Annotated in this window: 52 protein-coding genes and 2 rRNA genes (1 of these 54 running past the window's edge); 40 read left to right on the top strand and 14 right to left on the bottom strand. The window is 58.1% G+C overall.

Features of this window, described 5'->3' with window-relative positions; all coding sequences use genetic code 11:
• Window positions 1-551 (top strand): 23S ribosomal RNA (locus NITLEN_RS16695); it begins 2,456 nt to the left of the window's first position.
• Between the two features lie 143 nt (window positions 552-694).
• Window positions 695-811, top strand: a 5S ribosomal RNA gene (gene rrf, locus NITLEN_RS16690).
• A 333-nt stretch (window positions 812-1,144) separates the two neighbouring features.
• Here rrf and NITLEN_RS16685 read toward each other — a convergent pair.
• Together NITLEN_RS16685 and NITLEN_RS16680 are read right to left on the bottom strand one after the other, a co-directional pair.
• A complete protein-coding gene (locus NITLEN_RS16685) occupies window positions 1,145-3,373 on the bottom strand; it encodes an ATP-binding protein (RefSeq protein WP_121990783.1) in 2,229 nt (742 codons plus the stop codon).
• Window positions 3,374-3,379: 6 nt separating this feature from the next.
• Complete coding sequence (locus tag NITLEN_RS16680; RefSeq protein WP_121990782.1) at window positions 3,380-5,128, bottom strand: hypothetical protein; 1,749 nt, start codon at window positions 5,126-5,128, stop codon at window positions 3,380-3,382.
• A gap of 489 nt (window positions 5,129-5,617) precedes the next feature.
• On the opposite strand from NITLEN_RS16680, the gene NITLEN_RS16675 reads away from it, so the two are divergent.
• From NITLEN_RS16675 to NITLEN_RS16660, 4 genes are all read left to right on the top strand, one after another.
• A complete protein-coding gene (locus NITLEN_RS16675; protein WP_121990781.1) occupies window positions 5,618-6,973 on the top strand; it encodes a dicarboxylate/amino acid:cation symporter in 1,356 nt (451 codons plus the stop codon).
• A gap of 160 nt (window positions 6,974-7,133) precedes the next feature.
• Window positions 7,134-7,757 (top strand): CDP-diacylglycerol--serine O-phosphatidyltransferase, encoded by a 624-nt coding sequence (pssA, locus tag NITLEN_RS16670; RefSeq protein ID WP_219999489.1) that lies wholly within the window; start codon window positions 7,134-7,136, stop codon window positions 7,755-7,757.
• Between the two features lie 271 nt (window positions 7,758-8,028).
• On the top strand, window positions 8,029-8,463 hold the full coding sequence (locus tag NITLEN_RS16665; RefSeq protein ID WP_121990779.1) for a hypothetical protein: 435 nt from the start codon (window positions 8,029-8,031) through the stop codon (window positions 8,461-8,463).
• Window positions 8,460-8,729 (top strand): hypothetical protein, encoded by a 270-nt coding sequence (locus NITLEN_RS16660; RefSeq protein ID WP_146216236.1) that lies wholly within the window; start codon window positions 8,460-8,462, stop codon window positions 8,727-8,729. The genes NITLEN_RS16665 and NITLEN_RS16660 overlap by 4 nt, the downstream gene beginning before the upstream one ends.
• 98 nt (window positions 8,730-8,827) lie before the next feature.
• Here NITLEN_RS16660 and NITLEN_RS16655 read toward each other — a convergent pair whose 3' ends face one another.
• The gene (locus NITLEN_RS16655; RefSeq protein ID WP_121990777.1) at window positions 8,828-10,000 is read right to left on the bottom strand and encodes a YncE family protein; all 1,173 of its coding nucleotides are present in this window, start codon (window positions 9,998-10,000) and stop codon (window positions 8,828-8,830) included.
• A 227-nt stretch (window positions 10,001-10,227) separates the two neighbouring features.
• On the opposite strand from NITLEN_RS16655, the gene NITLEN_RS16650 reads away from it, so the two are divergent.
• The 18 genes from NITLEN_RS16650 to NITLEN_RS16560 all read left to right on the top strand — a co-directional run bounded on the left by NITLEN_RS16650 (window position 10,228) and on the right by NITLEN_RS16560 (window position 25,271).
• The gene (locus NITLEN_RS16650; RefSeq protein WP_121990776.1) at window positions 10,228-10,518 is read left to right on the top strand and encodes a nucleotidyltransferase family protein; all 291 of its coding nucleotides are present in this window, start codon (window positions 10,228-10,230) and stop codon (window positions 10,516-10,518) included.
• Complete coding sequence (locus tag NITLEN_RS16645; RefSeq protein WP_121990775.1) at window positions 10,515-10,865, top strand: HepT-like ribonuclease domain-containing protein; 351 nt, start codon at window positions 10,515-10,517, stop codon at window positions 10,863-10,865. The genes NITLEN_RS16650 and NITLEN_RS16645 overlap by 4 nt, the downstream gene beginning before the upstream one ends.
• A 61-nt stretch (window positions 10,866-10,926) precedes the next feature.
• Window positions 10,927-11,208 carry a DUF2442 domain-containing protein gene (locus tag NITLEN_RS16640; protein WP_121990774.1) on the top strand — a complete coding sequence of 94 codons (282 nt, stop codon included), beginning with the start codon at window positions 10,927-10,929 and terminating at the stop codon, window positions 11,206-11,208.
• A 209-nt stretch (window positions 11,209-11,417) separates the two neighbouring features.
• A complete protein-coding gene (locus NITLEN_RS16635; protein WP_121990773.1) occupies window positions 11,418-13,244 on the top strand; it encodes a site-specific DNA-methyltransferase in 1,827 nt (608 codons plus the stop codon).
• A gap of 6 nt (window positions 13,245-13,250) precedes the next feature.
• Window positions 13,251-15,719: a DEAD/DEAH box helicase gene (locus NITLEN_RS16630; protein WP_121990772.1), complete on the top strand. Its 2,469-nt coding sequence runs from the start codon at window positions 13,251-13,253 to the stop codon at window positions 15,717-15,719.
• Between the two features lie 475 nt (window positions 15,720-16,194).
• Entirely contained in the window at window positions 16,195-16,521 is a 327-nt protein-coding gene (locus NITLEN_RS16620; protein ID WP_121990770.1) for an HMG-box domain-containing protein, read from the top strand.
• Window positions 16,506-16,745: a DUF2283 domain-containing protein gene (locus NITLEN_RS16615; protein WP_121990769.1), complete on the top strand. Its 240-nt coding sequence runs from the start codon at window positions 16,506-16,508 to the stop codon at window positions 16,743-16,745. The genes NITLEN_RS16620 and NITLEN_RS16615 overlap by 16 nt, the downstream gene beginning before the upstream one ends.
• Before the next feature lie 22 nt (window positions 16,746-16,767).
• Window positions 16,768-17,010 carry a DUF2283 domain-containing protein gene (locus tag NITLEN_RS16610; protein ID WP_219999488.1) on the top strand — a complete coding sequence of 81 codons (243 nt, stop codon included), beginning with the start codon at window positions 16,768-16,770 and terminating at the stop codon, window positions 17,008-17,010.
• 223 nt (window positions 17,011-17,233) lie between these two features.
• A complete protein-coding gene (locus NITLEN_RS16605) occupies window positions 17,234-17,623 on the top strand; it encodes a YkvA family protein (RefSeq protein WP_245924556.1) in 390 nt (129 codons plus the stop codon).
• 548 nt (window positions 17,624-18,171) lie between these two features.
• The gene (locus NITLEN_RS16600) at window positions 18,172-19,083 is read left to right on the top strand and encodes an HNH endonuclease (RefSeq protein WP_121990767.1); all 912 of its coding nucleotides are present in this window, start codon (window positions 18,172-18,174) and stop codon (window positions 19,081-19,083) included.
• Window positions 19,084-19,265: 182 nt separating this feature from the next.
• Window positions 19,266-20,654, top strand: a complete 1,389-nt coding sequence (gene hflX, locus NITLEN_RS16595; protein WP_121990766.1) for a GTPase HflX — start codon at window positions 19,266-19,268, stop codon at window positions 20,652-20,654.
• A gap of 212 nt (window positions 20,655-20,866) precedes the next feature.
• Window positions 20,867-21,073 (top strand): 2-oxoisovalerate dehydrogenase, encoded by a 207-nt coding sequence (locus NITLEN_RS16590; RefSeq protein WP_121990765.1) that lies wholly within the window; start codon window positions 20,867-20,869, stop codon window positions 21,071-21,073.
• Window positions 21,070-21,312: a type II toxin-antitoxin system HicA family toxin gene (locus tag NITLEN_RS16585; RefSeq protein ID WP_121990764.1), complete on the top strand. Its 243-nt coding sequence runs from the start codon at window positions 21,070-21,072 to the stop codon at window positions 21,310-21,312. The genes NITLEN_RS16590 and NITLEN_RS16585 overlap by 4 nt, the downstream gene beginning before the upstream one ends.
• A 227-nt stretch (window positions 21,313-21,539) precedes the next feature.
• Window positions 21,540-23,507 carry an OPT family oligopeptide transporter gene (locus NITLEN_RS16580; RefSeq protein ID WP_121990763.1) on the top strand — a complete coding sequence of 656 codons (1,968 nt, stop codon included), beginning with the start codon at window positions 21,540-21,542 and terminating at the stop codon, window positions 23,505-23,507.
• A gap of 98 nt (window positions 23,508-23,605) precedes the next feature.
• The gene (locus NITLEN_RS16575) at window positions 23,606-23,791 is read left to right on the top strand and encodes a hypothetical protein (protein WP_121990762.1); all 186 of its coding nucleotides are present in this window, start codon (window positions 23,606-23,608) and stop codon (window positions 23,789-23,791) included.
• Between the two features lie 86 nt (window positions 23,792-23,877).
• Window positions 23,878-24,156 (top strand): hypothetical protein, encoded by a 279-nt coding sequence (locus tag NITLEN_RS16570; protein ID WP_121990761.1) that lies wholly within the window; start codon window positions 23,878-23,880, stop codon window positions 24,154-24,156.
• 197 nt (window positions 24,157-24,353) lie between these two features.
• The gene (locus tag NITLEN_RS16565; protein ID WP_121990760.1) at window positions 24,354-24,917 is read left to right on the top strand and encodes a hypothetical protein; all 564 of its coding nucleotides are present in this window, start codon (window positions 24,354-24,356) and stop codon (window positions 24,915-24,917) included.
• A 126-nt stretch (window positions 24,918-25,043) separates the two neighbouring features.
• Window positions 25,044-25,271 carry a hypothetical protein gene (locus NITLEN_RS16560; protein WP_121990759.1) on the top strand — a complete coding sequence of 76 codons (228 nt, stop codon included), beginning with the start codon at window positions 25,044-25,046 and terminating at the stop codon, window positions 25,269-25,271.
• Window positions 25,272-25,301: 30 nt separating this feature from the next.
• Here NITLEN_RS16560 and NITLEN_RS16555 read toward each other — a convergent pair whose 3' ends face one another.
• Entirely contained in the window at window positions 25,302-26,324 is a 1,023-nt protein-coding gene (locus NITLEN_RS16555) for a Tim44 domain-containing protein (protein ID WP_121990758.1), read from the bottom strand.
• A gap of 167 nt (window positions 26,325-26,491) precedes the next feature.
• Between NITLEN_RS16555 and NITLEN_RS16550 the strand changes: the two genes are divergently transcribed.
• From NITLEN_RS16550 to NITLEN_RS16540, 3 genes are all read left to right on the top strand, one after another.
• Complete coding sequence (locus NITLEN_RS16550) at window positions 26,492-26,632, top strand: hypothetical protein (protein ID WP_181416939.1); 141 nt, start codon at window positions 26,492-26,494, stop codon at window positions 26,630-26,632.
• Between the two features lie 178 nt (window positions 26,633-26,810).
• Window positions 26,811-27,074, top strand: coding sequence for a hypothetical protein (locus NITLEN_RS16545; protein WP_121990757.1), 264 nt, complete (start codon window positions 26,811-26,813; stop codon window positions 27,072-27,074).
• A 2-nt stretch (window positions 27,075-27,076) separates the two neighbouring features.
• Complete coding sequence (locus NITLEN_RS16540; protein WP_121990756.1) at window positions 27,077-28,222, top strand: glutathionylspermidine synthase family protein; 1,146 nt, start codon at window positions 27,077-27,079, stop codon at window positions 28,220-28,222.
• Here the strand turns inward: NITLEN_RS16540 and NITLEN_RS16535 are convergent.
• Together NITLEN_RS16535 and NITLEN_RS16530 are read right to left on the bottom strand one after the other, a co-directional pair.
• Entirely contained in the window at window positions 28,192-29,259 is a 1,068-nt protein-coding gene (locus NITLEN_RS16535) for a zinc-dependent peptidase (protein WP_121990755.1), read from the bottom strand. The genes NITLEN_RS16540 and NITLEN_RS16535 overlap by 31 nt on opposite strands.
• A 758-nt stretch (window positions 29,260-30,017) precedes the next feature.
• The gene (locus tag NITLEN_RS16530; protein WP_121990754.1) at window positions 30,018-30,362 is read right to left on the bottom strand and encodes a hypothetical protein; all 345 of its coding nucleotides are present in this window, start codon (window positions 30,360-30,362) and stop codon (window positions 30,018-30,020) included.
• Window positions 30,363-31,075: 713 nt separating this feature from the next.
• On the opposite strand from NITLEN_RS16530, the gene NITLEN_RS16525 reads away from it, so the two are divergent.
• Window positions 31,076-32,032, top strand: a complete 957-nt coding sequence (locus NITLEN_RS16525) for a hypothetical protein (protein ID WP_121990753.1) — start codon at window positions 31,076-31,078, stop codon at window positions 32,030-32,032.
• 411 nt (window positions 32,033-32,443) lie between these two features.
• Entirely contained in the window at window positions 32,444-33,307 is an 864-nt protein-coding gene (locus tag NITLEN_RS16520) for an SDR family oxidoreductase (RefSeq protein WP_121990752.1), read from the top strand.
• Here the strand turns inward: NITLEN_RS16520 and NITLEN_RS16515 are convergent.
• The 6 genes from NITLEN_RS16515 to NITLEN_RS16485 all read right to left on the bottom strand — a co-directional run bounded on the left by NITLEN_RS16515 (window position 33,301) and on the right by NITLEN_RS16485 (window position 37,606).
• Window positions 33,301-34,248 carry a hypothetical protein gene (locus NITLEN_RS16515; RefSeq protein ID WP_146216235.1) on the bottom strand — a complete coding sequence of 316 codons (948 nt, stop codon included), beginning with the start codon at window positions 34,246-34,248 and terminating at the stop codon, window positions 33,301-33,303. The genes NITLEN_RS16520 and NITLEN_RS16515 overlap by 7 nt on opposite strands.
• 37 nt (window positions 34,249-34,285) lie before the next feature.
• Complete coding sequence (locus NITLEN_RS16510) at window positions 34,286-34,669, bottom strand: hypothetical protein (protein WP_121990750.1); 384 nt, start codon at window positions 34,667-34,669, stop codon at window positions 34,286-34,288.
• A gap of 111 nt (window positions 34,670-34,780) precedes the next feature.
• Window positions 34,781-35,212 (bottom strand): hypothetical protein, encoded by a 432-nt coding sequence (locus tag NITLEN_RS16505; RefSeq protein WP_121990749.1) that lies wholly within the window; start codon window positions 35,210-35,212, stop codon window positions 34,781-34,783.
• Window positions 35,213-35,263: 51 nt separating this feature from the next.
• Window positions 35,264-36,442 carry a hypothetical protein gene (locus NITLEN_RS16500; RefSeq protein WP_181416938.1) on the bottom strand — a complete coding sequence of 393 codons (1,179 nt, stop codon included), beginning with the start codon at window positions 36,440-36,442 and terminating at the stop codon, window positions 35,264-35,266.
• A 27-nt stretch (window positions 36,443-36,469) separates the two neighbouring features.
• On the bottom strand, window positions 36,470-36,688 hold the full coding sequence (locus tag NITLEN_RS16490) for a hypothetical protein (RefSeq protein WP_121990746.1): 219 nt from the start codon (window positions 36,686-36,688) through the stop codon (window positions 36,470-36,472).
• Window positions 36,689-36,883: 195 nt separating this feature from the next.
• Window positions 36,884-37,606 carry a chlorite dismutase family protein gene (locus tag NITLEN_RS16485; protein WP_121990745.1) on the bottom strand — a complete coding sequence of 241 codons (723 nt, stop codon included), beginning with the start codon at window positions 37,604-37,606 and terminating at the stop codon, window positions 36,884-36,886.
• A 170-nt stretch (window positions 37,607-37,776) separates the two neighbouring features.
• Here NITLEN_RS16485 and NITLEN_RS16480 point away from each other — a divergent pair, with 170 nt between their 5' ends.
• Both NITLEN_RS16480 and NITLEN_RS16475 read left to right on the top strand, forming a co-directional pair.
• The gene (locus tag NITLEN_RS16480) at window positions 37,777-38,361 is read left to right on the top strand and encodes a hypothetical protein (RefSeq protein ID WP_146216234.1); all 585 of its coding nucleotides are present in this window, start codon (window positions 37,777-37,779) and stop codon (window positions 38,359-38,361) included.
• A gap of 15 nt (window positions 38,362-38,376) precedes the next feature.
• Entirely contained in the window at window positions 38,377-39,693 is a 1,317-nt protein-coding gene (locus NITLEN_RS16475) for a competence/damage-inducible protein A (protein WP_121990743.1), read from the top strand.
• Here the strand turns inward: NITLEN_RS16475 and NITLEN_RS16470 are convergent.
• Both NITLEN_RS16470 and NITLEN_RS16465 read right to left on the bottom strand, forming a co-directional pair.
• The gene (locus NITLEN_RS16470; protein ID WP_121990742.1) at window positions 39,690-40,061 is read right to left on the bottom strand and encodes a hypothetical protein; all 372 of its coding nucleotides are present in this window, start codon (window positions 40,059-40,061) and stop codon (window positions 39,690-39,692) included. The genes NITLEN_RS16475 and NITLEN_RS16470 overlap by 4 nt on opposite strands.
• Before the next feature lie 179 nt (window positions 40,062-40,240).
• Window positions 40,241-40,876: a hypothetical protein gene (locus NITLEN_RS16465; protein WP_121990741.1), complete on the bottom strand. Its 636-nt coding sequence runs from the start codon at window positions 40,874-40,876 to the stop codon at window positions 40,241-40,243.
• A 239-nt stretch (window positions 40,877-41,115) separates the two neighbouring features.
• Here NITLEN_RS16465 and recA point away from each other — a divergent pair, with 239 nt between their 5' ends.
• The 9 genes from recA to NITLEN_RS16420 are packed head-to-tail and all read left to right on the top strand — an operon-like array spanning window position 41,116 to window position 49,639.
• Complete coding sequence (gene recA, locus NITLEN_RS16460; RefSeq protein WP_121990740.1) at window positions 41,116-42,198, top strand: recombinase RecA; 1,083 nt, start codon at window positions 41,116-41,118, stop codon at window positions 42,196-42,198.
• Window positions 42,199-42,209: 11 nt separating this feature from the next.
• Window positions 42,210-42,701: a regulatory protein RecX gene (locus tag NITLEN_RS16455; RefSeq protein ID WP_121990739.1), complete on the top strand. Its 492-nt coding sequence runs from the start codon at window positions 42,210-42,212 to the stop codon at window positions 42,699-42,701.
• The gene (gene alaS, locus NITLEN_RS16450; RefSeq protein WP_121990738.1) at window positions 42,698-45,331 is read left to right on the top strand and encodes an alanine--tRNA ligase; all 2,634 of its coding nucleotides are present in this window, start codon (window positions 42,698-42,700) and stop codon (window positions 45,329-45,331) included. The genes NITLEN_RS16455 and alaS overlap by 4 nt, the downstream gene beginning before the upstream one ends.
• 4 nt (window positions 45,332-45,335) lie before the next feature.
• Entirely contained in the window at window positions 45,336-45,920 is a 585-nt protein-coding gene (gene ruvX / locus NITLEN_RS16445; RefSeq protein ID WP_121990861.1) for a Holliday junction resolvase RuvX, read from the top strand.
• Window positions 45,835-46,869 carry an endolytic transglycosylase MltG gene (gene mltG / locus NITLEN_RS16440; protein ID WP_121990737.1) on the top strand — a complete coding sequence of 345 codons (1,035 nt, stop codon included), beginning with the start codon at window positions 45,835-45,837 and terminating at the stop codon, window positions 46,867-46,869. The genes ruvX and mltG overlap by 86 nt, the downstream gene beginning before the upstream one ends.
• Before the next feature lie 17 nt (window positions 46,870-46,886).
• Window positions 46,887-47,555 carry a deoxyribose-phosphate aldolase gene (gene deoC / locus NITLEN_RS16435; RefSeq protein ID WP_121990736.1) on the top strand — a complete coding sequence of 223 codons (669 nt, stop codon included), beginning with the start codon at window positions 46,887-46,889 and terminating at the stop codon, window positions 47,553-47,555.
• Window positions 47,556-47,609: 54 nt separating this feature from the next.
• Window positions 47,610-47,951, top strand: coding sequence for a PilZ domain-containing protein (locus NITLEN_RS16430; RefSeq protein ID WP_121990735.1), 342 nt, complete (start codon window positions 47,610-47,612; stop codon window positions 47,949-47,951).
• A gap of 60 nt (window positions 47,952-48,011) precedes the next feature.
• Window positions 48,012-49,157, top strand: a complete 1,146-nt coding sequence (locus NITLEN_RS16425) for a phosphopentomutase (RefSeq protein WP_181416937.1) — start codon at window positions 48,012-48,014, stop codon at window positions 49,155-49,157.
• A 20-nt stretch (window positions 49,158-49,177) separates the two neighbouring features.
• Entirely contained in the window at window positions 49,178-49,639 is a 462-nt protein-coding gene (locus tag NITLEN_RS16420) for a RidA family protein (RefSeq protein ID WP_121990733.1), read from the top strand.
• Window positions 49,640-50,000 lie beyond the last annotated feature (361 nt).

Raw genomic sequence — 50,000 nt, 5'->3', positions numbered from 1 at the left:
GAGTGACAGCTCGAGCAGAGACGAAAGTCGGACTTAGTGATCCGGTGGTTCTGCGTGGAAGGGCCATCGCTCAACGGATAAAAGGTACGCCGGGGATAACAGGCTGATCTCCCCCAAGAGTTCACATCGACGGGGAGGTTTGGCACCTCGATGTCGACTCATCGCATCCTGGGGCTGAAGCTGGTCCCAAGGGTTAGGCTGTTCGCCTATTAAAGCGGTACGAGAGTTGGGTTCAGAACGTCGTGAGACAGTTCGGTCCCTATCTGTTGTGGGCGGAGGAGAGTTGAGAGGGGCTTTCACTAGTACGAGAGGACTGTGAAGGACGGACCTCTAGTGTGCCGGTTGTCGCGCCAGCGGCAGCGCCGGGTAGCTATGTTCGGAAGCGATAATCGCTGAAAGCATCTAAGCGAGAAGCGTGCCTCAAGATAAGCTCTCCCGTAGCAGTATGCTACCTAAAGACCACTTGTAGACCACGAGTTTGATAGGCTGGGTGTGGAAGGCCTGTAAGGGCTGTAGCTAACCAGTACTAATCGGTCGTGCGGTTTAACATCCTTTGCTCCTGATAGACATGGTCTTACCGATGCGCGAAGAACACGCGCACGGAGTGCTGATGAAACGTTCTGAGTGATGCGCTATGCGCGGACTTCGAACCGATCTGAAAACAGCACGTACCAATCAAGACGTATTCAATGTTCCCGGTGTCCTTGCCGGAGGGGCCACACCCGTTCCCATACCGAACACGGAAGTTAAGCCCTCCAAGGCCGATGATACTGCTGCCGCGAGGCAGTGGGAAAGTAGGACGATGCCGGGTTACAAAAAGAAGCCTGCTGGTGAAAGCCAGCAGGCTTTCTTATTTCTGCTCTGATCTAGTCTCGAAATAATTTTCATAGCGTATCCAGAGAGTATTACCGATATATCAAGAAATATTAGGTCGTAGAGGCCAGTCTCAATAGACGATGATCCGTAGGAGTCTTGGCTTTGTATGGAGCCGCGGCCTAGGAGTGATGAATGTGTGGGGAATGTCCGGTGTTGTGTGAAAAGAACGCCTGCTGGTGAAAATCAGCAGGCGTTTTATTTTTTCAGGAAGCTTCTGACAAGAGAATCGTCTGAAGCTGTCGATATTGAATGAGGATGGAGCCTGGTACTATGGCCCGTCTGTCCCAGTGTGCTCCTTGATGATTGGAGGGATTCTTGGAAAAATCATCAATTTCCCTTGGGAAGGGGTCGATGTCTCTGGCTGTGTTTTCGGATGGGGCTTGTCCGGGAGTGCCAGGGTAAACATAGTGCCTTGGCCGACCGTACTGCGGGCTTCGACCGTCCCGTCATGTTCCTGAATGATCTGATGGACGATGGAGAGGCCGAGTCCGGTGCCGACGTGCTCCGTGCTCTCGTGTTTCGTGGTGAAAAATGGATCGAAGATGTGGGGGAGATCCTCAGGGGCGATTCCACAGCCGGTATCTGCTATTTCGATCTGAATCCATTGTGTGCCGTCGAGCCTGGTCAGGTAACGCGTTACGACTGTCAGTCGTCCTCCCTGCGTTTTCATTGCATCCATCGCGTTCAAGAGCAGATTCATCAGCACCTGTTTCATCTGCTGCCGATCCACCATGACCGGAGTCATTGGATCAGCCAGGTGTTTCTCGATCGTGACGCCTAATGTCGCTGCTTGTACTTCGATAAAGTGCAGACAGGAGGCGACGATGTCGTTCATTGATTCCAAGGAGAACTTGGGTTTCATATAGCGGGCATAGTCCAGAATTTCTTCGATGAGACGCTCGATACGCGCCAGATCGTCCGCCACCACCAGGCTGAATGAGTTCATGAACTCCGGATCATCCCGCCGAGATGGCGCGAGCTGGATGAACGTTTTGATCGAGGTCAGGGGGTTCCGGACCTCGTGCGCGAATCCTCCCGCGATGGTCTCGAGCGAGCGCAGGCGATCGGCACGTCGAATTAGGAGCTGGGATTGTTTCCAGTCCTCATAGAGCATGGCGTTATCGAGCGCGATAGCCGCGCTATCGGCCAGCGAACGGAGCAAATTGAGTTCGTCTTGGGAATAGAAATCCAGGGACGGTTTGTGTCCCAGATTCACGAACCCGATCAGGCGGGTCTTATTGACCAGCGGCAGGCAGACCTCCGACTCCATGTGTGTCAGCGTGTTGAGTACGTCCAGCATCACCTCGTCGCCCGGTTCCGCTTCCTGATGCTGTAACTCTTCCTTGATGACTGGCTGGTTTCGTTCCAGCAGCACCCGTGCGAACGATTCATGGCTTGTGAGACGGACGGAGTCGGCCAGGGCCGTATCTACCCCGTGCGAGGCCTTCAGCGCGTAGCGCCCCAGCTCTTTGTCGAAGAGATAGAGCGAGATCTTATCGATACGCATCACGGTCTGTAGGGTGCGCACAATCTCTTCTTGTAGGTTAATGAGGTCGAGATTCCTAACCATGGCGTGGCTGAATCGCGTCAATGTGTTGTACGCGTCGTACCGGCTGGGGAATAGCGCCTTGTTCAGTGCCGATTGCAGCCAGGGCTGGAAAGAGACGTAGAGGGCGGTGAACGCTACCGTCGCGCCGACGAGCACGCTGGCCAGCGTCATAGGAGAGAGCTCGCTCAGTCCATGCGCGAGGAGCACAAGCGCGAGCGTGAACGGTACCAGCGGGAGATAGGTCGCGCTCATCGACACAAAGAGGGCCGCATCCAGCAGGTGATAGCGGAGGATGGCGATCGTCACCACCACGGTCAGCAGGAAAATCGGCACGTAGCCGAAGGGATAGAGGTCGTAGCCGAACGCCGGAAAGAAGTCCACGGAGCCCAGGTAGGCGATCATGAAGGCGAGCAAGACAAACTTGATCTGCTGGCGTCTGATCGGCGTCGTGACGGTGCGGTACGTGCGGACGTAGTCGGTAAAGGCGGCGGCCATGTAGGCGAAGAACACGAGAAAGAACGGCGCGCTTGCCGGGCCCCACTGCGGGAAATACCCCCACCGGTAGAGATGGACACCCGCGACGAAATCATCGCGGAAGAGCACCGCGAGGGCCAGCATCGTGGCGAGTCCATAACCCAGCCAAATGAATCGTGAGCGAGGCAGCCGGAGAAATTCTGCGGAGAAGGCGTAAAAGGCAACGGAAATGAACATGACGCCGACATTGTCGAGCCGGAACCAACCCAAGGCCCGCTCCGGCGTGGTTGCGCAGAGCCCGATGCTAGTCGCACCGAGCCACAGTGCGATTCCGGCACAGAGCACGAGGAAATGGCGATGGGCGGCCGATCGTCGGTTCGACCGGTAGACGAGTAGTCCCAGCACCAGCGTGACCAGTCCCATGAGCAGCATGGGAATGGCGTGCACGTTGATCGCATAGTCTGCAGTGGTCATGGTGTGTTACGCCGTCCGGGCCCGTGCAATGGTCTGTAGGTGCTGGTCGGTGATATAGCCGGTGGAATTGCGAAATTTCGCCAGCCGGAACCCCAGGGCCCGGCCCGAAGCGATCATGTGCGCGGCAAGCGACGGGTCGGCTTTGCCGAGGGAGTAATGTCCGCGCCAGCCGATAGCCGTGAGAATCATCGTTTCGGAAAGACACCCGAGCGCCTCGCCCGGAGCGAGATCGAGGTCGAAGTGCACATCCACATCGGGGGTTTGCACCACAGCGGATTCAATGACGATCACGTCGGGTCGCTGGTGCGGAATCTCCTCGGACACATTCTTGGGCTGCGCCGCATCGATCACGATCGCGCCCGGCTTCAAGTGGGCCGCTGTCAGCAGGATGTACGGGTTGTTCGTGGCGGCGATCACGATATCGGCTTCGCGAATGCGATCGAGATTCGAGGTGCCCTCTACGACGGCCGGCTGGCCGGCGAGGTCCGTAAGCAGCGTCTGAACCGCATCCTTCTTGATGTCGATGAGAATGAGCCGGTCGACCAGCCGGGCCAGCATTTTCGCACAGGATGAGCCGACCGAGCCGGCGCCACCCACGATCGCGGCCGTCGCATGCGGTAGGCTGAGATTGGTCAGCGCGGCGGCCTCCAGGATGTTTTGCATGGCAATCGCCGCCGAGTGGGGATTGCCCGTCGTCAAGCCGAGATGGACCTTCCCTTCGAGGTCCCGGCCATCGCGCGTGACGATCGACGTAAACGCACCGAGCCCCGCAATCATGGCGCCCATCTTTTCGGCGAGGTGGACTGTTTCCAGCACGCGTTGCCGGGCCAGGCGCGGGTTGCGGATCATCTGTTCCGTCGTCAACGGAGAAATCAGCATCGCGCCGGTTGTCGGCGTGCCGTCCGCCATCGTCAGGCCCGTAATATAGGACGCGACGAAGGGCCACTGAGACCGGAACCACCGGTCCACCACAGGCGCGGGCAGGAGGCGGGCAAAGGGAAACTTTCTCGGCACATCGTCCAGCGTGCGGGGATGCCCGATGAAGGCAAACGTAATCGGCGTGACGAAGAGGCGCGTCACCGGGCCAGGCAGGAATCGAATTGCCAGATCGCGCAGCAGTTGCGCAGCCAGTCCGAGGCCTTCCCCCACCAGACTCCATGAAAAGCGTTCCGCGCCTGTCGCACGGATCGACGCAGCGACCGGCACCTGCACAGACGGCCTCGGGATCGATGCAAGTGGCGCTGAGCCGGCCACGTGAGCAAAGGACGTCTGCGGCAGTCCCTCGGCGGCCAGCGGTAGATGATAGGGGAGGGCAAAGGGATTATCGGTGATAAACAACGAGAGAATGGACCGGGGATTGGCCGTGACCAGGTCGGCGCGGGCCGCCGCACGTGCGGCGGCATCGTGGGCACCGAGACTATCCAGGTAGGAGGCCAGCTCCTGAAAGGCGGATTCGAGGACGCGTCGCTCAGTGTCGCTGAGCGACGGGAGAACGATATCGATGCGAAACTGGGTGGGTGAGGCGTCAGCCTCTTCGGTCACGGCCGTGACCCGTCCGGCCAGCGGCATATAGGCGACACTCCGCCCGAAGTGGAAGAGCACCGACAGCGGTGTGCCGACTTCAGCGGGGGTGTCAGTTATGAAGGAGAAACAAGTGAGGCCAAGGTCCTGGGTGACCCCCCTCGACAACGTGCCGTGGAAATCAGCGATGACGGGGAGACTAATGGCGAGTCGGTCTGTGATCGTTTGGAGCATGTCATCTCTCTCCTTCTCAGTCCAAAACACCGTCACCCTCGCGGGATCGTCGAGCGTGGGGGACGCCGGGCCCGCGGACGGAAAGCCGCCATAGTGGCGGGACAGAGACAGTAGAGGTGTCTTGTACTATCGTCCGCGTTTCTTTGTTTGTCAACTAACCGCGGGCTATCTGTCAACGACGCATGCGGCCCCAGCCCGCGCCATTCGGCACGGCTGAATGGATCTATGAGACCAAGGTCGTGTGGTACGCCGTTGGCGATAGGCGGTGCGCTGATTGAGGACGTTGTGTGCCGACTGTCAGTTAGGGGAACCGAATTATGGCGCAACAGCAGAAAGATGTGCGGTAATAGAAGGACTGAGAGGCGAAGCCTGGGATGGGGAGGACTCGTATTTCTAAGAGGTAATGCAATGTTTGCCCCGGCGTTCTCCTATCCGTAATGCTTTCCCAGGGGGAAGCGGGTATGCTGCCGCGACCCACGAGAGACCACTATGCATACGTCATCGCGCGGGATGCCGCCGCTCTATACGCAAGTCCTCATCGCCGTCGTCGCCGGCGCGTTTCTCGGCGCGACCTTTGGTCAGGAGCCCTACCTCGGCGGCCTGCGCAATGAGCAGTTGGGCAAGCTCGGTCTTTTCGTCGTCACGCTTTTGAAGACGCTTGCGATTCCGCTTATCTTTTTTGCAATCCTCGATGCGCTGATCCGCACCAGCATTCCGTTGCGCCAGGGCGGTAAGTTGCTGGTCATTTGTGTGGTGAACGTCTCCGTCGCCATGACCATCGGCCTGGCTATCATGAATCTCTGGCAGCCAGGCCTTGCCTGGCGGGGCCATGTCGATGAGTTGCTTCACCTCGTGCCCGGCACCACGCTTTCGTCCTCAGCGCTGGCCAACGTGCAGGCGGGCTCACAGAGCCCGATCGAGTATTTGGCCTCCTACATTCCCCGCACCATCGCAGATCCATTTTCCAGCAACAATATCATCGGCGTTGTTCTTCTTGCTCTCATTCTTGGCGCGACGCTCCGCTACCTGCATGGCCGCTCAAGTCAAGCGGGTGGGGCGGTTCAGGCGGTCGTGGGAATCATCGAGCGCATCTATGGATGGCTGGTGCAGATTCTCGGCTGGATCATCCTGGTGGTGCCGCTCGCCGTCTTCGGCGTCGTAGCGCAGGTGGTGGGCAAGTCGGGTGTCGGCGTCTTCTCCGTGCTGTGGATCTTCCTCGTCGCCATGCTCGCGGGACTGGCGATTCACTCATTCATCTACTATCCGCTCGTCGCCTGGCTGCTGGGGAAAAAGTCACCGAGAATCTACATCGGGCAGGGGGCTGATGCGATCATGACGGCCGTGTCTTGCAACAGCAGCCTGGCGACCGTACCGGTCACGCTCCGATGTCTGGAACGCATGAACGTCTCGCCGCAATCCGCACGCCTCGCGGCCTGCGTCGGGACGAACCTTAATAACGACGGCATCACGCTGTATGAAGCGATGGCTGCGCTCTTTCTCGCTCAGGCACTGGGGTATGACCTGCCCATGGCCAAACAGATCTTGATTGTACTCGCGTCGATCATCGCGGGGGCGGGCGTTGCCGGCATTCCGGAAGCAGGGCTGATTGTGTTGCCGCTCGTGCTGGCCGCCGCCGGCCTGCCGGATCATGTCATCATCGCCGCGATTCCGCTCATCATGACGGTGGATTGGATCATCGCCCGCGCCCGATCCGGCGTGAATGTCATGAGCGATATGCTCGTCGCCATCCTGCTCGACGCCGGCCAGGCGACTCCAGTGACAACGCCCGTCATGGTCCAGCCTCAATCCAAATCCATTTCTTCCAAGGAATCACAAGCGTCTTGATAAAGTATTCTGGCTCTCGTCATTCTGCCTTCCGACCATCGTCCCCACAACATATTCGCTTTCGAGGTGAGGCTTTGGGTAGCCCATCACTCTGCAGCGGCTTCAAATCCTGACGGGGCCTCCTGGACATTTGTCCGGCTCCGTCGTAGATTGCCTTGGCGTGGCAAAGACTCCTCCCAAATACTTCTTGATGATCCGCCAGTTTCACCTGGCCGACTTTCTCACGTTGGCCAACGGCGCCTGTGGGCTCGCGGCCGTACTGTTGAGCATGCGGTACATGGGCAACCAGTCGGCGGCCCATTTTCTTGCGGCCACGGCCCTGGCGCCGGCAGCGTTGCTCTTTGACTGGCTTGACGGCCGGGTCGCCCGCTGGCGGCACATGCAATCGCCGCTCGGGCGCGAGTTGGATTCGCTGGCAGACGTCATCTCCTTCGGAGTGGCGCCGGCGGCGCTTGGATATGCCGCAGGCCTGCAGGGAGGGTGGGACTGGATCGTGCTGATGTACTTCGTCTGTTGCGGAGTCAGCCGGCTGGCCCGGTACAATGTGACTGCCGAAACTCTTTCTGCTGGCAATGGCAAAGTCGCCTACTTCGAAGGCACGCCCATTCCTACCACGGTACTGCTGACCGGCGTCCTAGCCCTGGCCGCCTGGCAGGATCGGCTGGGCGAGCACCTCTACTGGGGCGTCTGGACCGTCGGGCCCTGTGACCTGCACCCCTTATCCCTCCTGTTCGTCCTCTCCGGAAGCTTGATGATCAGCACCATCCGCATTCCCAAGCTGTAGCCACGCCACGCTTCTCCGCCATCAACTCGTATCACTTCAGGACTCTGCACGTTCCTGATACCCATTCACATGTCATGTCCCCTACGAGGCTGGTGAATTTCCGCTGGGAAAGGGGCAAGCTCCAGCGGTCATGACGGTTCACGTAGGAGTGAAATGAGGTTGTGAGCGACGAGTTAGATGTACTCAAGGCAGTGACTGCCGACTTAGAAGGGGGCGGCATCCCGTATATGGTAACTGGCTCAAGGCGGCGAATTTTTATTCCGTTCCCCGGATGACGCGCGATATCGATCTGGTCATTGAATTGTGTGAGCGGGATGTGGACCGTATCACGCGCTTGTTCCAACAGGACTACTATATCGATCGGGACATGGTCCAGCGAGCCGTACGAGAGCAAGCCATGTTCAACATGATTCACAACGCCCTGGTGGTCAAGGTAGACTGTGTCGTGCGGAAGGAGACCGAATACCGTCGAGAAGAGTTTACCCGTCGCCGTGCAGTCTCTATCGCAGGCCAGCAGGTCTTCATCGTGTCGCCTGAAGATCTCATTCTGTCCAAGCTAGATTGGGCCAAAGAGAGCCGATCTGAGATGCAATTAACGGATGTCCGGAACTTGCTCAATTCTGTTCAAGGCCTCGATACGGTGTATCTGTCTCGATGGGCAGACCGATTGGGCCTGGCAGCACTCTACCGCGAGGTGTCAGCGTGAACGATACATCGATGGACATGGATCAGCGCTATCGTGCCATGCTCATGCAGCGGACGGGTGAAGAGCGGCTTATCCTGGGATGTGCCATGCGTGACACCGCCCGCGCCCTCGTGGAGGCGTCCCTCAGCGCGCGCGATCCACAAGCTACGGTCGAGACCATTCGGAAAGGGCTCTTCCTGCGCTTCTACGGACATGAGTTCGATCATGAAACCCGCGCAAAAATCCTCGCCGCCATCGAGTCCGCCGTCCTTCCCATGCCAGGGTAATATCCCTTCGCCAGCCCTTCCCAATTTCATCACGGTTCACCATCCCGGCCATACTCAATACCCAGGAATTCCGTGGAGCACTCAGGTCTTTCCGCCCATCACGGGCTCACGCGCAAGGTGCTTTGCTGAAAATGATTCGGCAGCAGCATGATGCAATTGGGGTTGAACCCCTGCGCTTTCAACGTGTCGATGCTCCCCAGGACTGTGTCGCTCTTCAGATCGATCACTGTGATAGACCCGTCGCTCATGCCTTCCAGATTGAGCAGGCTGTTCTGGACGAAGAGATACCGTTCATCGGGCGATAGCACGCTATGATGGGCGCCGGCGGCGGCGGGAATCGCTTTGAGGAACTTCGGCTGGCGCGGATCGGTATTGTCATACAGATTCACATAGCCCGGCTTAGCTGTCGTGACGAACAAGCGGTCGCCCTTCGCGTTGTAAAGCATTTCCAGCGGCATGCCCTGTTCCCGTGGCCCGAAATCATCGATCTGATAGAACGAGAATGCCTTGTTCTGCGGATCCCAGATCCCGGCCCACAGCGTCCCTTCCATCATATTGGTGATATGTACTACCGGCGGATCAGCCTTCGGGCTGAACATGACTTCGACGGGAGCCGATTTGGCGGGAGCTGGCTTTGATCCGATTTTGTGCGTCGAGAGCACATTGCCAGTACTGGCTTCCAGCACCGTGACCGAATCACCCGTCTCGGACATATCCGGCTTCATCGTGCTGGTCACGAGCACCCGGTCGATGCCGTTGTGAATCGCAATCCCGTGCGGATAGAGAATCGTCGCCCCCGCCGGTGCCGCTGCGCTCACCGTTTTAATCGGCGTATCACTGCGCGCGTCGCCCATAATTACGTTGCTCGAACCCATGCAGGTGAGGTACCAGGTTCGGTTATCTTCCGAGACGACGAGATCCTCACCGGCCAGGCAGTCCGGCACAGCAATCGCGCGCAGGCGATAGGGGAAGCGCGTGAGATCCACGACGTGCAACAGGCTTTTCCCCAGGGACGTGATGTAGGCCTTGCTTCGATCGCGGTTGAAGAAAATGTGGTGCGCGACGAGGTCGGGAGGAAGGGGAATCTCCATCAGGATCTTCCCGAAGTTCACCGAGTCGGGATCGATGTCCATGATGGCGATGCCCTCGCGCCGCACCGGCTGGCCCGGCTTACTCTCATAGTTCAAGAGCGCCAGAATTTCAGCCGAAGCCAGCGTTGTCCAGGTGAGGAACAAGAGCGCAGTAAAAAAGGGGAGCCGGAAGCGTCGCATGATAGCCTCCTGTCTAGTAAGGAATGCGAAAACGCTACTCCTTTTCTAGTCGGGAATCAATCGGTGAATAGGTAGAGGCTGATCCACGCTAGTCCCGCAGTTCCCGTCTTCAGTCTGTACCCACTTCAGTTCAGCACTCAGCACTTCTTGGGAGCACTCGGCCTGAGAGGGGGGCATTGCTGGAGTTCCCGGCGGGTTTTGGCTACCGTACGCGCAGGAGATAGGTCATGAGCATTCGCCAATTACTCCAGTCCAAACGAAGCCAAATCCTCCAAATCGCCGCGCGGCATGGTGCGCAGAAAGTCCGGGTATTTGGCTCCGTGGCACGGGGAGATGCGCGGCCGGACAGTGACATCGACTTCCTCGTGGATATGGAAGGCGGCCGCAGCCTGCTCGACCTCATTGAACTGGGGCAGGATCTGGAAGAATTGTTGAACCATAAAGTCGACGTCCTGACGGATGGAGGACTCAGCCCGCATCTCGAACAGCGCATCCACGCCGAAGCCGTCCCCCTATGAAGGACGACCGTATCTATCTCCTGCACATTCGGGACGCCATCCGGCAGATCGTCGAATATACGGCGATTCAAAAAGAAGGGTTTTGTGCTGATCGAAAGACGCAGGATGCCGTTGTCCGCAATCTTGAAATTATCGGCGAGGCCACGAAGCGGCTATCCGCAGCTCTCAAAACCGCACATCTCGACATAGCCTGGAAACCCATTGCCGGGATGAGAGACAAACTGATTTACGATTATTTCGGAGTGAATGTCGAACTCGTATGGGATGTGGTCGAACGCGATTTACCGGTGTTGTATGAGAAGGTAGAGGAACTCCTCGCGACGTTGCCTCCCACACCGTCGCCATAGCTGAGTTCATTCGCAGAGCAGCGGGCACCGCTCAAGAAAATCAAGCCGCTAGAGTAAGGCCATGCTGAAGGACATCGTAGAAGCCACCGCGTTAGAAGGCTGTCACGTTCGCCTACGCTTTGAAGGTGGCGTCGTGGGTGAGCTTGATCTTTCAGCGGTGATAAAGTTTGAAGGTGTGTTTGCTCCGCTGAAGAATCTCGATCGTTTCAGGGAACTCGGTGTTCACCCAGATCTTGGCACCATCTATTGGCCAAACGGCGCCGACCTTGATCCCACCGTCCTCTATGCCCGTGTCACCGGAAGGCCCATCCCAACCTACGAGATCAAAGCAGGCAGTCACTGAATCTCGTTTGGCCAGGCTTCCTCTCTCTAGCGGCAGTAGGCTCAATCCCCAACCCAGCACCCAGGACTTCCTTAAGAGGCCCTAGTTGCCCTACGGGGCTTCTCCTCGTCCAATCCCAGTGCTCTCGCTCCCCCCTCCCTCATTCCACTAATAGACGAGGTGATTTATGAGAGTGAAAGAGGTATTCTGCCGCGCTCAAGGAGATCGGAATGGCAAAGTACGACCATCTCACAAAAGATGAACTTGCGCGCCTGCTTGAAGCGAGAGACCGGCGTGATGCCACACGGTTTGGTCTTGTGTGGGAAGCCAATGAGATTGAGCGAGACAAGGCGATCAACTCCGACTTTGTGGCGCTTGATCTCGTAGCGGAACAGAGTGTGGGCGCCGCGCCATGGCGGAATCTTGTCATCGAAGGGGATAACTTCGATGCCTTGCGCTATCTTCGAATGACCTATGCTGGGCGCGTGAAGTGTATTCTTATCGATCCTCCGTACAACAGAGGGAAGACCGATTTCGTTTACAACGACCGTTTCATAGATGAGAACGACGCATGGCGATTTTCAACCTGGCTTGAATTCCTTTATCAGCGTCTGGTCATTGCCCGAGACCTTCTGCGAGAGGACGGTGTATTGCTCTGCTGTATTAATGATGACAACAGGGCTAAGCTCGAACTGCTCCTGGACAAAGTAATGCCGGGGATGCGGATTGGCAGCATGGCATGGAGGACAAGAGACTCTACAAGTGCAAAGGGGCGTAACTTTAGCGACACGCATGAGCATATTTTGATCTATGGCCGAAGCAAGTTTTCATTTCGAGGGAGAGAGAAATCTCAGAAGAAATATAAAAATCCAGATAATGATTCGCGTGGTGCCTGGAACATAGATCCTCTTACGCTGGCTTTCGATCGTATAGAACGCAAGAATCTCTTCTATCCAATCCAAAACCCAAAGACGGGAAACTGGTACCCATGCGATTCTAATCGTGTCTGGGCATATGCAAGTGAGAAAAATCCTGAAACTAAAATTGATGCTCTTGAGAGCGAGACGATGGAGGAGTGGATTCGTCAAGACAAGATAGTCTTCCCTGATCCCAAAGAAGAACGTGTAGTCGTTTGGAAAACTCTTGAAGAGCTTTATGCTGCTATCGACACTGGGGACGTTCCTGTTACTCCCAAAAAGAAGAATCTTTTACTCTCGAAAGATACGCCAAATCTCGAATTCTGGGTCGGTAAGCGTGTTGGTTTTGGTAGGCCTGGTTTTAAGAAGCACTGGAAGGATCTAAGGAGTCACGTTAATCCGGTTGGTAGCTGGATTGCCAGACTTAGCGAGGATGTCGAAGAAGACGATTACGTTCTACTCCGCTCGCGAGAGGCAGGAGAGGGCACTGGCGTGATCGAGAAGGTGTTCGGGAAAAAGGTCTTTAGCTATCCCAAGCCACCGTCGTTAATGCAGCAATTGGTCGCCCAGTCGTCGGAAGGTAATGATATCGTGTTGGATTTCTTTGGCGGATCAGGAACAACAGCCCACGCGGTTCTTCAGCAGAATACGGAAGACGAAGATGACCGGAGATTCATCATTGTGTCGAATAGTGAAGCCACAATCGATGAGCCAGAAAAGAATATTTGCAGAGATGTCTGTGCCCCACGCATCAAGGCTGTAATCAATGGTTTTGGCGGCAATAGCCCTACTGGGGGAAACTTTGCATATCTACAGTGCCGGCGAATTGCGCCTGGCCGTCTGGTGGAGATCGAACATGCACAGGTCTGGACTGCGTTGCAGATGATCCATCGAAAGACGCTGGAATCGGTTACTGATAAGGAGTTTCTTTGGGCGGGCGATGAGGAGACTGCCTTGGCGTATGTCCCGCGTTTTACGAAGGTCATGGTGCCTGCTTTGCGTAAGGCGGTGAATAGCAGTGCCGCTGTGGTGTTGTATTCCTGGCAGCCGGAAACGCTTCGCCAGTATATTCGTGCAGGGCATGTCCAGCATGAGGCTATCCCTGAAAGTCTGGCCCGTAGATTTGGTATGAAAGGCTGACCTGTAGTGAGCGTTCAGGTACTTAGAGGATTCCAAGAAGAGGCGGTTAAAAGCGGCGTTGGACTCTTCGAGACAGCGAAAAGTCTGCTGGACTCTGCTGGCGCTGATGCGGCTGGCCGAAGATCTGCGATCAATCATAACGGGTACTTACTGATCGAGGCGCCGACCGGATCGGGCAAGACGCTTATGGCTGGTACCATTTTGGAACGGTTCAGCCATGAGGAAAACGTCGTGTGGTTTTGGTTTGCTCCGTTCAAAGGGGTTGTGGGGCAAACAGCCGCTTTTCTTCGTGATCAGTTTCACGGTCTTCGTTTACGCGAGTTATCAGATGATCGCTCAGCGGCGATGAGTCGACGGGGTGATGTCTTCGTGACTACTTGGCAAACCGTCGCTACTCGGGTGAAGGATAAGCGCAATGTACGGAAGGACGGCGAAACAAACCCGTCAATTGACACTTTGGCGGAAACGCTTAGAGAGCAAGGCCTCCGCATCGGTGTGGTGGTTGATGAAGCTCACCATGGTTTCAGGGAGGGCACGCAGGCAGCGAAGTTCTTTCGCGAGGTGCTCAAACCGGAATATAGCATTCTGATTACCGCAACTCCTGATGATGCCGATATTAAAGCCTTCGAGAAGGCGATGGGCATTGTTGAATTGCAACGGATTCGTGTCAGTCGTGCTGACGCTGTGGACTCTGGCCTTATTAAGACGGGTGTGAAGTGCGCAGCCTATTTTGTCGAACCGGAAAAGCGATCTTTAGTCGATCTCGAAGGGACAGCGTTGCGGGATGGTGTGCTGGTGCATCGCAAGCTCAAACAAACCCTGGCAGATATGAAAGTTCCGTTGGTTCCGCTTTTGCTGGTACAGGCAGGTTCTAAGGAGCGTAGCATTGAAAAGCTGAAGGACCGTCTATTGCGTATGGGATTTGCTGATGAGCAAATCGCCGTCCATACCGCCGAGGAACCGGATGCTGATTTGCTGGCTCTTGCCAACGATGAGAAGCGTGAAGTGCTGATTTTTAAAATGGCGGTTGCCCTCGGGTTTGATGCCCCGCGGGCGTGTACATTGGTATCCATGCGTGCCAGTCGTGACCCGGAGTTTGGCGTTCAACTCGTGGGGAGGATTTTGCGGGTACATCGGCGGTTGCAAGGGCGGGCCCAAGCCAAGACGTTACCGGATGAGCTGGCCTATGGGTATGTGTTTCTTTCCGATGCGGAGACGCAAACAGGCCTCGATAAGGCTGGCCAATTGATCAACCAAATCCAAACGGAGTATGCGAAGGCAAGTGCGGCGACAGTTGTGGTTCGAGTCGGTGAACAATCAGGCGTTAGCCTGGTAGATGGTAGTGGGCAGGTTTCTATCTATGGATTCCCGTCCGAAGAAGCCGAGGGCATTTTACCCAAGGATGTACATACGTCCGAGGCGACTCTGCCGTATACACTAGTTCCGCCTTCGATGTTCGACTTTGAGCTGTTCTTTGGAGCCAAGCCAGCAACGTTGATCCACACGCAATCTGGTGAAGAATCAGCTCATGTTGTGAACCCTCTTGGTAAAAACCGGTATGCGCTTCGGCCTGGGATGCCAAGGCGTTTCAAGACTCAAGTGGTATGTCCAGAGTCCGATGTAACAGAAGAGGATTGTGCCCAGCGGTTTATGGTTTCTACTCGTGATCTATTCGAGGTTATGAGGAACAAGATTCCGGTGGAGAAGCGTACGCTTGATGTGTTCGAGCATACGATCCAGCAGGAATTTAATTTCGCCGCCGATCTTTCGGCTACACAGGCTGCTGAGCAAGCACAAGCAGTGCTTTGTAGAAATAAGACTTTTGATCCTCGTGAGTTGCGCCGCGCTCTCTTGCGCAAGTTAGAAATGGTAATGCGAGAAGAAGTTGTCAGTGAGGCGGATGACCCTGAGAAAGTCGTCCACTTTCTCGATGTCATTCTTGCCACACATCCTGAGTTGTTATATGAGGCTCAAAAAGCCGCTCACGCTCAGCATGCGGTCATACAAGATGCTGAAGAACTTCCGGCAGAGATTGTGTCCCCTGAGCCTCTGCCTGTGTCTCCACGAAATGTATACGGGGTGATGCCAGAGGGGCTTAATAGTTGGGAGAAGCCTTTTGCGGAGCTAATGGATCGTGATGCCAATAATGTTGTGGCGTGGTGGCATCGCAATCCGCCCCTTAAGCCCTGGTCAGTAAACGTTCTTATGCCAGATGGCCGGGGGTTCTTCCCCGATTTCGTCATCGGTATTAACGGTCGAAAGACGGAAGACAATGTTCTTCTTGCTGATCCTAAATTGAATTTTCAGCGCGATGACGAAGCGCAGAAAGTGCTAGCTGAGCACCGCAGCTACGGCCGTGTCATGATCTTGTTTCTTGATGGGAGTACCCGCTGGATGACGGTTGGGTTTGATCAGAAGGCAAAGAAGCCAATTCGGGTGCGCGAGTTCCGCCTTTCAGACGCAGCTGGATTCTGATATTGGACAAGGAAAATGTGGCAGAGGGATTAAAGGGGGCGGAATCTTTTCTCCCTGTGAATCTCACGACTCGGAGGCTTTATTTTAGGCCGAGTGTTCTTCACCCTTCGGAAGGTGTCATGATGGAATACGTTGTCGGATTTCTCTTCGGGCTGGCCGTACTGATGGGCGTTCTCTTCTTTCGCCGTCAGCCGCGCCACCGAGAGGAACCCGTGGGTTTCTACTGTGTGACTCACAAGGCGGTAGATGGTAGTGAGATGAGATTTCAGCTTCGTGCTCGACCGCCCTCCAGCCACCACCCCTTGCCTTGACCAGTCCTGGCTCCATTTCCTACGGTCGTGCCTTTCGGATCGAATAGAAGAGACGAGGTCGCTCGCCAGTCGCGGGGGCTTTTCTCTTTCTCGAATAGGTGTAGAATGCGCGGATCCTGATAAACACATTGGATTCCTTTTAAAGGTCTGTTCAAGGAAGAGCGATGACCAAGCTTCGTTGCCCTTTTCTCCATGGAGAGGTGGAATTCACGAATGAACGGGAACGTCATATCCGCGAGAAGCATCCGGATCTTCTGCCACAGTATCGGGAGTACCTGAGTCACACGTTGGCTGACCCCGACGAAGTGCGGCGGGATGCGCGGTTCCCCAACAGCTTGCTGTTTTCCCACTGGTTTCCAGACCTAAAAGGCGGTAAATTTGTCGTGGTTGTGGTGGTCGCTGATCCGGCTCCGTCAGATCGTCATTGGATCGTGACCGCGTACGTGGCGCGGCAACTCTCGGGAGGAATTGTAGAATGGACACGTCCTTGACCGTGGAATATGACAAGGCCGCTGATATTCTCTACCTGGGGAAAACGAAGCCTTATCCCGAGCAGGACTCTGAGGAGCTCGATTATGGAGTCGTGGCCAGGCTCAATCCGCAGACGCACGATCTTGAGAATCTTGAGATTCTGTTTTTCTCCTCCCGTGTCGCCAAGGGAGAGACCCTTCACTTGCCTGTCACCGCTGAGTTTCATCTGCCTAAAGCCGGCTGAGGTCTTTCTGGTTACGGCCTATTTGACTGACCGAATCAAGCCCGGAGAAACCGTATGCCGAAAAGTAAAAGTGTGGTTTGACCCGGAAGCGGACTACCTGGAAGTGCAATTCCGTGAGGCGTCTGGCTTCATGCGACCGACGGCGAAGGATGCCCTTATGGAACGGGTCGACGGGGAGGGGCATGTTCTGGGCTTCAGCGTGCTCGGCGTCAGCCGTTTTCGAAAAGACCATCCTCTCGAAGCGGAATTAGTGGTTGGAGAGTAATCGTAGGGCTGTTTGCGCTGCGCTCGTTCCACATTCACAGATGCGGCATTGCCGTTCACGCCGATTCGTACATCGCCCGCATCTGAGTTTCCGTCCCCACACCTCGCCTGCCCCTGTGCTGTGCCATCGGTCCAAATTGATCCTTTGCGGACTGCCTGTTATCCTCAAGCTTGATTGCGTGCGGGGGCAGTGTTCAACCTTCAGGGAGGACGTAGTGAAGACCATGACGCCAGCAAGGCTTCTGAAGGCGCTGAAGATGTTTCGAGGGTTCACGGCGGCGGCGGCGGAGTATCTCAGGGACAAAGAGCGGCTTCGGCATCTGTTGGCCGCAGCGGTCTTGATTGCACAAGGCCGCGGTGGAAAGCTGTTGAAGGACATTCAATTGTTGGTGCGGCTCCTGAAAGCGTCAGTGAGCGGTGCCTATACAGGACTCTCAGCCCGCAAGCTCGTGGCCATCGTCGCGGCGATTCTGTATCTCATCAGCCCGCTTGATGTGATTCCAGACGTCATTCCTGTGATCGGCTATGTGGATGATGCGGCGGTGATCGCCTGGGTGCTGAAAAGCATCGCCGAAGAACTCAAGGATTTCAGGATGTGGGAGGAGGGGGCTTGATCGGGTCTCCTATTGCGTAAAGCCGACCCTGTCCAGTGTCGTTGCCGGTGCTAACGCGCTATCCGCGCCTCAGACACGACGACTCCAACGACGTCATACGCAACCAATCGTTCAGCGCTGGTTTCAGCTTGGGCACATTCTGTCCAAGTTTGTGAGGCTTTCGTTCCTTCTAACGGGGCCACCTCTCAAGCACCCCTACAACGATGGCCCAGGCAAAGAGTCCGAGAGATTTGAAACAGGCTGTGATTGTCATGGTGTCCATTTCCTCCTTCGGGCTACGTGCGTGATGGTTTTGAAGAATAAGCTGTCAGGATCAGTGTGATAGCGGGATGTTACAGGCACGTAGCAGGAGGGTAAATATTCTGTAACTGGGGGCGGGAAAACAATGGTGAGAGTGAGGGCCACAACAGCTTGAGAATAGGATAGAGTGCGCTGGACTGGTTCTGGCGGGTCTCGTCAGGATGGTCACTGCGGTGGCTCGGCGAGGTCGGAATGGCGCGGGTCAGTTCATGTTCCATTGTTACATGGTGTGGTGAAGGAGAGTTGTCATGGGAGATGCCGTGCGAGATGTGGAGGATATGAAGCGCCTGAAGTTGGTTGCGGACGAGTTGCATCGGGAGCTGTCGGGACGTCTTGGCCGATTGATCCGGCTGCGCACCAAGCTGCCGCTGAAAGAGTCTCACACCAACGGGTGGCGTGTGGAGCTGGGATCGTTGGGGTTGGGGGAGCCGAGATTGGAAGTCTGGTACTGCGAATGGGCTCGCGAAGGGCAGCGGAGACTGTGGTACGGGTTCTATGCGGCGCAAGCGGACAAGCTCCGGAGGAGAATCGCCGTCTTGCCGGAGTCGCTTCGGTCCGTTCGGCAATTGAATGAAAAGGACATGAGACTCGCCACCGGCTCACGAACAGACTCTGTGCTCAAGAAACCGTTAGGCTCCAGCGAATATGACCGGCCGATCTATGAAGAATTCCATGAGAGTGAGAGCGAGTATTCCTATTTCGGGCAGTTCGGATCGATGCTTCCGGAGGACTCGGAGAACATCCGGATCCTTGTGGGGCAGGCCACGGGGTTTTTTGAGAGTGTCATCAAGAGCCGGCAGCCCGACGCGCCGCCGCGCGAGAGTGACCGAGAGCAGGACTACGTGCGAGTCGTCAACCGGCATGCCGTGCGCCAGCATCTGGCCCGTGAACAGGACCGTCTCTCGGTTGAGCACTGTCTCCGGCGGGATCAGTTCAGATGCCAGGTCTGTGAAATGTCGTTTCGAGAAGTCTATGGCGAGATCGGGAACGGCTTTGCGGAGGCGCATCATGTGCTTCCGCTGGCACAGTTGGAGGAGAGTGTGGTGCCGTCAAGCCAGGACCTCGTTACGGTCTGTGCGAATTGCCACCGGATGCTGCACCGGTTGGGTGGAGAAGACGGCGATATTTCACGGCTGCGAAGAATGTTTCATCGGGAATAGGGTGGGCCATTCGAAGCAGACAGAGGCGGGGGCTTCATAGCCACACCCGCCTCTGAGTATCAGTTCTCCCCACATCGCTGATGGCGAGGCACCGTGCTGAGCGTTGCGTGCTCGCCTTCACACGAATGTCCCTGTTAAAATAAAAAACTCCTCACCCACTTGTATTCAAGGAAAAGCCAGCGATGTCGAAGCCCGCACAATCGAATGCCGTTCTTGTGGCGATCCGCACTCCTCGTGTGACCGGGGAGGAGCTGGAGAGTTCGCTGCAAGAGCTCACCCGTCTGGTGAAAACCCTCGGGCACCATGTCGTGGGCCAGGTGACGCAAAAACGTAGTTCCGATAAGTATGCGGCGGTCCTGGGTCAGGGCAAACTTGCCGAATTGGCACTGTGGACCGGTGGTTCTGGAAAAATCGAGTCGGCGTTTGAACGGCCGAAGCACAAAGCGGCGTCAAAGTTCGAATCGGCGGAGGTGGACGTCACGGACGAGTTAGAAGACGACGAATCGGATGACACGATCGAGGCTGTACCGGGTCCTCGCGAACAGGCGCAGATCGTCATCGTGGATTGTGATCTGTCGCCGTCACAATTGAAAAATCTTGAACGTGCCGCCGGCGTGCCGGTGCTCGATCGTACGGGAGTCATCATTGAGATTTTCAGCCGGCACGCGCGAACCAGAGCGGCCCGGCTTCAGGTGGAGATCGCGCGGCTCAATTATCTCGCGCCGCGTTTGCGTGAAACCGGCGGCGGCAGCGAGCGGCAGGGCGGGGGCGTCGGTGGCAAAGGGGCCGGGGAGACGAGTCTGGAGCTCGATAAGCGTCGGATCCGTGATCGCATGAAAGAACTGAGGGCGGAATTGGCGGCGATTGGGGACGAGCATCAGACGCGCCGCGCGAGACGGGAACACGAATTGACCGTCGCGCTCGTCGGGTATACCAATGCCGGAAAATCCTCGCTGATGCGCGCGATGACGGGCATCGAGGTGCTCGTGGCCGACAAGCTGTTCGCCACGCTCGATACCACGATTCGGCCGTTGTATCCTGACACGCGCCCCAAAGTGCTCATGTCCGATACGGTCGGATTTATCAAGAAACTCCCGCATGACCTCGTGGCGTCCTTCAAGTCGACGCTGGATGAAGCCGCCAGTGCCTCGCTGTTGCTGTTTGTCGTCGATGCGTCAGATCCCTCCTTTCGATCACAACTCGACGTTACGCGGAAGGTATTAGCCGAAGTCGGCGCCACGGATGTTTCCAACCTCTTGGTGCTGAATAAACGAGATCGCCTTGGACCGGACGAGCTCGCGGCCTTGAAGGCGGAATATCCCGACGCCTTTCTGCTTTCGACGAGAAGCAAAGAAGATCTGCAGGCGTTACGCGACCGCATTATGGGGTACTTTGAGAGCGATATGATCGACGAGGAATTGCTGATTCCGTTCACAGCGCAAGGGGTCATGGCCGACATCCGCGCCAGGATGCGTATCTTGTCCGAAGCCTATGATGCCGAGGGCCTGACGGTCCGGGTGCGATCGACCCCTGAGAACCTGGCTGCCATCAAAAAGAAGCTCGTGCGATGAGGCGCGGATTTTGCCATGACCCGACCGTAGTCTCAAAGAAATTCCCGCTGGTTCTGAGCAACGGAATCAGAATCTTTTACTTGTGTGGGTCCCACCTCGACTGAGTGCTTGGTCTTAAGTGCTCTCCTGAAGTCCTTAAGCCGTTGCAGGCTGGACATTGAGTGTGCGCGGGACTACCATGTGTGCATCACAGGTCTTGATGAGAGATGGCTATGAGTGAATTGATTTTTGTCGTGGAAGAGGCTCCTGAGGGCGGGTATATTGCGCGCGCGCTCGGGGAGTCGATCTTTACAGAAGCGGACACCCTGGCTGAATTGCCGGAGAAAGTCCGTGAAGCTGTCCGCTGTCACTTTGAGGAGGGTCAGGCGCCGAAGGTCGTCCGCCTTCACCATGTGCGGGAGGAAGTCATCGCCGTATGAGGCTTCCCCGCGATCTGTCCGGAAGCGATCTCGCACAGGCCCTTCGCAAGCTCGGTTACTCGACCACCCGCCAAGCTGGCAGTCACCTTCGACTCACCACCTACGAGCATGGGGAGCATCATCTTACAATTCCCCAGCATACGCCGCTTCGCATCGGTACCCTCTCCGCCATTCTTGCCGATGTGGCCGCACATTTCGATATCACTCGTGAACAGTTATTGGAACAGTTATTCGGGTAACACTGAATACGTGGAATGAAGCGAGAGAACGCACTCCTTGGTATTACCAGGTGCTGGGTCTTGAGTGACGAGCCGACCTTCCGCCGATTGCCCGTATTCGAACCGTTCGGTTGCGTTTTTTCTGCGCTGGGTTATGATGGGACCGCTGTTGCATCGGTCGGCAGTTCGTCTTCCACCGGCATGCGGGTTCATCGTATGGTCGCGGTCTTCCCGGTTCGACCTGGCTTATGAAAGACGACCAGCCCCTCGTACCTGCTTCCGCGTCGCTTCCTGAAATCACCTTCAAAGCGGTCGTGCTCTCGGTGATCCTCGCGGCCGTATTGGCTGCCGCGAACGCCTATCTGGGCCTCTTTGCCGGCATGACCGTGTCGGCTTCGATTCCTGCTGCGGTCGCTTCGATGGCGATTCTGCGCCTGTTTCGGCAGTCGAACATCCTCGAAAACAATATCGTTCAAACCGCTGCGTCGTCCGGCGAGGCGCTGGCGGCCGGGGTTATCTTCACGATTCCTGCGCTGCTGCTGGTGGGCTATTGGTCTGTCTTCGACTACTGGCAGACAGTTCTGATTGCCACGGTCGGGGGATTGCTCGGCGTGCTCTTTACCATTCCGTTGCGGCGGGCGTTGATCGTGACGGCGCGTTTGCGATTTCCCGAAGGGGTGGCGACGGCGGAGGTCTTGAAGGTCGCGGCGGCTGGTCGAAGCACGACCGGACAGGATCATTCGGCCGGCGATTTCCGGGCGCTGTTGTCGGCGGCGCTCATTGGCGGGGCGGTGAAGTTCGGCGAGAGCGGGTTACGCCTGTGGACGGAGGCGCTGGAAGGGGCTGCGACGGTCGGGCGCACGGTGATGTATGCGGGGATCAATCTCTCGCCCGCGTTGTTGGCGGTGGGGTTTATCATCGGCCTGCCGACGGCGGTGGTGGTGTTCCTCGGTGGTGTGGTGGGTTGGCTGGTTTTGCTGCCTGCCTATGGGCTGCTGCATGGCCTGCCGCCTGACAAGACGGGACTGGCGGCGGCGATGGCGATCTGGAGCGGGCAGATCCGCTACGTCGGCATCGGGGCGATGCTGACCGGAGGACTTTGGACGCTGACGCGATTGCGTGAGCCGGTGTGGCAGAGTCTGCAGACGCTCCGGGCCAGTTATAACGCATCGCGCGCGTCCGGCGGTAGTACGGTGGTGCCAAGGACGGAACAGGATGCGTCGCTCTGGTGGATCGTGGTGCCCTTTGGGTTGTCACTGATCCCGATGGCCTGGATCTATACGACGGTGGTGGACAATCCGATGATCGGCATTCTGATGACGCTCGTGATGGTCGTCGCGGCATTTTTATTTTCGTCGGTGGCCGCGTACATGGCCGGCCTGGTGGGGAGTTCCAGCAATCCGGTGTCGGGCGTGACGATTGCGACGATCATGCTGGCCGCGCTCCTGCTCGTGCTGTTCATGGGGGCCGGACATCCGGCCGGACCGGCAGCGGCGCTGGTGATTGGGGCGGTCGTCTGTTGCGCCGCCGCGATGGGGGGCGACAATCTGCAAGATTTGAAGACGGGGCATCTGGTCGGGGCGACGCCCTGGAAGCAGCAGGTGATGCAGGTGGTCGGCGTCGTGACTGGTGCCGTGGTGTTGGTGCCGGTGCTGTCGCTGCTGCAGGCTAAGTATGGGATCGGCGAGCCGACGGTCGCGCATCCGCATCCGTTGAGCGCCCCGCAAGCGACGCTGATGGCGAGTCTCACGCGGAGCGTGTTCGGTGCCGGGCTGCCCTGGCCGCTCGTGGGGCTGGGCGCGGCGATCGGCGTGCTAGTGATATTCGCGGACCGGCTGCTGGAACGGCGCGGCAGCGACTTCCGGCTTCCGGTACTCGCCGTAGCGCTGGGCGTGTATCTGCCGTTGAAGCTCTCCGCCGCCATTTTCGCGGGCGGGGTGATCGCGGAACTGGTGAAACGGGCGGCCGGGTGGGGCGATGACCCCTCGCGGCGGGGGCTGCTCTTCGCCGCCGGGTTGATTACGGGTGAAGCCCTCATGGGAATCATGCTCGCGATCCCGATTGCGCTGACCGCGCTCTGGCCAGGCCTCGGTGCCGATCCCTTTACTCTCTTCGATGTGCCGCCGTTCGGCGGCTGGCCTGGGCTGATGATCGTCGCGCTGGTAGCTGGGGCTCTCTATCGAGTGGCAATTGGATCGAGCAAGACCGGCAGATAGCCGGACATTCCAAAGGCATCGCCTCCGTTCGACTGATCTCCCCTTTCCATGCGAGACTCAGGCGCACGCCACCTGCTATTCGGTTCAAGGAGGCCATTATGTCGAGTCTGACTGCGTTCGTTCTTTCTCTGTTCCTGTTTGTCGTGACCGGCTGCGGGGCCTCCGGCTCTCGTCCCGCCGCGCCGTCGGAAGTGAAGAAGCATCCGTCGACCGTAAAACCTGCCACGCATGATGAGGGGCGCTCGATGAATGAGGAGAGTCAGAATGCCGTGATGGAGCGGTAGGCCTCTTGCCCCCCAATGTCATTCTCGCTGGGAATCAAGTACAGTGGGCGTCATTGCTCATTGCCTGATCGTGAGGAGGGGGAATCATGGGAGTATTTCGACGGCCTGAGTTGGAAAAGGATAATCCGGTTGCGCCGCAGATGTATGTGGGGCCCCGGCGAAGGCTCGCGCTGGCCCGTGCGGCGTCGATGTCGCAAGTTCCTGCGTCAGAGGATGTGACCGAAATGCTGCAGAATCTGACGGCTGCGGCGGAACGGTTTGTGGCGGGCGTGCCGGCCTCGAAGCAACGACACAAGGAACGCACTGCCTTGCTGAAGGCGATTACTCAAGCACAACGCCTCTTGTCGGACGAGCTTCCGCGCTAATGAGGGTGGTGACTGGGGTACGCGTCTGGTTCGAGGGGTACTCCAAGTTTGTGCAAGGCTCATTCGGCGTGAGCGTCATCGTCCGGCGAAATAGTTGTTGCCAGGCCGCAGGCAGAATTGGTATGGACATTCCCCCGGCGGTTTCGTCTCCGGTTTGAGAGAAGCGGGTGCCGGGGTTTTCTCTAGGATGCATGGGTATGGTTGACGGGTTGGATCAATTCCTGGCTTTCATCGGGGCGGTTGTCTGTTTGGTCGTGCTGACCCGCGGTCTGTATCGCCTCTGGCAGCTGAGGATGAGCGGATGGTTGGATGCGCTCAATGCGCGCGTGGCGCGGGTCTATTGGAAGGTGCCGAAACGCACGCTGGTCGTGTTGCCGGCGCAGGCCGCCAATGTGTGGTGGGAGATGGGGCAGAAGGACGGCGCGCCCTGCATGCAGGTGGTCGGGGAGTTTTTCTTTACGAATATCAGCGCAGAGCCGGTCTTGGTGCCGAAGACCTCTTTGGTGGTCTATGGGGCCCGGTATTGGTTCATCCCCACGTCCCACCGGGTTGAAGGAAATATCCTCGTACGACAGGCTCAGGGGTATCTATACGGTCATACCGATATTCCGTCACGCGGGTTGACGGAAGGGCGGGCGGATTGGCTGATTCTTCCTCCGGTCAGGCAGAAGGGGGAGCTGTTACAAGGACGGGCCTGTTTTATCGATGGGTATGGGAACGAGCACTGGACCCCGATGATTTCTTTTGCCTATCGGGAGTGAGACGCGAGGACGGGTTTGGTGTGCCTATGAGAGAAGGTGTCCATATTGCCAGGACGCTCATCGGTTCTTGCGGTCTTTTCGTTCCGGGGCCCACGCCGAGTGCTCGATTCTTTCCCTGCTGCAATTATGCCCATTCGCCCTGACACATCCTTCACTGGATACTTCAACTCTGAGCGCCGCAGGCAGTTCTATGAAGGCCATCGGTCTCTCGCGCTGACGATGATTCTGATTGTGTTCCTGTCTCCCTTTGCCGGACTCTATGTGGCCAATCTCTTCGGCGCGGTCATCGGGGTGCTCCTCTCCTTCGTTGCCTACTACGTGACTCCGTGTATCTGGCAGAAGGCCGGCGGGTGATCCGCCGGCCTTGCCGTGTTCCGCTACTGGTTACTGTTGGATCGCTGACAGGAGCCACTTGCCGTTCTGGAATCGCACAAAGGTCCAGACTTCACTCGACTCGGCCGGTGTCTCGTCGCTGCCTTCGATGAGATAGCCCGGCTCTCCACGTTGCTTCTTGGTTGAGACGGTATAGTCGCGGGCGCTCCAGTGAAGCCCCACCGTAGCGTACTGCATCGCGCTTTCGGTCCAGGCTTCCCGGACGTCCGCTCGTCCGAGTACGACATCTTCCACACGGTTTTCGATGTCCAGGCTGACATTCTCGGCTAAGGCGGTACTGAAGTAGGTGAGCATTTCCGGTGTGACGAAGTGTTTCAGTTCGGCCAGGTCTTGCTTGCTCCAGGCGGTCTGAATGTCGGTTAGGAGTTGCTGAAAGGCTGCTTTGTCCGCGATGGTGATATCGAGATCAGTCGTCGCGGGCCGAAAGGTGGCGGTTGAGGATTCTGCCAAGAGGCTTCCGGTGACGGCGCTGCTCCGCGTGATGCCGGACAACACTGGGGCGGGCGTTCGCCGGACTTTCAGGAAATAATAAGCGGCGGCGGCTCCGAGGACCATGAGGAAAAGGAGCAGGCCGTTGTTGCTGGATGCGCCGGCTGTCTGAGTAGCGGCGTCGCCGGCTTCGTTGGTTTTTGCGCTGCTCTCCGTGGCGTCGAAGAGCATGTGACCGATCCAGGATCCGGCGAGGCCGCCGGCGATCCCGGCCAGGAGGGGATTGCGCTGCAAGAAGGATGGTTGCGATGCCGGTGTCGGCTGGGCTGCGGGGGACGGGCTTGTTGCGGTCGATGGCGGGGTGGCTGTGGCCGGCTTTGGGGTCGCCGACTGTTGAATCGGCTGGGCGCCGTTCTGGTCGTGGGTGCGTGAACCGCGGCTGCCGATGTTGCCTGAGGCGCTGCTGCTCCGTGACCCGCCGGAAAAGCCTCCGCCGGATCCGCCTCTGGCTTTTGCCAAGGAGATGGCCGGAGTTCCGATGAGCGCAAGTACGATGCATGATGCGATGACTTTTGTTGTATTCAAGTGCGATTCCTTTCAATCAATGCGAGAGACTAACGGAATGAGCTGTGTCATCTTAACAGTAACGGGATCGAGAAGGCGGTTTATTCGAGAACCGACGGGATTGCATCCGCTGGTCACGCCGCTTCTTAGTCGTTTTTGTGGCGTGACCCATCCTCTATGATCTGTTCATGAATACGACGTTGAAACGGCTGGCAGCGCTCCAGCCCAATCCCCTGGCGACGATGCACGGCTCGGTCTATGTCGGCGACGGAGAGAACGCACTCCACGATCTTGCCGGAGTCTTCCGAGACGTGCTGGGCGTTTCGTAACGGTTCCCGCACCGGGAAGAACCGGGTTATCGAGTCTGTCGATTTCCCTCAGCACGTTCGTGCATTTGGCCCACCTTGCCTGTCGAGAATCCGTGTAAGATGTTCCCGTAGGCTGTGAGCGTCAGTCCGCCTCTCTGTCCCTTCCTTGTTTTCCTGTTTTTTTGTGTGAAAGGTCTCCATGGTAAAGAAATGGCCGGATGGGCCGTTGCCCGGTGTGGTGGCTCCTCGTCTGCGGCAATCAATTGAGGTGCGGGTGAGTCTGGCGGCGATAGCCGACGGCATGGGGGAGATGGTCTGGATCGCGGCCGGGCATCGTGCCGATACGATGCCGGATCCCGGCCCGGCCAACGGCATTCCTGATGACGGGGTGATGGACGAGTGTGAAAGAGGCGGGTTTGGCCGGACCGGCGGATCATTCTATAAACCGGAAGAGGGGCGATAGGTATGTATCGCCGTGCGATGCCGCCGCGAGCTGATTGGCCTGCGCAACTCGACCGGATTGGTCTCACCTATCACAGTGAGGATGGAGGGTATTGGCGAGAGGATGTGGCCTATGAGTTTTCTCCACAACAGATCGATTGCCTGGAATCCGCCACGGTTTCACTGCATCGGCTCTGTGTCGATGCGGTTGAGCGGATCATCCGCGAGGATCGCTTTGCCGATCTCCGGATTCCTGAAGGTTGGCGACCGCGCATCATTGAGTCGTGGGAGCGGCAGGAGCCGTCGCTCTATGGACGGTTTGATTTTTGGTATGACGGGGTGGGGGTGCCGAAACTGCTGGAGTACAACGCCGATACGCCGACTTCTTTGATTGAAGCGGCGGTCGGGCAGTGGGGATGGCAGCGAGAGATCTGTCCGGAGGCGGATCAATTCAATAGCCTGCATGAGCGGTTGATCGGGCAGTGGGGAGCAATTCGAGGACAGGCCTCATCCGATCTGCTCCATCTGGTCTGCTTGGATCAGAGTGACGAAGACCGGCAGACGGTGATCTATCTGGCCGATACGGCGACTCAAGCCGGGTGGCGGGTGCAGACGCTGCCCATTGAGCAGGTCGGGTGGGTGCCAGGCCGTCGGCGGTTCGTGGATGGCCGCAACGAACCCATCTCGGTGCTCTTCAAGCTCTATCCCTGGGAATGGCTCTGTCAGGACGCCTTTGCCGTGGACCTATCCAGGTCTTCGATGCTGGTACTGGAACCGGCGTGGAAACAGGTGCTCAGTCACAAAGGTCTGTTGGCATTGTTGTGGGAGTGGTATCCCGATCACCAGAATCTATTGCCCGCCTTCTGTTCAGGACCAGGGGATTGCACCGCCTATGTCCGGAAACCATTTTGGTCGCGTGAAGGCGCCAATATTTCGATTGTGAACGGGGATCAGGTGCTGACAACACCCGGGCCCTATGATGCGGAGACCTCAGTCTTTCAACAGTATGTGTCGTTGCCGGCATTTGAGGGATGGCATCCGGTCATTGGGTCCTGGGTGATTGGGGATGAGCCGGCGGGGATTGGTATTCGAGAGGATCGCGGGTTGATCCATGGGAACCAGAGCCGCTTCGTGCCGCACTATGTGGTGAAGGGCGTGTCCGTATCCTGAGGAGGCGCGTTTGTCTGTGTGTTTGGGGCGTTGGCCTTGGATTCTGTGCTCCTGCTGTTTGTTCCCGCCTTCTTCAAACAACAATGTTTATATTTGTCCCCGCTGCCGCAGGGACAGGGTGCGTTGCGGCTGAGTCCCCGACGGCGCCAGGGGAGGGTGGGGAGGAGCGCTTCGGTGTCCTGATGGAAGAGGTCTCGCAAGAGGGTATAGAGGGCGGGATCGCGTTGTTTCAATAGGTCGGGTGAAGTGAAGAAGTACTCGGCCAGCACTGCGAAGAATTCGTGTTCGTTCGTATAGGCATAATTGTTGATATGGGTACGGCGGGAAGAAGGGTGGGCCAGTTCCCGGGCCACGTACCTGGCCCACTGCCGAACCGCCATCCAGGGAACTTCAGGCGGCAGCCCATATTCGCCGGCTTCTTGTTCGACGAGGTGCGCAAATTCGTGCACGCCCACGTTCTGTGTGCCGGGTTGCGAAGAAAATCCCGCCAGTAACGCCGGCTTTGAGAGAATCATTACCCCGCTCAAATGATGTAGGCCGACCATGCCCAGAATGTGTTCGTTCGACCCGCCGCGAGTCTGATAGGCGTCATCGAAGGCATCCGGATAGATCAGCACTTCACGCAGCCGATGGTATTCCCAGTCATGGAATCCAAAGACCGGGATGACGGCACTCGCTGCAACCAATACGCGAACGGTTTCGTCCACATCAGTGCGAATGCCGGTGATCTGAACTTCATCGAGAAAGATTTGCATCAGTTGCCGGAACCTGATCTTGCCCGGCTCATCGAGTGCTAGGAAAAAAGCCACATGTGTACGAAGTATCTCCTCCTGCTCTCCGGGAAACGGTTGCCGCAGTATCGTCATTCGACGAACGTAGGGCCGCCGTACCCACCAGTAGGTGACGGGAGAGAGTCCAAGCAGAGGCCATAGCGGAGGAATGAGCCAGGTCAGCCATCCTGCCGTTCCGGCTACCAGGAGGGTTGCTGTGAGTGCTTGTCGTTGGTTCCGACGTTGAGCTTCCGGTGTTAAGAGCATTCAGCCGATCTCCAAGCAATAGGCCTCTATCGGGTCTGGATTCTACTCCAAATCGTCTCGTTATGACCTCGGCCTGTATTTTGGGAGTGCAGTTCCGGCCTCAGGTCCTTGGCGAGAACCTGAGAGTCAGTTCTGCATTCTCTTCTTCGTTCAAGACGGAATTATTCGGCCATGTTAATCTAACAGATTGAAAATACGATGAAAAATTAAGTATTTTTCTATCGTGTTTTCTCTGGCCCGTTCGTGCTAAAATCCCCTTGCTGCTTTCTTGGTCGCCATGGGTCTTCACCCGGCGGTCGGAAGTCGGGGAGGTGATGTGGCCATCACCTCCCCTTTTTTTTGTGTTGTGGCATTCTTGCCCCACTTTCCTTCATCTCTGCCAGTTCCCCAGCAAGAGGCAGCTCTTCTCCCCGCAGTAAGTTCATCTATCTGGTTTCTGATCCGAACCCTCTCTCTGCATTCTATTGCACTAGGATTCCCTGGCGGGTTCGACAAGACGCGGTCGAGAGTGTTCGATGCTGAATCGGTTGGGAGCTTTCGGGGTGTAGTGGACGGGACATGGAGGGAGAGTCACTGATGGAGAGGTGTGATCGGATGAAGGGGGCGACGATCGAGTCGGCGGAAACATGTCGAAGAAAAAGTGAATGGAGAAATCTGATTCGAACTGCGTTTCGGAATTGCGGGAGTCGGGGTTGAGAGAATGCGGGGGGGGGAGAGAGGCGAGGAGGCGACGTGACCGTCGCCTCCTCATGGTGCGACTACTTCTTCTTCTTCGCGGCAGCCTTTTTTACAGGCTTCTTCGCTGCTGCTTTCTTCGTGGCCATGAGTACTTCACCCCCCTTCGATGTAAAAAGTTGTGAGTCGATGTGACAGGTATAGCAGAGATTGCGCGGCGAGTAAATTACTTCCGCTCGGATTTTGTCGGTCATGTGAAAAATGGATGGGGCGTCCGCATCCCGTGGTTCGCTCATTTGTGGAGGAGCGAAGGCTGGCTGAGACAAGGGCGCATATCTGAGTTGCTTCGTCTGGAGTGCGGCTTCAGACGATCGTTTTGTGCCTGCGGTGTGCAATGCGATCGGCGCTGAGCGTTTACTGGAGCTCATTTCCGGCTCTTCGATTGTCTGTGGAATGATGGCTGGCGTACCAGTGACTGTCGGTGACTCGGCTATTCTGAGTGTCCGATGCTCTATTGAAGGCGCGCGGAAGAGGAGGAGCCGGACGTGTGGTTTGAGTTGCGCCGGTGATTCGATGGCGTGGGCTCATGAAAATATTTTTCATGAAAGACCCTTCCCACACCCTCATATCGATTCGATGGAGTTCTGAATCAGGGACAGGAACCTCAGCGGATGCTGTACGGTTCATTTCCTGATTCAACTGTATTGCGGCCTATCGTTCGATTATGTCTCCGACTCTCATCGACACGGCGGAGTTTGCGTAGATGCATAGGCTGAGCGTGGATCAATGGGGAGAGACTGTTCGCGTAGACCGGCTCCTAGCCTGACTCTGCCTGCCCTTGCATCAGGTTTGGGCGGGGGCGTAGGCTCATACTAACTTCTCGCAGTCGCCTCATTCTGTAGGTGGTGCTATGGTCCTCCGTGGAGCTTCAATCCAGCGGTCCGGACCTGCCGGGTGTTTTCATTCCACCAGACGGGCGGTTGGCTCTCTCTCAAGCGGACGAACGGCCAGTCATGCAGCGACTCGCGTAGCGGGTGCCATTTTTGGCGCCGCTTCTCCACATCGCGTTATCCGAATCGGGTCCACAGGCCTGTGGCGCACCACCAACGGCCTGATTGCCCGAGGCGGAAAGGAGGTTGTCATGACCTATCGCTATAGCGGTATCGACATCATCGTTGGCTTTGGCCTGTGCGCCATTGTCTTCGGCGCGCTGTTTTTCTTCGTGGCTACGACCGGCACCTTCCTTGTTGCCGCGCCGCCTGCGATGAGTGAGCCATTTTTCAGTTCAGTGGACGGGATGGTGTGGTTGCAGCCTGCCCTGGGGAAAGCCATCGTCGATCGTACAATCCTGCAACGACAGAGCGATCGCATTACGGCCCAGGCGATATTGGAATGGGACCAGGCGTTGCTCGCACACTATAGTCTGCAATCCATGCCCGGGGGCCCCCTTGGATTTATCATGGACCGTGCGGCGACGATGCCGGATGATCACGCGGCTCGCGCCCAGGCGGTCATGGGGCGTTCCATCGTGAATGGGACCAGGCGTGGCGTGCTTAGCGGGATCCTGTCGGCGAATCACGCGCACGCTCCGTACAATCGCGACATGATCGGCGCTGCGGAGTTATTGGGAGAGCGTATGCATGGGGCATTCATCGCGACATGGCAACCGTTGCTCGGTCGCTGGATTGTGGAGGCCGGACTGGACTATGCCGTTCGGGCGGCTGCGGTGCAGGAGCAGTTGGGCCTGGCGATTATTCATGTGGCTCAGGCCAGGACCGGGCTGGAAGAGGCGTGGGGCGTGAATCAATATCAGCTCGGGACGTTGCTGGCGGCGGTCGATCGTGCGGCAACGATGACGGAATCGGCCGATCAGGTCCTACTGGCAGGCACGATGCCGGCGGTAGGGGCCGTGGTGCAGGCGCCGGAACAGGCGATGGTTTGGCCTGGGGTTCCACTCGGGTATTTGTTTGCCGCGATGATTGGGATGGCGCTGGTGTTTTTCAGTGGGTTGAGGCTGTCTGCCATGGGTCGGGAGGCACGAGCGCAGGCGGACTTACGGCGCGAGCGTGATCGTTGGGTCTATCGTCTGTCGACATAAGGGGCGATATAACAGGCTGGCTGGCAGGAGGGGGCGGCCTGCGCCAGCCAGCCGTCGAACGCCGGCTGGCTTCGGGGGATGGGATGAGCCTGCCGGAAGATTGTGAGGGATGTCATGGTCATACTGATTGGTCTGGTGACGATCGGTGCGCTTGTGTGGTTGGTGGCGTGGTCGCTGGCGGGAGAAAGCGATGCGGAGCATCGGCATCGGGCTGAGATGAAAGGTCCATCAGAGATAAAACGTCCGCCTGATGTAAGGGTACCGTTCAGACGAGCCGCCTAGTCCGTCGAGGCTCTTCTTGTCGGCCTCTTGGGCCCATTCCGGCGTTGTGTCTTTCGAGGGCGCCGGATACAATTCCGCACCGGAATAAGAGTTGGGATATCGCAGTGCTCATGCGCGAGAAGGAGGAGAATGAGTCCGCCGATTGATCGAGCCATTGTCATAACCGGGGCGTCGACCGGCATCGGGGCGGCCTGCGCGTGGCATCTCGACCGGCTTGGCTTTACGGTGCTGGCCGGAGTGCGTCGGATCGAGGATGGTGAATCTCTGCGGGCGCAGGGCTCGGCTCGGCTCCAGCCCATGTTACTCGATGTCACCGATGCGGGCTCGATCGAACGGGCGCGGCGGCAGATTGCCGAGCAGGTCGGGCCTCGCGGCTTGGCCGGATTGGTGAATAACGCGGGCATTGCGGTGGCCGGTCCGCTGGAGGCCGTGCCGATTGCCGATCTGCGCCGGCAGCTTGAGGTAAATGTGATCGGGCCGGTCGCGGTGACCCAGGCGTTCCTTCCGCTGCTTCGCAAAGGGCGCGGGCGCATCGTCAACATGGGATCGATAGCGGGGCGGGCGGCGATGCCGGTGATGGGCCCCTACTCGGCCTCGAAGTTTGCGTTGGAAGCATTGACGGATGCCCTGCGCCTCGAAGTGCAGCAGTGGGGAATTCAGGTTTCCATTGTGGAGCCGGGGGCGATTGCCACGCCGATCTGGACGAAGTCCGGTGCGAAGGCCGAAGAACTGGAGTCGGTCACGTCGGAAGAATTGAAGACGTTATATGCCGGAGTGATCGCGGGAGTCCGGACGCGCGTGGCTGAGGCGGCGGCGCGGGCGATTTCCCCCGATGCCGTTTCGGATGCCGTGGTGCATGCCTTGACGGCCTCCCGTCCGAAGACCCGGTATCTTGTCGGAAGGGATGCGAAGGTCCGTGCGCTGATGATCAAGCTGCTCTCGGACCGGTGGTCGGACCGGCTGATGACGTGGATTCTGAAGTTGCCTCAATGACTGCCGGTGACCGATTTCATCCGGCTCAATCCTAAGTCTTCCTTCGACACATCAAACGAAAAGCGCATTTGCACGGCCAGATACTTCTGGGTCAGGCCAGGCTTGTCCAGCGGCTGGTCTTGCTCGTGGTAGACGGCGAGTTCCATGTCACGCCAGCGCAACGCGAGCCCCACGATCCAATCCATTTCCGTCGGCTGGGCCTGATTGCTGCCGTCCCGATCGGTAAAGAAATTCACGTCCCCGTAGAGGACGACTTTGTTTTTGTAGAGATCGAGGTCTGCGTGGGCTACGTAACGAAAGAGGGCTCGCCCGGTATTATCGGGCCGGGCGAAGTAATTGCTGTTATGAAACAACCAGCCGGCTCCTGCGTACATCGTCAGGCTCTGGTTGGGAAAGAGCTTCCGCCACCAGGCCATGTCCTGGGCCGATTGCAGCTTGGCCGTGATCATGCCGTCAGCATAGGCCTGCTTGATGCCTCGGCGATCGAGCGGCGCATCCCGTTCATATTGAAGGCGCCAGGAAAAATGATCGACGACGCCCGTGAAGGCGTAGGTACTATCCCATTCACTGAGTTCGATCCAGCCGTTTGTTCGATCGGAAAAGAAATTCTGGTCTGTATAGAAGGTCAGATACTGTTTATAGAGGTCTGTTTCAAGGTGGATCATATGGCGCAGCCCGACGAGGCCGCTGTTGTCTGGCCGGGCGGCGAAGGACGGGTTCTTGGCAAATGCGCCGGTCAATAGATAGCCGGCGAAGAGACTCTCTTCGGACCCCCGGTCCGTGTCATTGGGATCGTCCATCGAGGGCAGAGGACGGCCGTACTTTTCCAGCGCCAGGGCGACGGCGGGCAGGCCACACGCGAGAAGCGACAGAGTGAGTACGCATGCAAGGTATCGGCGCAGCGCCAGCATGGGGTAGGAGTACCATGATTCTCGGCGCACGGCTAGGCGGAAACTCAAAGTTGATGGATGGCGGCGGCTACGGCGCGCAGGGGTCGAAGATGGCTTCGCAGTCGTTGGAGGCGTCCATGCTCGGGGGGGCGAATCGATAGCGTACGTCGGTAACGCGATCGTCTGTCAGGACCACGGTGGCCCAGCAGCCATGCCGGTTCGTCGACATGCTACCTTTCCCTACCGGCTGGGATTCTTCTAGGATCGGCGCCTCCCGGTAATATTGGAGGAGGACAACGTCGTTGCGAGTTTGTTCTTTGACCGGTTTGCCCGCGCAGGCGAGGACCTCGGCTTTTGATTTACCAATAACTTTTTGTTGATTCGGATATTCACCGACGGTGGCGGCGGTTGCACAGCCAGTCACGGTCGCCAGTCCCAGCATCCCTGCGGCAATCGCCAGTAGGTGGAGCATGCTGGGCTCGGTCCGGTGTGATGTCCGTTCAGAGGCTGAGATCTGGTCAGATAGTTTGTGTAACATGGATGGTGAACCGCGATGGATTTTTCTGCGCGGGGAGTGGATCAACTATCCGACAAGGTCGGGATTCAAGCGGTTGAGCGGCTTCACCGAGAGCGCCTTAATTTCATTGTAGACGATCGAGCGGCCGACTTGGCGCAGGCGGCTGAAGACGCCTTCAACAATGACTTGGTCGCCTTCATGAACCTCGGCCTGGCCCAGGCTGATCACCTTGAGCGTTCCGGCCTGGTCTTTCAAGAGAAACCCGTAGGCCGGTTGCCCCTGGCGGTTGGTGGCGAGCTGCACGTTCGTGACGGCCCCGCTTACCACGACGTCTTGATGATCGTATTGCTCAGGGTGTGCCAACAGCTCGGCGATTTCAAGCAGACTTGCCGCCGAGGTGACCGGAGGCGCGCTGATGGTGCCGACCGTCAGGGTTGCTGACAGCAGCACAGCGAGTAGTACGAAGAAGCTGAGACCTCTGGCAGGTTGTGTCGGCATAGTTGAGCCTGATTATACCTGAGCGAACGCAATTCGCAAGATCGTCTGTCGCTACCACTTATCCGAGGCTTTGCCGCTGGCGTCTTCTCCGATAAAGTTATGCAAAATCTGCTTCTGGAGATCGGTGATCTCCAGCTTCTGTTCCGACGAATCCCCCAGCGCGGCGTTATCGAGTTTCGGGCGAGGGGTGGTCCGTTTCAGCAGGTCTTCATCGAGCGCTTCGGGGCTGGTGTCGGTGTCCTGTTGAATGGAGACGAGTCGCTGTAATCCGAATAACGTCCGGGTGTTTTCGCTATGCATCGCATTGGAGCTTGCTCCGTAGACCAGTGAATTCCAGAACTTGACTTCAATCGGTTCAGGCACCGCGCCGACGACATAGGCCGACAGCTTTTCGATCAAAGCGGACTCGGTTTGCTCCAGACCATCGTAGGCGGCGATGGAGCGTTCAATCGGGGTGCGGGACAGGGTCGCCAATGTGTCTTTCCAGAGATCCAACGGGGGGATGCTGTTCGGGTTAGCCGGTGTGCCGGTCAAGGCGGCCTGGAGCGCCATCAGATATTGCGACAGGAATTTTACTTTTCGAGCGGCCAAGGTGCCGGCAGGAATTCCCCAGATATGGCCGATCTCATGATCTTGCAACGTGGTCTGATCGGAAGTCTGTCGCTCGCGCTCCGCCAGGGCAAGTCTGGTTCTGAACCGCTCGGCCATGCGCAGGTGTAGTTGCATTTCAATGGCCAGCCGATAGGTCTGATATTCCTCTGCCGAGATATCGTTCTTGTCCCAGCGTTCTTCCAGCACGCGCAGCGCAGGGCGTGGAACGGCGACACGGGCTTGTGTCTTAAGATTCGCGATGGCCTCAGCGGACACGCCACGGGTAGCCAGGAGTGCGGCTGTTCGATCGACGAGTTTGTCGGCGGTAGCCGCAAGGACGGCGAGGGCGGTGCATTGGAGCCCGGTGCGCTCGCGGCGGAGCCTGGCGCGGCGGCGATATTCATCTCGCCGGCTGAGCATGGCCGAGATCGACTCTTCCGTCATCGTCGTAATGGGTTTTTTCCCGGAGACGCAGCGGGGGTCGGGGCGGTCCGACACCATAAACAGGATTTCTTCGTGCGTCACGTCCAGGTGCTGGATCAGGAGCAGCTTGAGCATGATGCGGCCCTGGATCGGCAGATTCGCGATGACGTCTTGGATCAGCTCAGCGGTGAGGGGAGAGGCCATAGTTGAAGGCATAGCGATGGTGTGTCCTGTGTGCGTAGGTTAGGCGTTCCCGGCTTGCTGCTGGTGTGTCTCCAAATAGAGCGCAACGTATTCGCGAACCTCCTGCACGCTGCCGTTAATGAACATCTCTCGGGGGATCTCGATGCGGACCAGTTTAGACGGATCGATTCCGCGATCCTGGGCGTAGTGCTCGTCGATATACAAGCTCACGGATCCGTCAGGAAATCTGAGCGCATAGAGGGCGGTGGTATCAGCCATGATCCTACCTGATTGGATGATGAAAGAAGACCCCGTACAGGTAACATATGCGTGATTTGGCTGTCAAAGAGGAATGCCAGCGCCGGCTGCCGGGTTTCTTATTCTGGCGCGACCTTGCTGGGGGCTCACGGGGTAAAATAAAACGGCCTTCGACCGGATGGTCGAAGGCCGTTCTGAAATGGCACAACTGGGCGCTTAGCCGCCGAGTGTATCGAGCGTCTCTTTCACCGTTTTACGGATACAGGTAAAGATCGGAGTATCGCGTAAGGTGTAGCGGGATCCTTCGGTTTCGCGCAAGGCCATCACGAGATCGAGGAAGTCTTCCGGTTTATCGGTCTCAAATGCCACGACCCATTCCTGGTCGTCGAGACCGAAGGAGTAGGTGGTGTTCAATTTGACCGACGGGAAGCGGTGGCCGACTTCAATGTGTTCGTCCATCATCCCCTGGCGAGCAGCCTTGGTGAGCAGGAACCACTCGCGGGTCTTGAGGAAGGGGTACACGAAAATGTATTTGCCCTTGCCGGGGACGACGGTCAGGCGCTTGCTCTCCTGACCTTCGTGGGTGTGATGATCCACGTAGATCGATCGTTTGGTCATGGCCAGGTAGGAGTAGGGGGTCGTGATGTACTGGCCCAGTCCTGACGCGAGAATCTTCGTGGTCATTTCCTGAAACAGTTCCAGCTCGTAGCTGATGCGCCAGAGCATGATGTCGCAATCGCCGCGGATGCCCACCGCGGAGTAGGCAACGACGAGCACACGGCCGGCATATTCTTCCACGGCTTTGAGAAATTCGGCTTTCCCTTTGGTGCGTTCGGCTTCCGGAAGGCGGCGCCAGGCCGGATCGACTTTATAGAATGCGAAATTGACGAATTGTCGCTTCGGTGGCTGAGCTGGTGCGGTTTGTTCGGGACTCGACATCGGAACTCCTCCGTATAACTTCTTGAAAAGGCAGGTATGTAAAGAGCGGTTTCTTTAGCACTTCGTCTTTTGTTTTGTCAACGTGCGAGAACATGACGCGCGGTTCGTTGTGCGGTTCGTTGACAGTGGAAAAACGATCTGGTACGGCTTCAGTCCAGGAGGAGGCGCACATGATACGGATAGGCATTCGTATGGCGGTGTTCATTCTCTTCTGTGCGACTCCAGCGCTGGCGATTGAAAGTCACCCGAGTCCTGAGCAGGTTCGCGCGGCACTCGACGAGGGCAAAGCCGCTGCAGGACTGGGGCGTGCTCCGGATACGTTTTATGCGCGGTTCGGGGCTTCGGATGAGTTGCACCCGAGCGGTTTTCTCATCACCAAGCTTGGGGCGCTCTCCGTATTGGCGACGCATATGGGGTTTCGGGGGCTGCAGCCCGCCGAGGCCGATGTGGTTCAGTCTCTTGAGACGAAGACGATGCTAGTCAGTACCGTGATTTTCGGAGATACGCCGGCCTTTGCTCAGGAGAGCTATATCGTCTTCGATCAAGCCGGTAAGACGGTCAAACCGGTGACCGTGCGTTTCGATGGACAGGCGAATCGCAGCGCCGCCTGGCCGGATCGTCCGCGCTTCAAAGCCAAAGTCGTTGCCTGGTTCAACTATAACGAATTCGATCCGCGCGCGAAGACGACAATCACCGTGTTTCCCGCGTCCGGGGGCGCGGAGAGTTTCGTCCTTGATTTCGCTGAAATTCCGTAACAGGACAAGCTATCTATGCGTGCTCTCCGATCTGCCCAGCGTGCGGTGATTGCTGAAACGATTGCCGTCGGGTCTGAACTATTGGTCGGCGGACGGTCCGACAGCAATTCGCTGTTTATTACGGAGGCCTTGGGTCGGCTCGGGATTGAGGTGCGGTTTAAGTCGATCGTCGGGGACGATCAGGCCGATATGGTGCAGGTGCTCAAGACTGCGGCGAATCGCGCCGGAGTCGTCATCATGACCGGCGGGCTGGGGCCGACGGTAGACGATTGCACGAGAGAGGCGGTGGCGAAGGCGACCGGGCGGCGACTGGCTCGCCGAAAAGCGGCGTTCGACGGGATGACGGCGCGCCTGGCTCAATGGGGACGGACGCCGAACAAAGGGCAGTTGCGGCAGGCGACCATCCCGGCCGGCGCGACCGTGGTGGCCAATCCCGTCGGTTCTGCGCCGGGGTTTGTCCTTGCATGGAAAGGGGCAACGATCGTCACGCTTCCCGGCGTGCCGCGCGAGATGGAAGCGATGATGACGGAGTCGGTGATCCCGTTCCTGGCGGATCAACTCGCGCGTTCGAAACAGGCCGCTCCGCAACCGATCATTCGACACACGTTTCACACCTGGGGTCTGCCGGAGGCGGAGGTCGACGCCAAACTGCTGGGCCTGATCCCCAAAGGGCTTTCCGTCGATGTGGGATTGCTGGCCTCGCCGATGGGAGTGTTGGTCTCATTGACGACGAAGTCAGGCGGCGCCGAGTCGGTATCGGGTATTCGGCTGGCTTCGCTGGTCGACGAGGTTCGGGCCAGGCTGCGGGATTGTCTCTTTGCCGAAGGCCGCGAGGCGATGGAGGACGTGGTCGGGCGGTTGCTGTGTGAGCAGCGGCGGACGGTAGCTCTGGCCGAGTCCTGCACCGGCGGTTTGATCGGTCATCGGCTCACGCAGGTGCCGGGATCGTCGGCCTACGTCGATCGCGGCGCGATCTGCTATAGCAATCAATCGAAGAGCGAGATGTTGGGTGTGCCGGTAGTATTGATTGCGAAACATGGCGCAGTCAGCCGGGAGGTGGCGGCGGCCATGGCCAAGGGTATTCGCGAGAGGGCCGGAGTCTCTGTCGGGTTGAGTGTCACCGGCATTGCCGGGCCGGGCGGCGCGACCGAGACGAAGCCGGTCGGATTGGTCTATGTCGGACTCGATGGCGGGGCAGAGGGTTCCCTCACCAAAGAGTTTCGTTTTCATGGTGATCGATCGGTCGTCAAGCAGCGGTCGTCGCAGGCGGCTCTTGAGTTGCTACGGCGCTGGCTGATCGCGCACGGCGGCGCGGCTTCGCCAAGAGACTAATCGCAGCCGACGCGGGTGCCTGCCTGGATGATGCCATTGGGGTCGGCGAGAAACCGGAGCTGGCAGTTCACGTCGCCCCCGTACAGCGGGAGTAAGTGATATTCGTCGGCTTGACCCGGCATCCGATCGATTGAGAAATCCCATACCATCTCGGTGTTGCCGTCTGCGAGCGTTTGGGGAATCAGGTTCGGCGGACCGAGTTCCAGGTAGAGCGCCGACTGGGTCCCACCAATCCATCGCTGGATCACGTCATTCCACGTGGCATAGGGGCCGGCAACGTCTCGTGTTGAGGTGTCGGCGACACACCCTGCGATCGCGGCACAGAGCAGGCTCCCCGTGAGTGCGGCGGTCAGGATCGATTTTGTCACGTGTGGACTCCTTTACACTGTCATTGTTCAGGGAAATGCCGCCAGATCGTACCCGGCATCGTGGCACCGTGCAAGTGCAGGATCGAACGGTGTGGACGGGGTTCATTTCGCCGAGGGGCAGTATGCCTAGCGGTGTAGTCGGTGCGCTTGATGATGCCGGACAGCGTGAGGTTGACTGGCTAACCGTCCGGGGTGGTGCCTGACGATGTTCGATGGATCTCGTGCGAGACTGCTTGAAGGGCTGCGGTCATATTACAAAAGATGCGATCGAGGTTGGTCATGACCTTAGCCTCATCTTCCCCCCAGGCCCAAAACGACAACATGAGTTGCTGTCCCTGTTGCCGTTCCGGGGGACCAGGCAGGGTTGGAAATCTGACCGAGGTGATCGTCGCCCCGATGGCGCCCCCTTCAAATTCAGGTTCGACAGCGCTCATCGCGTGAGCAGCTCCGTTGGTCAACCAATGTATCTGCTCCGGGGATGTATTCAATGACAGGTCTCGGTAGAGAATCATCAGGCGGCCGGAACACTGTAGCCGTCTGGAAAGGGCTGTGCTTGTAGTGGCGGTTGCGCCGCTGAAGGCACAGTCGTTGGATTCAAGGGCGGATTCCGGTCCGTTGAGCCATTCAAGGAGCCGGTAAAAGGTTTCCGTGGCAGGGTAGGCGCTCCATTCTTGCAGATCCTCAATCGACGACCGGATGAGTTCCGGCCGGGCGCGAAAATCATAGTACGTGTGAGCAGGATTGGAGGCACCGTCGGTCCAAGGATGGGTCCGAGTGCGCAATGAATCGGGGTCGTTGTGTTCGTACACCTGCATCAGTGTCCCTCGCAGGGCCTGTTCACCGGTCAGTACGCGTAGCCTCGCAACGTGTCACCCATCATACGCGCATACGCGGATTCATTTGCGAAGCGCTCTCGTCAGGACTATTCGCGGGGTGAATGCGGGATGTTACGTATGGTCACTACTCGCCTAGCCACCATTCCGCTCTAGGTTTCCTTTTCTCGCTTGGGTATAATCCCCCTTCCCGATTCTTACTAATTCTGTAGGAGATACGCATGTCAGAGAAAGACGACAAGAAGCGCGCGTTAGAGTTGGCCCTTTCCCAGATCGAGAAGCAGTATGGGAAGGGCGCCATCATGAAGCTTGGGACGGATGAACGTCCCGCCGATGTTCCGGCCATCTCGACCGGGTCGTTGGGGTTGGATATCGCCCTTGGCGTCGGAGGCTTGCCGCGTGGACGAGTGATTGAGATCTTCGGCCCGGAGTCGTCCGGCAAGACGACGATGACCCTCCACTGTATTGCCGAAGTGCAGAAAACCGGCGGTGTGGCGGCGTTTATCGATGCGGAACATGCGTTGGATTTGACCTATGCTCAAAAACTCGGGGTGCAGGCGGATGAGTTGCTCGTGTCCCAGCCCGATACCGGTGAGCAGGCCTTGGAAATCGCCGAGACGCTGGTCCGCAGCGGGGCAATCGACCTGATCGTGGTGGACTCGGTTGCCGCGCTCACGCCGCGGGCTGAAATCGAAGGCGAGATGGGCGATTCCCATATGGGCTTGCAGGCCCGGCTTATGTCGCAGGCGCTGCGCAAGCTGACGGCGGCGATCTCTAAGTCTCAGACGACGTTGATTTTCATCAACCAGATCCGCATGAAGATCGGGGTGATGTTCGGCAATCCGGAAACCACGACCGGCGGTAACGCGTTGAAGTTCTATTCGTCGGTTCGCCTGGATATCCGTCGCATCGAGTCAGTCAAAGAAGGCCAGGATGTGATGGGAAACCGGGTGCGGGTCAAGGTCGTTAAGAACAAGATGGCGCCGCCGTTCCGCCAGGCGGAGTTCGACATCATGTTTGCCGAAGGTATTTCGAAGACCGGTGAACTGGTTGATATTGGGGTCGAGAAGAAGATTATCGATAAGTCCGGGGCCTGGTACTCCTATAAAGGGGAGCGGGTCGGCCAGGGACGCGATGCGGCGCGGGAATTTCTCAAGAACAATCCGGCTGCGGCGCTGGAAGTTGAAGCGAAGCTTCGGGAATTGGCCGGGGTGCCTGCGCGCAATGCAAAAAAGGCCGAGCCCAAAGAAGAGAAGCCGGCGGCCAAGGCGGACAAGGGTGAGGAGAAGCGGGCGCACAAGTAGGCGGCAGATCTGTGGGTGCGAAAAAACGGACGCCGCCATCGTCTCCCGAAGAGTGGATGCACCTTGCCGTGCGGTATTTGGCTCGCTGGGATCGGACCGTGGCTCAGGTCGAGCAGTTTTTGTTGAGCAAGGGGGCTTCCGCGACTCAGGCGAAGCAGACGATCAGCCGATTGTCCGATCTCCGCTATCTCGATGATCGTGCCTATGCCGGGCGATGGATTGAGAGCCGGCTCACTCGCCAGCCGATGGGACGTGAGCGGTTGTTGGCCAAGTTGCAGAGCCGAGGGATCGGGGAGGCCGTCGCTGAAAGAGCCGTCCAAGAGGCTCTTCGAGAGATTGATGAAGACACTCTCGCCCGGCAGGCGCTCAAGGGGTGGCAGCGCAAGCGGCAGCGCGTGACCGTCTCGCAGGCGGTTCGCCTCCTACGTCAGTGGGGTTTCGAAGAAGAGACGATCGAGCGTACGATACGAGCTTGTTTTGGACATGAGGGACTTGAGTCATGAAGAATAGTGCGCGCGAGCTTCGCCAGGCCTTTATCCGGTACTTCGAGCAGCAAGGGCACCAGGCGGTGCCGAGCTCGGCCTTGATTCCTCAGGCCGATCCGACCCTGCTGTTTACGAACGCCGGGATGAATCAATTCAAACGGGTATTTCTTGGCGAAGAATCGCGCGCCTACAAGCGTGCGGTGACGGTGCAGAAGTGCCTGCGGGCCGGCGGGAAGCACAACGACCTGGAGAACGTCGGGTACACCAGGCGTCATCACACGTTCTTTGAAATGCTCGGGAACTTCTCGTTCGGGGACTATTTCAAAGAAGATGCGATTCTCTTCGGCTGGGAATTTCTGACCAAGACGGTGGGGCTCGACAAGAGCCGGATGTGGGTGACGATTTTCCGCGAGGACGATGAAGCCGATCAGCTCTGGAAGAAGATCGGCGTATCGCCGTCCCGTATCGTCCGGTGTGACGAAAAAGACAACTTCTGGCAGATGGCGGATACCGGTCCCTGCGGGCCATGCTCAGAGCTCCATTTCGACCAAGGCTCGGCAGTGCCGGGCGATGATACGCCCAACGGTGAGGGCGACCGGGTCATCGAAATCTGGAACCTCGTGTTCATGCAGTACAACCGGGATGCGTCGGGAAAGCTCAACCCGTTGCCGAAGCCCAGTATCGATACCGGCATGGGGCTGGAGCGGCTGACGGCGGTGGCGCAGGGAGTTTTGAGCAACTATGACAGCGATCTCTTCATGCCGTTGTTGGGAGCCATCGGTACGCGCGCCGGTTTGCAGTATGGCAAGAAGGAGCAGGCGGATCGCTCGATGCGCGTGATCGCCGACCACTTGCGCGCGATCAGTTTTCTAATGACCGACGGCGTGCTTCCTTCCAACGAAGGGCGCGGGTATGTGCTTCGGCGGATTCTGCGGCGCGCGGCCCGTCATGGGCGTTTGATTGGGATTGTCGAGCCGTTTCTGCATGAGTTGACCGCCACGGTCGTCGATCAAATGGCTGAGGCCTATTCCGAAGTGAAGGCTGCGGCCGGGACGATCGCGGAAGCCACGCGCGGTGAAGAAGAACGGTTTATCGCTACCCTCGATCAGGGCCTGCCGATTCTCAACGAGATGATCGAGAAGGCCCGGTCATCCGGCAAGACGGTGTTGGCCGGAACGGATATCTTCAAGCTCTATGACACATACGGGTTTCCGATGGACCTCATTCAGGAGGCCTGTCGCGAACAGGACATGACGGTCGATGAGAAGGGGTTCGATCTGGCGATCGAAGAACAGCGGAACCGCGCGCGGAAGACCGGCGGATTTGAGCAGGAAACAGCCAGGCCTGCGGTGTCGGAGTTGGCCGGGCGTCTGGGCGCGACGAAGTTCATTGGCTATGACCGGCTGGATACTGATGCAGTCCTGCAGGCGATCCTCAAGTCCGACCGGATGGTGAAGGAAGCGGCCGAGGGTGATGAAGTTGAAGTCGCGCTCGATGTGACGCCGTTCTACGCCGAGGGCGGCGGTCAGATGGGCGATCAGGGTCTGTTGGTCGGTCCAGAGGGCCGGTTGGAGATCAAGGAGACCACGAGGCCTGCGCCGACGCTGATTCTGCACAAGGGCATCGTGACTAAGGGACGGATCAGGGAAGGCGAGCAGCTGCGGATGTCGGTCAATGCGACGACCCGTCAGGACGCGGCGCGGAACCACACGGCGACGCACTTGGTGCATGCGGCCTTGCGGGATATGCTGGGGCCTCATGTGAAGCAGTACGGATCGTTGGTTGGGCCGAACCGGCTGCGGTTCGACTTCGCGCATTTCCGCCCGCTCTCGACCCGTGACATCGATGAAATCGAGACGGTGGTCAACAATGAGATTCGTAAGAATGAAACCGTCTCGACCGAAGTGATGAGCATTCAAGACGCGGTGGCCAAGGGAGCCCTGGCGTTCTTCGGCGATAAGTACGGTGAGCAGGTGCGGGTGGTCACGGTCGAATCCTTCAGCAAGGAACTTTGCGGTGGTACCCATTGTCGACACACCGGCGAGATCGGGCTGTTCCGTATCGTATCGGAGACCGGTGTCGCGGCCGGTGTGCGGCGCATCGAAGCTCAGACCGGCAGCGGGGCCTTTGCGCTGTTAAAGAAAACCGAAGGGGAGATGCGGGAATTGTCCGATCTGCTCAAGGTCGGGTCGTCTGAGCTGGTGAGCAAAACTCGCAAGGTGCTGACGCAACTGAAGGACAAAGAGCGCGAGCTGGAAGAGTTGAAATTGAAGATGGCCAGCGGGTCGGCGGTCGCTTCGAGCGCGAAGACCGTCGCCGGTGTGCCGGTCCATGTGCAGCGGACCGACGGGCTGGATGTGAACGGGATGCGGGCACTGGCCGATCAATTGCGGGATAAGATGAAGAGCGGCGTCGTCGCGCTCGGCGCTGCGACCGAAGATGGGAAGGTCGCCCTCCTTGTCGTCGTGACGAAAGATCTGATCGGTAAACTCAAAGCCGGAGATTTGATTAAGGTCCTGGCCGCGGAAGTCGGGGGCACGGGTGGCGGGCGTCCCGAGATGGCCCAGGCCGGGGGCAAGGATGTATCCCGTCTCGATGCCGCGCTGGAAAAGGTCTTTGGTCTGGTCGAATCTGCCCTGCAGCGGTAAACTCATGCCTAGCCGTATTCTTGCACTGGATCACGGCACCAAGCGGATCGGCGTCGCCTTGAGCGATGAGCTGGGCTGGACCGCGCAGCCGTTGGAAACCTACGAGCGGCAGACGCTGGATCTGGACATCGCCCACATTCTGGATCTGGTCAAGACCCACGAAGTCGGGAAGGTGTTGTTGGGATTGCCGTTGCGGTTGAACGGCGAAGAGGGTCTGGCCGTGCAGGCGGTGCATCAGTTTCTGGAGCGGCTCGCCGATGCGTTGCCGGTTCCAGTCGATACCTGGGACGAGCGGCTGACCACGAAGGATGCCGAGCAGCTGCTCATCGCCGCCGATGTCGGGTGGAAGAAGCGCAAAGGCTTGGTCGATCGGATCGCCGCCGCTATCCTTTTGCAGAGTTATCTGGAGGCTCAGTCACCCTCGCCGGTCCACGGTCATCCGGCGGAGGCCGAAGACGGTCTAGAGCCGGACAACCAGTACCACGAAGCTCCCGAGCGCCCTTATGAAACTGCGCGTGATCCTCATCGTACTCGTCCTCGCCGCCGGACTCGCCGGGGCGGCCGCGTATCTGATGATGAAATGGGCTGAAGCCCCGGTCGTCACGGAAGCCGAACATCCTCCCTCCAAAGTCGTCGTCATTGCCGAAGGCTCCACGTTTCAGCATGTCGCGGGTCTGCTCGAGCGTGAACGGCTCATCAAGAGCCGCTCGGCGTTTGTCCTGCTCGGCAAGGCCCTCGAAGCCGATCGGAAGATTCGCCCCGGTGAATATGAACTGAATCCGGCGATGCTGCCGGCGGACATTCTCTCAAAACTTTTGGCCGGGCGAGTCGTCCTGCATGCGGTCACGATTCCCGAAGGCTATACGATGGTACAGATCGCCGACGTCCTGGCGCAGCACCACATCACCGATCGCGCCGAGTTTCTGCGTCTCGCAAAGAACAAGGGCTTCATCAAGACGCTCGGGATTTCAGCGGAGACGCTGGAAGGCTATCTCTACCCCGATACCTATCGATTCCCCAAGCCGGTGTCGGCCAAAGATGCGATCAGGACGATGGTGGAGCAGCTCAACCAGGTCGTCACTCCGGAATGGCAGGCTCGGGCGAAGGATATTCATTTGACGCTGCATCAAGTATTGACGCTGGCCTCGGTCATCGAAAAGGAAACGGGTTCGGGGGAGGAGCGGCCGCAAATTTCATCGGTGTTCCACAACCGGCTGCAGAAGAAGATCCCGCTCCAGAGCGACCCGACCGTGATTTACGGGTTGCCTGATTTCGACGGCAATCTCCATAAAAAAGATCTCTCGCATCCCAGCCTCTATAACACCTATCGGTGGGCCGGATTGCCGCCTGGGCCGATTGCCAGTCCGGGAGCACAGGCGATCAAGGCTGCGTTGTTCCCAGCGGTGTCATCGTACCTGTACTTTGTGTCGAAGAATGACGGGACGCATCAGTTTTCCACCACGCTGACGGAACACAATAAGGCCGTCGAAAAGTATCAGAAACAGTTTTTCTCGCGTGCCCATCGCGGCCGAACCTAGAAGGAGTGTCCGCTGTCATGACTCAATGGAATCTTCCCACGTTACTCGATCATACCGTCTTGCGGCCTGACGCGACCAAGGCCGATGTGCTGCGGCTCTGTCAGGAGGCGAAAGACCTGGGCTTCGTCGTGATCTTCGTGCCGCCGTGCTATGTCGATGAGGCGGTGGCCGCCACGGCGGGATCGGCCGTGCGCGTCGGCATTCCGATCGGCTTCCCGCTCGGAGGCCATACCACGAAGGCGAAGGTGGCCGAAGCGGTGGAAGCCGTTGCGCGTGGGGCGCAGATTCTGGATATGGTGATCAACGTCAGTCGTCTGAAGTCCGGCGATCAGGCCTATGTGCGGCAGGACATTGCGGAAGTCGTGAAGGCGACGCCGTCGGCCGAACATAAAGTGATTCTGGAGACCTGCTTGCTGACACAGCAGGAGAAGGTCACCGCCTGTCATCTGGTGGTCGAAGCCGGGGCCGACTATGTGAAGACCTCGACCGGATTTTCAACAGCCGGGGCTACGGTCGAAGATGTCCGGTTGATGAAACAAACGGTAGCCGGCCGGGCGAAGGTAAAAGCCTCCGGCGGGATCAGAGACTGGAAGACGACACTGGCGATGCTGGAAGCCGGCGCCGATCGAATCGGCACGAGTGCGAGTCTGAAAATTCTGGATGAGTGGAAGGCGTCGTCGAAATAGCGGAGGGCAGGGAAATCGTTCAAGGAATCGGCGGGATCGTCCGATAGGAAGGCGATGGCAAGTTCACGACCACAGCGGATACAGGTGCAGTGTCCCGTTCAATTTACCCACGAAGATGGAGTAACCGGGCAGGGCATCATGCTCAATGTGTCCATGGGGGGCTGTGCGATTCAAAGCGACACGCCCGTGTTCGACAATATGCTCGTGACCATGCAGTTCACGCCAGCGACGGGCAAGCCGCCGGTCACCATTGAAATGGGGCAGGTGTGTTGGGCGACGTTGCATGAATTCGGCGTGAAATTCCTGATGGTCCTTCCCAAGGAGCGCGCCCGTCTGGATCGTTTCTTAATGACCGCCGTGTCCGCCTCCGGTCCGCCTCCCGCTGCTGCGGCGTAATCCACGCCGGCGCTGTTCGATCACCCCGGCTTCTGCTATATTGCGCCCATGATAAATCGTGTGATTCTTCTGGTCATCGACGGGTTGGGAGTCGGAGCATTGCCCGATGCGGCGGACTATGGCGATGCTGACGCCAATACGGTCGTCCATGTGGCGGAGGCGGTCGGCGGGCTGAGTCTCCCGAATCTGGAAACACTGGGATTCGGCCATCTGGCAAGCATTCCCGGCGTGCGAGCCATGGCGCAGCCGAACGGATCGTTCGGGAAGATCGGGTTTGTCTCGCAAGGAGCCGATTCAGTCGTCGGGTATTGGGAAACCAGCGGGGTCATCCAAGCACGTCAGGCCTCTCCCTTCCGTTCGATGTTTCCCTTCGAGGTGATTTCACAACTCGAACAAAGCTTCGGACGGAAAGTCATCGGCAATCGTCTCGGCTATGCCCAATCGCTCATCGACGAATATGGCGTCGAGCATCTCTCCAGCGGCGCGCCGATCGTCTGGACCGACGGGGGTTGGACGTGCCATGTCGCGATGCATATCTCGGCTATGCCGGCCGCAGATTTCTACCAGTGTTGCCGTGATATTCGGAAAGCCTTCAAGGGCGTCTTGGGACCTCAGCGTATTGTCGCCCATTCCTTCTCAGGTGAAGCCGGAGCCTTTCAACTCAGCGGCGGCCGCAAAGACTATGTTGCTGAGCCGCCGGCTGTGAGCATGCTGGATGTCTTGAACCGCTCGGGCCAGATTGTGATGGGGATCGGCAAGGTGTATGACCTCTTTGCCGGCCGTGGGTTGACGCGGGCCTTCCCGGCGGCGACCGCAATTGCCGCGTTGGAGGAAACCACCAAGTTGATTCCCAAGATGCCGCGCGGGCTGCTCTATGCGAGTCTCGATCTGCTGACGGATGAGCCGGCCACGGCGGCGGCGGCATTGGAAGACTTCGATCGCCGGTTGCCGGATCTGTTTGAAAAGCTGCGGGTGGGCGATGTCGTGGTCATTACCGGCGATCATGGCCGAGACCTGACCAAGCCCGCCAAGGTACCCACGAGGGAATATGTGCCGCTGTTGGTCACCGGCCCGAAATTGTCCCAGGGCGTGAATTTGGGGGTGCGAGCGTCAGCCGCCGATCTTGGCCAAACCATTGTCGAGGCATTGCAGGCTGAACGGTTGCCCGATGGAGAGAGTTTCTTTGAGGCTCTTCGCGCAGGATAAGGAAGATAAGGATCTAGATTATGTCATTTGATGCCAAGCTGAAAGCGCTCCATATTGAATTACCCATGGCTCCCAAGCCCGTGGCGAACTATGTGCCGGTCGTGCGTGCCGGTGATCTTTTGTTTCTTTCAGGTGTGCTGCCGTCACGCGATGGGCAACTCATCTGCACCGGCAAGCTCGGGCAGGGCATCACGATCGAGCAGGGGATGGAGGCGGCCAAGGTTGCAGCCCTAAACGCATTGGCCATCGTGCGCAGTGAAGTCGGGTCTCTCGATAAAGTGAAACGCATCGTGAAAATGGTCGGCCATATCGCCTCAGCCCCCGGTTTTACCGATCAACCGCAAGTCCTTAATGGAGCCTCCGATCTCCTCGTGCAAATTTTCGGCGAAGCCGGCAAACACGCCCGTGTCGCCGTCGGTGCTGCAGAACTCCCCCGCCAAGCCCCCGTCGAAATCGAATTGATCGTGCAGGTGACGGCGTAGCCAATCCCTGCCTTGACACTCGAAAAAATCGCTTGCTATAGTCCTCTCGTCCCTCGCTTCACGTTGTACCCCGGTTGCTCTCTCCTGACTCCGGTGCGTGGGGTTCTCGTGCCACGTGCGGGGAAGTTTTTTCGAATCATTTCGGGCTGACTCTAATCCGCAGGCTCGTGGAGCCCAAGTCTTAGTCTTGAGGAGAGATGCCATGATATTCCGCCGACTTTTTTTCGCATTCATCATTCTCGGGGCGCTGCTGCCAAGAGTTTCCTCTGCCGGGCAGGCCACGATTGAAATTTCTCCGCGCACCGCAACGCCCGGCGCCACGGTGGTGTTGAGCGGCAAGGGGTTGGGGCACTTCAAATCT

Source organism: Nitrospira lenta, from assembly GCF_900403705.1.
GTDB lineage: Bacteria > Nitrospirota > Nitrospiria > Nitrospirales > Nitrospiraceae > Nitrospira_D > Nitrospira_D lenta.
The sequence above is the reverse complement of the archived record's forward strand: the minus strand, read 5'-3'. Positions and strand labels throughout refer to the sequence as shown.

What these genes read in the sequence shown, in the direction of transcription:
- NITLEN_RS16465 (WP_121990741.1), bottom strand. Translation starts at nt 40,876, where the DNA reads ATGCAGGTGTACGAACACAACGACCCCGATTCATTGCGCACTCGGACC.
- NITLEN_RS16635 (WP_121990773.1), top strand. Translation starts at nt 11,418, where the DNA reads ATGGCAAAGTACGACCATCTCACAAAAGATGAACTTGCGCGCCTGCTT.
- NITLEN_RS16520 (WP_121990752.1), top strand. Translation starts at nt 32,444, where the DNA reads ATGAGTCCGCCGATTGATCGAGCCATTGTCATAACCGGGGCGTCGACC.
- NITLEN_RS16480 (WP_146216234.1), top strand. Translation starts at nt 37,777, where the DNA reads ATGATACGGATAGGCATTCGTATGGCGGTGTTCATTCTCTTCTGTGCG.
- recA (WP_121990740.1), top strand. Translation starts at nt 41,116, where the DNA reads ATGTCAGAGAAAGACGACAAGAAGCGCGCGTTAGAGTTGGCCCTTTCC.
- NITLEN_RS16685 (WP_121990783.1), bottom strand. Translation starts at nt 3,373, where the DNA reads ATGACCACTGCAGACTATGCGATCAACGTGCACGCCATTCCCATGCTG.
- ruvX (WP_121990861.1), top strand. Translation starts at nt 45,336, where the DNA reads ATGCCTAGCCGTATTCTTGCACTGGATCACGGCACCAAGCGGATCGGC.
- NITLEN_RS16485 (WP_121990745.1), bottom strand. Translation starts at nt 37,606, where the DNA reads ATGTCGAGTCCCGAACAAACCGCACCAGCTCAGCCACCGAAGCGACAA.
- NITLEN_RS16580 (WP_121990763.1), top strand. Translation starts at nt 21,540, where the DNA reads ATGAAAGACGACCAGCCCCTCGTACCTGCTTCCGCGTCGCTTCCTGAA.
- NITLEN_RS16535 (WP_121990755.1), bottom strand. Translation starts at nt 29,259, where the DNA reads ATGCTCTTAACACCGGAAGCTCAACGTCGGAACCAACGACAAGCACTC.
- NITLEN_RS16565 (WP_121990760.1), top strand. Translation starts at nt 24,354, where the DNA reads ATGGTTGACGGGTTGGATCAATTCCTGGCTTTCATCGGGGCGGTTGTC.
- NITLEN_RS16665 (WP_121990779.1), top strand. Translation starts at nt 8,029, where the DNA reads ATGACGCGCGATATCGATCTGGTCATTGAATTGTGTGAGCGGGATGTG.
- NITLEN_RS16510 (WP_121990750.1), bottom strand. Translation starts at nt 34,669, where the DNA reads ATGCTCCACCTACTGGCGATTGCCGCAGGGATGCTGGGACTGGCGACC.
- mltG (WP_121990737.1), top strand. Translation starts at nt 45,835, where the DNA reads ATGAAACTGCGCGTGATCCTCATCGTACTCGTCCTCGCCGCCGGACTC.
- NITLEN_RS16525 (WP_121990753.1), top strand. Translation starts at nt 31,076, where the DNA reads ATGACCTATCGCTATAGCGGTATCGACATCATCGTTGGCTTTGGCCTG.
- NITLEN_RS16545 (WP_121990757.1), top strand. Translation starts at nt 26,811, where the DNA reads ATGGTAAAGAAATGGCCGGATGGGCCGTTGCCCGGTGTGGTGGCTCCT.
- NITLEN_RS16540 (WP_121990756.1), top strand. Translation starts at nt 27,077, where the DNA reads ATGTATCGCCGTGCGATGCCGCCGCGAGCTGATTGGCCTGCGCAACTC.
- NITLEN_RS16490 (WP_121990746.1), bottom strand. Translation starts at nt 36,688, where the DNA reads ATGGCTGATACCACCGCCCTCTATGCGCTCAGATTTCCTGACGGATCC.
- NITLEN_RS16430 (WP_121990735.1), top strand. Translation starts at nt 47,610, where the DNA reads ATGGCAAGTTCACGACCACAGCGGATACAGGTGCAGTGTCCCGTTCAA.
- NITLEN_RS16500 (WP_181416938.1), bottom strand. Translation starts at nt 36,442, where the DNA reads ATGCCTTCAACTATGGCCTCTCCCCTCACCGCTGAGCTGATCCAAGAC.
- NITLEN_RS16590 (WP_121990765.1), top strand. Translation starts at nt 20,867, where the DNA reads ATGAGTGAATTGATTTTTGTCGTGGAAGAGGCTCCTGAGGGCGGGTAT.
- deoC (WP_121990736.1), top strand. Translation starts at nt 46,887, where the DNA reads ATGACTCAATGGAATCTTCCCACGTTACTCGATCATACCGTCTTGCGG.
- NITLEN_RS16575 (WP_121990762.1), top strand. Translation starts at nt 23,606, where the DNA reads ATGTCGAGTCTGACTGCGTTCGTTCTTTCTCTGTTCCTGTTTGTCGTG.
- NITLEN_RS16650 (WP_121990776.1), top strand. Translation starts at nt 10,228, where the DNA reads ATGAGCATTCGCCAATTACTCCAGTCCAAACGAAGCCAAATCCTCCAA.
- hflX (WP_121990766.1), top strand. Translation starts at nt 19,266, where the DNA reads ATGTCGAAGCCCGCACAATCGAATGCCGTTCTTGTGGCGATCCGCACT.
- NITLEN_RS16420 (WP_121990733.1), top strand. Translation starts at nt 49,178, where the DNA reads ATGTCATTTGATGCCAAGCTGAAAGCGCTCCATATTGAATTACCCATG.
- NITLEN_RS16655 (WP_121990777.1), bottom strand. Translation starts at nt 10,000, where the DNA reads ATGCGACGCTTCCGGCTCCCCTTTTTTACTGCGCTCTTGTTCCTCACC.
- NITLEN_RS16570 (WP_121990761.1), top strand. Translation starts at nt 23,878, where the DNA reads ATGGGAGTATTTCGACGGCCTGAGTTGGAAAAGGATAATCCGGTTGCG.
- NITLEN_RS16645 (WP_121990775.1), top strand. Translation starts at nt 10,515, where the DNA reads ATGAAGGACGACCGTATCTATCTCCTGCACATTCGGGACGCCATCCGG.
- NITLEN_RS16600 (WP_121990767.1), top strand. Translation starts at nt 18,172, where the DNA reads ATGGGAGATGCCGTGCGAGATGTGGAGGATATGAAGCGCCTGAAGTTG.
- NITLEN_RS16680 (WP_121990782.1), bottom strand. Translation starts at nt 5,128, where the DNA reads ATGCTCCAAACGATCACAGACCGACTCGCCATTAGTCTCCCCGTCATC.
- NITLEN_RS16585 (WP_121990764.1), top strand. Translation starts at nt 21,070, where the DNA reads ATGAGGCTTCCCCGCGATCTGTCCGGAAGCGATCTCGCACAGGCCCTT.
- NITLEN_RS16620 (WP_121990770.1), top strand. Translation starts at nt 16,195, where the DNA reads ATGACCAAGCTTCGTTGCCCTTTTCTCCATGGAGAGGTGGAATTCACG.
- NITLEN_RS16530 (WP_121990754.1), bottom strand. Translation starts at nt 30,362, where the DNA reads ATGAGCTCCAGTAAACGCTCAGCGCCGATCGCATTGCACACCGCAGGC.
- NITLEN_RS16640 (WP_121990774.1), top strand. Translation starts at nt 10,927, where the DNA reads ATGCTGAAGGACATCGTAGAAGCCACCGCGTTAGAAGGCTGTCACGTT.
- NITLEN_RS16550 (WP_181416939.1), top strand. Translation starts at nt 26,492, where the DNA reads ATGAATACGACGTTGAAACGGCTGGCAGCGCTCCAGCCCAATCCCCTG.
- NITLEN_RS16475 (WP_121990743.1), top strand. Translation starts at nt 38,377, where the DNA reads ATGCGTGCTCTCCGATCTGCCCAGCGTGCGGTGATTGCTGAAACGATT.
- NITLEN_RS16505 (WP_121990749.1), bottom strand. Translation starts at nt 35,212, where the DNA reads ATGCCGACACAACCTGCCAGAGGTCTCAGCTTCTTCGTACTACTCGCT.
- NITLEN_RS16605 (WP_245924556.1), top strand. Translation starts at nt 17,234, where the DNA reads ATGACGCCAGCAAGGCTTCTGAAGGCGCTGAAGATGTTTCGAGGGTTC.
- NITLEN_RS16675 (WP_121990781.1), top strand. Translation starts at nt 5,618, where the DNA reads ATGCATACGTCATCGCGCGGGATGCCGCCGCTCTATACGCAAGTCCTC.
- NITLEN_RS16615 (WP_121990769.1), top strand. Translation starts at nt 16,506, where the DNA reads ATGGACACGTCCTTGACCGTGGAATATGACAAGGCCGCTGATATTCTC.
- NITLEN_RS16560 (WP_121990759.1), top strand. Translation starts at nt 25,044, where the DNA reads ATGCCCATTCGCCCTGACACATCCTTCACTGGATACTTCAACTCTGAG.
- alaS (WP_121990738.1), top strand. Translation starts at nt 42,698, where the DNA reads ATGAAGAATAGTGCGCGCGAGCTTCGCCAGGCCTTTATCCGGTACTTC.